At 54.5% G+C, this 42,894-nt stretch carries 43 protein-coding genes and 1 pseudogene (1 of these 44 cut by a window edge); 12 read left to right on the forward strand and 32 right to left on the reverse strand.

Annotated elements, in window-relative coordinates; translation table 11 throughout:
• Positions 1 to 195: the 5' end (the start) of a TolC family protein gene (locus PEL01S_RS18145; protein ID WP_127461305.1), read on the reverse strand. It extends 1,533 nt beyond the left edge of the window; only the first 195 of its 1,728 coding nucleotides appear in the window; the start codon lies at positions 193 to 195; its stop codon lies beyond the left edge, outside the window.
• Positions 196 to 401: 206 nt separating this feature from the next.
• On the opposite strand from PEL01S_RS18145, the gene PEL01S_RS18150 reads away from it, so the two are divergent.
• Both PEL01S_RS18150 and PEL01S_RS18155 read left to right on the forward strand, forming a co-directional pair.
• Positions 402 to 788 carry a DUF4280 domain-containing protein gene (locus PEL01S_RS18150; protein WP_063184123.1) on the forward strand — a complete coding sequence of 129 codons (387 nt, stop codon included), beginning with the start codon at positions 402 to 404 and terminating at the stop codon, positions 786 to 788.
• Positions 789 to 803: 15 nt separating this feature from the next.
• Positions 804 to 2,327: an MORN repeat-containing protein gene (locus PEL01S_RS18155; protein WP_063184124.1), complete on the forward strand. Its 1,524-nt coding sequence runs from the start codon at positions 804 to 806 to the stop codon at positions 2,325 to 2,327.
• A gap of 60 nt (positions 2,328 to 2,387) precedes the next feature.
• On the opposite strand, the gene PEL01S_RS18160 is transcribed toward PEL01S_RS18155, so the two are convergent.
• The 21 genes and pseudogenes from PEL01S_RS18160 to PEL01S_RS18255 all read right to left on the reverse strand — a co-directional run bounded on the left by PEL01S_RS18160 (position 2,388) and on the right by PEL01S_RS18255 (position 29,598).
• Complete coding sequence (locus PEL01S_RS18160; protein WP_063184125.1) at positions 2,388 to 2,924, reverse strand: DinB family protein; 537 nt, start codon at positions 2,922 to 2,924, stop codon at positions 2,388 to 2,390.
• A gap of 82 nt (positions 2,925 to 3,006) precedes the next feature.
• A complete protein-coding gene (locus PEL01S_RS18165; RefSeq protein ID WP_127461306.1) occupies positions 3,007 to 4,584 on the reverse strand; it encodes a hypothetical protein in 1,578 nt (525 codons plus the stop codon).
• A 119-nt stretch (positions 4,585 to 4,703) separates the two neighbouring features.
• The gene (locus tag PEL01S_RS18170) at positions 4,704 to 6,398 is read right to left on the reverse strand and encodes a hypothetical protein (protein WP_127461307.1); all 1,695 of its coding nucleotides are present in this window, start codon (positions 6,396 to 6,398) and stop codon (positions 4,704 to 4,706) included.
• Positions 6,399 to 6,426: 28 nt separating this feature from the next.
• Positions 6,427 to 8,496, reverse strand: a complete 2,070-nt coding sequence (locus PEL01S_RS18175) for a phage tail protein (RefSeq protein ID WP_127461308.1) — start codon at positions 8,494 to 8,496, stop codon at positions 6,427 to 6,429.
• A 17-nt stretch (positions 8,497 to 8,513) separates the two neighbouring features.
• Positions 8,514 to 10,769 (reverse strand): putative baseplate assembly protein, encoded by a 2,256-nt coding sequence (locus tag PEL01S_RS18180; RefSeq protein WP_127461309.1) that lies wholly within the window; start codon positions 10,767 to 10,769, stop codon positions 8,514 to 8,516.
• Positions 10,770 to 10,789: 20 nt separating this feature from the next.
• Positions 10,790 to 13,843, reverse strand: a complete 3,054-nt coding sequence (locus PEL01S_RS18185) for a putative baseplate assembly protein (RefSeq protein ID WP_127461310.1) — start codon at positions 13,841 to 13,843, stop codon at positions 10,790 to 10,792.
• A 36-nt stretch (positions 13,844 to 13,879) separates the two neighbouring features.
• The gene (locus PEL01S_RS18190) at positions 13,880 to 14,278 is read right to left on the reverse strand and encodes a GPW/gp25 family protein (protein ID WP_010500507.1); all 399 of its coding nucleotides are present in this window, start codon (positions 14,276 to 14,278) and stop codon (positions 13,880 to 13,882) included.
• Between the two features lie 21 nt (positions 14,279 to 14,299).
• Positions 14,300 to 15,031, reverse strand: coding sequence for a phage baseplate assembly protein V (locus tag PEL01S_RS18195; protein ID WP_127461311.1), 732 nt, complete (start codon positions 15,029 to 15,031; stop codon positions 14,300 to 14,302).
• A gap of 1 nt (position 15,032) precedes the next feature.
• Positions 15,033 to 16,124, reverse strand: coding sequence for a phage late control D family protein (locus tag PEL01S_RS18200; protein ID WP_108530940.1), 1,092 nt, complete (start codon positions 16,122 to 16,124; stop codon positions 15,033 to 15,035).
• 48 nt (positions 16,125 to 16,172) lie between these two features.
• A complete protein-coding gene (locus PEL01S_RS18205) occupies positions 16,173 to 16,796 on the reverse strand; it encodes a CIS tube protein (RefSeq protein WP_063184134.1) in 624 nt (207 codons plus the stop codon).
• Positions 16,797 to 16,839: 43 nt separating this feature from the next.
• The gene (locus PEL01S_RS18210) at positions 16,840 to 20,862 is read right to left on the reverse strand and encodes a YML083C domain-containing protein (protein WP_127461312.1); all 4,023 of its coding nucleotides are present in this window, start codon (positions 20,860 to 20,862) and stop codon (positions 16,840 to 16,842) included.
• A 49-nt stretch (positions 20,863 to 20,911) separates the two neighbouring features.
• Positions 20,912 to 21,355: a phage tail protein gene (locus tag PEL01S_RS18215; protein ID WP_063184137.1), complete on the reverse strand. Its 444-nt coding sequence runs from the start codon at positions 21,353 to 21,355 to the stop codon at positions 20,912 to 20,914.
• Between the two features lie 5 nt (positions 21,356 to 21,360).
• Positions 21,361 to 21,537: pseudogene (locus PEL01S_RS35590) on the reverse strand (DUF6760 family protein); the annotation flags it as partial.
• Between the two features lie 11 nt (positions 21,538 to 21,548).
• The gene (locus PEL01S_RS18220; RefSeq protein WP_127461313.1) at positions 21,549 to 21,926 is read right to left on the reverse strand and encodes a phage tail assembly protein; all 378 of its coding nucleotides are present in this window, start codon (positions 21,924 to 21,926) and stop codon (positions 21,549 to 21,551) included.
• 82 nt (positions 21,927 to 22,008) lie between these two features.
• Positions 22,009 to 22,443 carry a phage tail protein gene (locus PEL01S_RS18225; protein ID WP_010500499.1) on the reverse strand — a complete coding sequence of 145 codons (435 nt, stop codon included), beginning with the start codon at positions 22,441 to 22,443 and terminating at the stop codon, positions 22,009 to 22,011.
• A gap of 34 nt (positions 22,444 to 22,477) precedes the next feature.
• Positions 22,478 to 24,208 carry a phage tail sheath family protein gene (locus PEL01S_RS18230; protein ID WP_127461314.1) on the reverse strand — a complete coding sequence of 577 codons (1,731 nt, stop codon included), beginning with the start codon at positions 24,206 to 24,208 and terminating at the stop codon, positions 22,478 to 22,480.
• Between the two features lie 132 nt (positions 24,209 to 24,340).
• On the reverse strand, positions 24,341 to 25,141 hold the full coding sequence (locus PEL01S_RS18235; protein ID WP_127461315.1) for a hypothetical protein: 801 nt from the start codon (positions 25,139 to 25,141) through the stop codon (positions 24,341 to 24,343).
• A gap of 2 nt (positions 25,142 to 25,143) precedes the next feature.
• Positions 25,144 to 25,719, reverse strand: coding sequence for a Pvc16 family protein (locus PEL01S_RS18240; protein ID WP_127461316.1), 576 nt, complete (start codon positions 25,717 to 25,719; stop codon positions 25,144 to 25,146).
• Positions 25,720 to 25,747: 28 nt separating this feature from the next.
• Positions 25,748 to 28,030, reverse strand: coding sequence for an AAA family ATPase (locus tag PEL01S_RS18245; RefSeq protein WP_127461317.1), 2,283 nt, complete (start codon positions 28,028 to 28,030; stop codon positions 25,748 to 25,750).
• Complete coding sequence (locus PEL01S_RS18250; RefSeq protein ID WP_127461318.1) at positions 27,964 to 28,464, reverse strand: eCIS core domain-containing protein; 501 nt, start codon at positions 28,462 to 28,464, stop codon at positions 27,964 to 27,966. The genes PEL01S_RS18245 and PEL01S_RS18250 overlap by 67 nt, the downstream gene beginning before the upstream one ends.
• Before the next feature lie 222 nt (positions 28,465 to 28,686).
• Positions 28,687 to 29,598 carry a hypothetical protein gene (locus PEL01S_RS18255; RefSeq protein ID WP_127461319.1) on the reverse strand — a complete coding sequence of 304 codons (912 nt, stop codon included), beginning with the start codon at positions 29,596 to 29,598 and terminating at the stop codon, positions 28,687 to 28,689.
• A 259-nt stretch (positions 29,599 to 29,857) separates the two neighbouring features.
• On the opposite strand from PEL01S_RS18255, the gene PEL01S_RS18260 reads away from it, so the two are divergent.
• A complete protein-coding gene (locus PEL01S_RS18260) occupies positions 29,858 to 30,328 on the forward strand; it encodes a GNAT family N-acetyltransferase (RefSeq protein ID WP_063184143.1) in 471 nt (156 codons plus the stop codon).
• Positions 30,329 to 30,399: 71 nt separating this feature from the next.
• Here the strand turns inward: PEL01S_RS18260 and PEL01S_RS18265 are convergent, their stop codons facing one another.
• Together PEL01S_RS18265 and PEL01S_RS18270 are read right to left on the reverse strand one after the other, a co-directional pair.
• Complete coding sequence (locus tag PEL01S_RS18265; RefSeq protein ID WP_127461320.1) at positions 30,400 to 30,801, reverse strand: hypothetical protein; 402 nt, start codon at positions 30,799 to 30,801, stop codon at positions 30,400 to 30,402.
• A gap of 36 nt (positions 30,802 to 30,837) precedes the next feature.
• Positions 30,838 to 31,299 (reverse strand): Hsp20/alpha crystallin family protein, encoded by a 462-nt coding sequence (locus tag PEL01S_RS18270; protein ID WP_063184145.1) that lies wholly within the window; start codon positions 31,297 to 31,299, stop codon positions 30,838 to 30,840.
• A 252-nt stretch (positions 31,300 to 31,551) separates the two neighbouring features.
• Between PEL01S_RS18270 and PEL01S_RS18275 the strand changes: the two genes are divergently transcribed.
• The 4 genes from PEL01S_RS18275 (at position 31,552) to PEL01S_RS18290 (ending at position 32,674) form a co-directional block, all read left to right on the forward strand.
• Entirely contained in the window at positions 31,552 to 31,803 is a 252-nt protein-coding gene (locus PEL01S_RS18275) for a hypothetical protein (RefSeq protein ID WP_063184146.1), read from the forward strand.
• Positions 31,804 to 31,927: 124 nt separating this feature from the next.
• Complete coding sequence (locus tag PEL01S_RS18280) at positions 31,928 to 32,188, forward strand: hypothetical protein (protein ID WP_127461321.1); 261 nt, start codon at positions 31,928 to 31,930, stop codon at positions 32,186 to 32,188.
• Positions 32,185 to 32,418 (forward strand): hypothetical protein, encoded by a 234-nt coding sequence (locus PEL01S_RS18285; protein ID WP_063184148.1) that lies wholly within the window; start codon positions 32,185 to 32,187, stop codon positions 32,416 to 32,418. Before PEL01S_RS18280 ends, PEL01S_RS18285 begins: the two co-directional genes overlap by 4 nt.
• A gap of 19 nt (positions 32,419 to 32,437) precedes the next feature.
• Positions 32,438 to 32,674 carry a hypothetical protein gene (locus PEL01S_RS18290; RefSeq protein ID WP_063184149.1) on the forward strand — a complete coding sequence of 79 codons (237 nt, stop codon included), beginning with the start codon at positions 32,438 to 32,440 and terminating at the stop codon, positions 32,672 to 32,674.
• 189 nt (positions 32,675 to 32,863) lie between these two features.
• On the opposite strand, the gene PEL01S_RS18295 is transcribed toward PEL01S_RS18290, so the two are convergent.
• Positions 32,864 to 33,235, reverse strand: coding sequence for a hypothetical protein (locus PEL01S_RS18295; RefSeq protein ID WP_063184150.1), 372 nt, complete (start codon positions 33,233 to 33,235; stop codon positions 32,864 to 32,866).
• A 284-nt stretch (positions 33,236 to 33,519) separates the two neighbouring features.
• Between PEL01S_RS18295 and PEL01S_RS18300 the strand changes: the two genes are divergently transcribed.
• Complete coding sequence (locus PEL01S_RS18300; RefSeq protein WP_127461322.1) at positions 33,520 to 34,242, forward strand: class I SAM-dependent methyltransferase; 723 nt, start codon at positions 33,520 to 33,522, stop codon at positions 34,240 to 34,242.
• Entirely contained in the window at positions 34,229 to 34,693 is a 465-nt protein-coding gene (locus PEL01S_RS18305; RefSeq protein ID WP_127461323.1) for a hypothetical protein, read from the forward strand. Before PEL01S_RS18300 ends, PEL01S_RS18305 begins: the two co-directional genes overlap by 14 nt.
• Before the next feature lie 31 nt (positions 34,694 to 34,724).
• Here the strand turns inward: PEL01S_RS18305 and PEL01S_RS18310 are convergent, their stop codons facing one another.
• The 4 genes from PEL01S_RS18310 to PEL01S_RS18325 form a co-directional block, all read right to left on the reverse strand.
• Positions 34,725 to 35,375, reverse strand: coding sequence for a DUF6273 domain-containing protein (locus tag PEL01S_RS18310; protein WP_239551461.1), 651 nt, complete (start codon positions 35,373 to 35,375; stop codon positions 34,725 to 34,727).
• Between the two features lie 266 nt (positions 35,376 to 35,641).
• Entirely contained in the window at positions 35,642 to 35,893 is a 252-nt protein-coding gene (locus PEL01S_RS18315) for a hypothetical protein (RefSeq protein WP_197483503.1), read from the reverse strand.
• A 35-nt stretch (positions 35,894 to 35,928) separates the two neighbouring features.
• Complete coding sequence (locus PEL01S_RS18320) at positions 35,929 to 36,477, reverse strand: hypothetical protein (RefSeq protein ID WP_127461326.1); 549 nt, start codon at positions 36,475 to 36,477, stop codon at positions 35,929 to 35,931.
• A gap of 110 nt (positions 36,478 to 36,587) precedes the next feature.
• The gene (locus PEL01S_RS18325) at positions 36,588 to 36,800 is read right to left on the reverse strand and encodes a hypothetical protein (RefSeq protein ID WP_231884864.1); all 213 of its coding nucleotides are present in this window, start codon (positions 36,798 to 36,800) and stop codon (positions 36,588 to 36,590) included.
• A gap of 304 nt (positions 36,801 to 37,104) precedes the next feature.
• Between PEL01S_RS18325 and PEL01S_RS18330 the strand changes: the two genes are divergently transcribed.
• Both PEL01S_RS18330 and glsA read left to right on the forward strand, forming a co-directional pair.
• Complete coding sequence (locus PEL01S_RS18330) at positions 37,105 to 37,725, forward strand: pyridoxamine 5'-phosphate oxidase family protein (protein WP_127461327.1); 621 nt, start codon at positions 37,105 to 37,107, stop codon at positions 37,723 to 37,725.
• Between the two features lie 183 nt (positions 37,726 to 37,908).
• Complete coding sequence (gene glsA, locus PEL01S_RS18335; RefSeq protein ID WP_063186423.1) at positions 37,909 to 38,853, forward strand: glutaminase A; 945 nt, start codon at positions 37,909 to 37,911, stop codon at positions 38,851 to 38,853.
• On the opposite strand, the gene PEL01S_RS34555 is transcribed toward glsA, so the two are convergent.
• The 3 genes from PEL01S_RS34555 to PEL01S_RS18345 form a co-directional block, all read right to left on the reverse strand.
• Positions 38,850 to 38,987 carry a hypothetical protein gene (locus PEL01S_RS34555; protein ID WP_163768304.1) on the reverse strand — a complete coding sequence of 46 codons (138 nt, stop codon included), beginning with the start codon at positions 38,985 to 38,987 and terminating at the stop codon, positions 38,850 to 38,852. The two genes, glsA and PEL01S_RS34555, sit on opposite strands and share 4 nt — an antisense overlap.
• Before the next feature lie 375 nt (positions 38,988 to 39,362).
• Positions 39,363 to 40,196, reverse strand: coding sequence for a 5-dehydro-4-deoxy-D-glucuronate isomerase (kduI, locus tag PEL01S_RS18340; protein WP_010497914.1), 834 nt, complete (start codon positions 40,194 to 40,196; stop codon positions 39,363 to 39,365).
• A 214-nt stretch (positions 40,197 to 40,410) separates the two neighbouring features.
• The gene (locus tag PEL01S_RS18345; protein ID WP_127461328.1) at positions 40,411 to 41,187 is read right to left on the reverse strand and encodes a DeoR/GlpR family DNA-binding transcription regulator; all 777 of its coding nucleotides are present in this window, start codon (positions 41,185 to 41,187) and stop codon (positions 40,411 to 40,413) included.
• Positions 41,188 to 41,433: 246 nt separating this feature from the next.
• Here PEL01S_RS18345 and PEL01S_RS18350 point away from each other — a divergent pair, with 246 nt between their 5' ends.
• The gene (locus tag PEL01S_RS18350) at positions 41,434 to 42,741 is read left to right on the forward strand and encodes an aminotransferase class I/II-fold pyridoxal phosphate-dependent enzyme (protein WP_127461329.1); all 1,308 of its coding nucleotides are present in this window, start codon (positions 41,434 to 41,436) and stop codon (positions 42,739 to 42,741) included.
• Positions 42,742 to 42,894: the final 153 nt, after the last annotated feature.

Genomic DNA, 42,894 nt, shown 5'->3' on the forward strand with positions numbered 1-42,894 from the left:
TTGCGTCAGCTCTATCGTCTTGGCTTGAACCTGGAGGCGGGATTGCGCAAGCTCCCCCGACTCCGCCGCAGCCAGCTTTAACGCTTCCTCCAGCGTAATTCGCCGCTCTTCCGCCAGCGCACCTGAGGGCATCAATGCTTGTACGATCACCGCCGCTGCCACAAAAGCGACGGCTCCTTTTTGCAGCTTTCTCAAAGAATCCACTCCCGCCTATCCGTATCGACACGATTCGCCATTCTTTTTTCCCACTATGCTTCCATACTACTATAAACTTCCAAACCGACACATCCATTTTGTTCTAAAAATGTCGAACTTTCGTTGCCTGCTTCAGGCGAGTATAGTAGTATGAAAGTAACGAAGCAAAGCATGGAACTTACCAAAATAAAAAGAGGTGCGGCAAGATGGGACAACTTGTATGCGGAGGGGCGATGATCCGGTGCAGCTTCGGCAATGCGCCGGCTTCCCTTCAGATATTGCCGGCGAACCGGGTCACAACCTCCATGCCGATTGCCAATATTATGGACAACAAGCCGATGGTCAACGTGCTGCCTTTCGGCATGTGCAGCTCCATGGCCAATCCGCAGGTCGCTGCGGCCACGGCGGCCAAATTCGGCGTCATGACCCCCATGCCCTGCGTGCCCGTAACCGCCGCGCCATGGGCGCCAGGCTCTCCGACCGTTCTTATCGGCAATATGCCTGCCCTGAACAACAGCTCGAAGCTCGTCTGTTCCTGGGGCGGGTTGATCGAGATCGCAGTTCCCGGCCAAGCGACCATTCAAGTGCCATAGAAGGAGCGACAAGTAGTGATTGAACCGATGATTAAGCCGTTTATCGCGCCGCTGAAGCAAACGGCCGCTCTGCCGAAGCTGGCGGTCAAGAAGGCGGCCGACGCCTGCAAAACGATTCTGACCGCCAAAGAAGTCACCAAGCAAAGCTACGTGCCGATCGGCAATTACTATGTGCAAAAGAAGCTGATCGTTATTGTGGCGCTGGTCCTGCTGGCGCTCGTGTATTTTATCTGGATCAAGCCCCCGGCCTTCGTGAGCCGTATGTTCGGATTCGTGCCAACCTTTCATGAGAAGACCGGAACCCCTCTCACCTATACCGGCAAAGCCAAAGTATTCGATCAGGCTGGCTGGTTCAAATACGAAGGGGAGCTGAAGGACGGCGTCTTTCAAGGCCCCGGGAAGCTGTACGATCCCAAGGGAAAGCTTAACCGGCAGGGGGAGTTCGACAAAGGCCAGCTTGCATCCGGCGAAGAGCTCGGTCCCGACGGCACGCTGCTCTACCGCGGAGCCTTTGCCGAAGGGCTATATTCGGGCACGGGCACTCTGTTCCACCCGAACGGCAAAATCCGCTACCTTGGCGAGTTTCAAGCAGGCATCCCCGCAGGAAAAGGCAAGGCGTTCGACGAGAACGGCAAAGTCATGTACGAAGGAAGCTTCACAGGCGGCCTCTACGCGGGAGACGGTACCGAATATTACTCCGCTGGCGCCGTGAAGTACCAGGGACAGTTCCTGGCGGGAAAATATAACGGCGCGGGCAAGCTGCTCTCCGAATCGGGCGCGGTCCTTTACGAAGGCGGATTCACCAACGGCTTGTACTCCGGCGAAGGCACGGAGTATTTCGGAACGGGATCGGCCAAGTATAAAGGGGCATTTATGGCAGGCCGGTACAGCGGAACGGGACAAGCCTATTACGAAAACGGCAACCCGAAATACAGCGGGGACTTTGTCACCGGCGTGTACAGCGGGACCGGAGAGGCCTTCTCCGAAAACGGCCAGCCGCTTTATAAAGGAAGGTTCGCCGGCGGACTGTACGACGGATTGGGGCAGCTGCTCGGCAAGGACGGAAAGCCGACATATGTTGGTTTCTTTCGGCAAGGCCAACCGGATTATACCGCCTTTCTGGGGATGACCGGGGCCAAAATCGAAGAGCTGCTGGGCAAAGCACCGGAAACCACCGTCGTCGACACCCCCGACGGAACGCCGGAGCTGCTGATGAGCTATCGCAATTACCGGATGGCGTTTACCGTGAAATTATCGGAGTCCGACCCTCAAACCACCTATATTGCGGCTGTGAAGCTGACCGACCCGGATACGATCGAAGCTTTGGCGGCGAGCTTTGAAGAGCGTTACCGCAAGCTCGTCAAGGACGATCCGAAGCAAACCCTGCTGGCAAAAACAAGCCTCGGCGTATCGCCGGACGAACGGAGAGACATTTATATCGCCGATTCGTATGTTTACCGTTTCCTTTATAGCCCCGTCCATACGCTGAAAGAACTGGAAGTATCCGGCGGCCAAAAAGCGGAGAAAACGAAGCACTAGCCCGCCTTTCTCCGCTTGGCTAGACTGCCATTGAACTATCATCTTCCGATAGTTCAATGATTAATGGTACTGACCGGTTATGTTGTCATCCATATCTTTCAGTAATTTGGAGAGCAGCACAATTTGACCTGCATGATAACCGTAATGTGCAGCAACCTGAATCAGCAGAAGTCTAATGACTCTTACATCATAGGTTTCGTCATCCGACGCATCAACTCGATGCATGTTATTCCAATCCTCTAGAGTATACCGGATTGTGACTTCCCTTTTTAAATCGTCCTCGGATAAGGTTGATAATGTACTGGTCGATTCGGACCGTGTTCTCAAAAGAAGATTTTTCAATTCATCCCTAGTCATACCGCCCTTGGGATCAAACTCTCGTCGGGAGCGTTCCCTAATGAACGGTTTGTTACCGATTGCACTTACGAAATTTTGATATTCGTTTCCTGCTAAATGCAAGCAAAGATTTCCGATACTGTTTGTCGAAGCCTTCAGCTTTTTCCAAATCAAATCATCATCGAGATGATCCAGGCTCTTTATAATGCGATAGAGCTGCTTATCCATGTCTTCGAGCACGTTCTTTACGATCTCCAGCATAGCTGTACACCTCTGTATCTGTTTTTTTGGTACAAGTGCTCATTACTTTTATTATTCGCAAACAACCGCTTGCGTTCTCCGATTACCTTCGTCGAGAACGTATATCGTCTTCCTGCTCATCGTCCGCCCATTCATCCTCATCCGTGAAAAAGCTCTTTCCTTCTTCCTCCATCGCGAATCCTTGTTCCTCTTCCTCATCCATGGCAAAACCCTGTTCCTCTTCATCCATCAAGAAAATTTCTTCCTCTCCCGCCGCAGCTCTCCGTTCGTCTTCGTCCTCCTCGTCCATTTCGTCCTCGAGCTCGGACTCTTCCACATCCGACTCCGAGTCGGTATCGATGTTGTAAGAGAAGCTGGGAACGTAATCCGAGTCCTCGTCCATCTTTTCTTTTTCCGACTTCGGAATACTGGCGTACGTTCTCGGGATGAGCCTGTTAATCATATCCGCATTCGTTTCGATATCGTATCCGTGTGTTGCCGCCTCGCTCAACCATCCCGGGCCGCTGCGCTCCGGAATGTGAGGGCATTTGTCCATCCAGTCGTCGTTGCCGGCCTTGTACTCTCCGTAGTTAGCCATCATGCAGATTAAGCAAGGACGCTTCAAGCCCTTCACATGCCCCGCTCTAAACTTCTCGTCATCGTTCAAATGCTTTTTGATCCGCCGCTCTGCATGGAGGTCCACGTTCTTCTTGCCCTGCTTCTCCGCTACCATCGCAACGATCGGCTTGGCGTCGAGAGCATCCGACAAATGGGCGTATTCCTCCGGCAGCTCATCCTGCAAGAGACGCGCCTTGATTTTTTCCAAATGCCGGACCACTCGTTCCTTCACTTCCGGAAGCATTTTGGGGAATTTTTCGGCTTCGGTTTCTTCGTACTCCTGCACAATGTTCTCCAACAATTCCTTCGTGCTTAGCCCGGTCTCATCCACCTTTTCCTTTTTGTTTTTCCTGACGAAGTGTCGCTTATTCCGATTCTCATTCGCTGCGAGATAAACCCGGTCGTCGTCGAACAGTCCGGCTTGTACCTCTTGGGTCTTCCCTTTTAGCTTGAAGTAGAAGGCGGAGGATATCCAGCGCAGCACCTGATCTGTCCGGTTGTTCTCATAGCTTTTCGGCGGAATCAAGGATGCCGCATTATTATTGTACAAGTCGTTGACGCTGACGTGCTCTTGATCCGATCCCGCATTTTTCTCAGCCGTATCTGCAAACTTCACAGGGACCTTGTGAATTTCCCCGGCGGCCAGGCTTACGTTCGAATTTTCCCATTTGGAGTCGGTTAAACCGTCATTTAATTTAGCTTTGACTCTCTTGAAAAATGCCTTCTTCTGCTCCAAACGTCTTTTGGCCAATGCCGATTGCTGCTGCTTCCGTTCTTCTTCACTCAGCTTTTTAGACTTGATCACTTTCTTTTTCTTTTTTTTCTGTTCCGTATCGTCTTCGTCTTTTGATTTTTTCCTTTTCGTTCCTTTCTTGGACGTGTCGGAAGCTTCCCCTTTCTTCCCCATAAGCTGCAAGACCGCCTGGTTCCCCAAGCTTCTCTGGAGCTGCATCATCGCTTGCAGGGGCGGAAGCATAGACCCGGCTCCCGTTCGGGTCCCGACTTGATCGTATTCCGCTGCAGGGTCGGCTGTTCTGTGTGCAATCGTCGGACGAATGGGCATTGGAGCTTCCTCACTTTCTCGCTGTTGGATGCAATCCTCCGCCGTTCGGGAGGTCTTATTCCCTGAATCCTGGCGCCTCCTTCACCGGGGCTTTGTCTGCGATCCGTCGAGCGCGCCGCTTATTTACTGTCCGTCCCAGCTGCCGCTTCACGCTCGGAGAAGGACAGATCGGTTGCCGCCGCCTGTTGCGCCGTATCCTTACTGCTGCGCACCGCCCACCATCTCAAACGCAAGCTCGCGCCTTCGGCCGGAGACAGCAGCTTCAGCCCGATCCGAAACGTTCCCCTTCGCGGATAGACGACGGTCCCTACGGATACTTTCGGCAGACCGATATCGTAATCGCTTCCCTGAAACACGTCGGAAGCCCCGTAAAATACGCTCTCGTTCACATTCAAAAGATCCGGAATCATATCGTTATCGGCAACCTCCAGGCCGACCGTAACCATCACCTGCCCCGGTCCAAGACCGTGGCTGATCTCATCCGTATAATAGCTCCGCTCCTGCTTGCCGAACGAAATCATGCCGCTTTTGACGATCCCCCCGGCCAGAGGAAGGTCTACGACGCCGCTGCTGATCTCATCTTGGGCGGACCTCTGCTGCGGCAGTCCTAACGTGAAGTCAAAATGGCCTTTGTCCGCCCGATAGTCGACAGAGAACTGCGGCGGCTCGTCCGCTTCCAGCTGCCGTACGGAGGCACCGGCCGTAAAGGCCGCCCTGTCGCTCCCGCCGCCCGGCAAGCTGCTGCCTGTTCGCCTTGCCAGGATGCCCAAAAGAGGCGAACTCGCGATCAGCTCGTTAAACGGCAGCGGCGTCACATGGTCGATGACGTAGCTTGGGCCCATCTGCAGCAGGCTGATTTTGGCCAGCACGACCTCCGGCTCCGCCGGCGAGCCCAGCGCCTCGTCCATTGATCGGGCGGCATAAGCCTCCCATAGCTTCTCTTCCGTATCCGCGACAATTTCAATCGTCTGCGAACAAGCGGATTCCACCTGAATACGCCGGTCGCCGATCGTGAGAACGGCCGTGCCGGGCTTCGAACCGAAATCTCCTTTGTCCCCCGCGCTCCCGGCTGCCCTTACCGGCCACTGGACAACGAAATCGTCCGATTTATTATCCGCAGGCACATCGATCCGGATTTTGCCGGCGGTTGAACAACCGGGGTCCTCCGCCAATGGAAAAAGCCCGCCGAGCGGCTCGTATTCGAATGTAATCGGCGGCGTTTGCAGCGTTTTCTCGACCCGGAGCCGGGCTTCGAACGTCTCGCCCTCCGTCACGTAACGAGGCACGGTTTGCAGCACCCGAACGTGCCCGTCATCGTACAGGACCGCGGTCGCCAGCGCAAATTCGTTCCACTCGAATTGCGCGGGCTCCGGCGCGTTTTCCCGGATGAACAAGCGGTACCCTTCCACCACCCGGTTATATTCGCTGATCTCATCCGGGCGGGCCGAGCTGTTCACCACCGCATGTACGGGCTCCTTGCCCTTCTCGTCATACGCGATGCAGAGGTATACGTTTTTGGCGTAGTCGTTATTGTTGAAGCCCTCCATCATCGAGAGCTTGAGCGTGACCGGCGAGGAGACGGTAATTTCCCGCCCGAGGCCGTCCAGCGCGAGCCCGGACTGTACCGATACCGACTTGTCGTCCACCGCAACCACCTGCAAGCCCGCCACTACGCCGCTTCCGAACAGCAGCCGGTTCAACAGACGCCGCTTGTCGTTGAAATATTTTTGCTCGGATTCGAAATCTCGGACCGTCAGCAGCTTGCCGTAAAAGTACCGGTTGCGTTCAAACGGAAAAAACCTGGACTTTTTCATGCTCCGCTTCCTCTTTCATCATTTAATGTTATTCAAGCTCCGAATCGAGACCGAGTCTCGTATGAATGTCCATGCGGTTGTCGCGCTCCACATCGATCAGCACCGTATGATAAGGCAAGGTGGCGTGCCGGTCCAGCTTCAACCAAGACGGCTCGGCCAAGGTCGTATTGATGCCGAGATACGTATGCATATCTATATTCATCCACGGCTGCAGCACAACCAGCTTGGCCTCCGTGAAGACGGGCTTCTGGGCGTCCAGCAGCTGCTGCAGCACATATTTCTGTTTATCCGAAGCGGCATGCTCCGGCTTCACCACAACGCAGAACGTGTAAGGATCGTCGCTGTAGAGCCGGCTCGCGGTTTCGCGGAACTCGGCATTTTCCAGCAAGTGCCGGATTTGAAAATGCTCGATAATCATCGGCGCCTCGCCCGTGTAAATCTCCACCATCCGCGATATGGCCGCCCGGGTTCCACGGAACCGGTATAAGTCGGGGGCTTCGCGCATCCACAATCGCAGCTGCTGTTCCGTCCAATGCTCATCCGGCGATAGCCCCAGCCACGAGGCAAGCCACCGCAGGTAAGGGCCGTCTGTCGCATCCGGGTCGAAAAAGCGGGCAATTCCGGCGATCATCTCGTCCGTCTCCTCCATAAAGGTGGCGAACAGCGATAAATATCGCTCCAGAAAGCTCCGGCTCTTCTCGTCCTCCTGATACACGGCCGGAAGATAAGATAAATAGGACATGCGCGGATCGTAAATGCGAAGCCTGCGAAGCAGCGGGGAAGCCGTTTCGCTGCCGATCCACTCCAGCTTCAGCCACAAGTAGCGCCCTTTCGCCAACACCAGCAGCGCATCCTTCGGATTCGTTAACGTATGCGTCCACAACGGTTTCAAAGCATCCAGCTTCTCCTCGGCCGGAACGGTCGGATCGGCAATATATTGATCCAGATCCAACACGCGTCCTCCGAGCGTCACCGTTTTACGGTCGGAGGCAAACCAGGACAGCCGCAGCTGCAATCCCTCTTCGATATCCGCATCCAGCACCGCCTTGTGCCACTCATTCTCGCTATGAGTACTGTCCAGAGAGCAGGAGATCCACGTACCTTCGTAGCGGCCGTTCCCGCAGGAATTCGTGCGGGGCAACAGCTGCAGCACGGTGACGGTTTCTTCGGTACGGTTCCAGGCATAAAGCTGTCCGCTCGCATTCATCAGCAGCTTGTCGGACCGCCCGTGGTACGAAGCGATCGGCCGAACGGTGCATGCCTCTCCGGACATTTCGGCCAAGAGCAGGGAATGTTGGTTGTTACCGGCCGCTTCGCCCGAGGCATCCCCGATAAACAAGCCTCCGCGTCCGTCCATCGCGATGCCCGAAGGCCTCGGCTGCCGGACGGCTTCGTTGAACCACTCCGGCTCACTGCCATCGGGCAGGCGAAGCAACCGCCCTGTCCCGGTATCCAGCAGCCAGACGGTCCCGTCCTCCATCCCGGCGAGTTGAAACCGACCCCGTAACGCTTCCATTCCGTTAGGGAACACCCGATCCGTATCGATCTCCGTTTCCGCCAGCAGTTGGCCCGAGGAACCAAGCCTTAATAAGACGAGCCTGTCGCTATCCACTATGGCAAACACCAGGAACTGCCCGCCCGCCTGGCTTGCGCCCAAGGGATACAAGCTTTCCCCGCGGTAGTCGCTGTAACTCCATACCGCTTGGCTGTTGCCGGCATGAAAGGCAATAAGCGGCGTATCGGCATAGGGATCTGCGGCCAGCACCGTATCTCCTACGGCAGCCAAGTAAGCGAAGGAGGTGAAGGTGCCGTGTCCTTCGCGAAGCAGCGGTTCCAGATGGCGGTTATCCGGATCGTACAGCCACAGGGCAGCGGACTCATCGAGCAAATAGATGCGGTCCTGCCGGCCCGGAGCTATATCCGCAATCACTCCGGGCCCTCCGCCTTCCCATTCCGCCAGTGAAATTTTCACGGAAATGCCGTACTGCTTCGTTTGCTTAAGCGCAATTCCGGCGGAATCGATGTTGACGTTACAGGTCATTCCCCGTTTCCAATCCGACGGCTTGTTCAGCGAAAAAAAACGGAAAGGTCCCATCATGCGCCCGCCCCCCTTAATTACAGCTCGGTCAAGCTGATCAATTCGATGTCATGCTCCCCGGAATATACGAGCCCGTACGGCGGGATTTGAATATCGCCGTCGGCATCCTTATGAAATCCTCTGCCTTCCGCCGAAATCCATAAGTCCTGAATGTAGCTGACCCCTCGAATCCGATTGATGACGCCGTAAATGTCTCCCTTGTACACGGTCCGACCGAAAGCCCAGCCGCTCATTCCGTCCTTGTTGTCGAAAGGCTGAAGCAATTGGGTCAGCTCCCGGATGACGATGTTCGTTTCATCCTTGAACGAAGGCTCTACCACAATAACGGCATGCACGCTAATCTCAATATATTCCGGCGGCAAAATTTGAATGTCCGTCGTAATCATCCGCCGCTTGTCCAAATGCCGTCTCACGGTTTCCATAAATCCGCGGCTCGGCATCGGCTTCGGCGATTCGCTGTAGGGCACCACCACGACGGAAAGGGCCGCCGGCGACCGGTCCGCAGGGTACTGCTTCAGCCCTTTGCGGAATAAAGGCAGCGCCCGCGCTCTGGCCACACGAAGTCCCGGCGTATTCAGCACGATCCGCTCCACGTCCTCCGCCGTCACGGCGGTTGCGGGCTGCTGCAGCTCCGTTCTCGCTCGCAGCTTGGCCTCCTCCAGCGTTTCCGGAGCGCGGCCGCCCGCAGCGACCGTCCGGTTCACGGGGCGCACAAGCTCCACCTCCGGCCACGGCTCGGCGAAACGTTGAATCAAGGCGGCGTTAATATTCCCGGACACGCCTTCGGTCGAACGAAGGGAAATCACGACGATGTTCGGCTCGTCAGAAGGCGGAGGCGCCATCCCTTTCTCGTTGTCTCCGAAGAGAACGATGCCGGTCAGCGGGTCGAGAAGGAAATGCCGGTCGTCCGGACCCGACCGGTCGAAGTCGTCGACCCGATGCCAGTCATACCATAGCCATTCGCCGGATACGGGATCCTTTTCTCCGATTTGAAGCCGGAACGCTTCGGCGACGACGGAAGCGCGGGGAAGCTCGCAGCGCTGATGAGGCAGCCCGTTTCCGGTGCCGATTCGCCGCTGATCGCGAAATCGCCCGCTATGGCAAATGACCCTTACCCGTCCGATGCCGTCCTGCGGCGCGTGTCCGCCTGCATCTTCCCCAAAAGCGATCCGAACCGTCTTGCTCTCATCGTTTCGGCTTAAAGCGTAAACTTTCCTTTTATCCTCCGGGACCTCAGACGGCAGAACGCCGGCCTCGCTCCATTCCTCCCACTCCCCTTGGGCCTCGGTGCGCACTTGAATCCGCACCGCGCCAAAAAAAGCCAAATAATGGCTGATTTCCAGCGATTGTCCTTGTCCGCTCCGTCCGTCCCAGTCGAACTCCTCCATCAGACTCCATGTGTCGTGCTGGAAGGCGGTCACCGCATTGAACGCCACGTGTTCGATCTTGGGCGGCAGCTCAAATCCCGCTTCGACGACCTCGCAGCAGATCCAGTACCGCTCCCGGTCCGTCGCCGGCCCGATGACTTTTGGCTGCATAGGCCACTCCAGCCGGAATAACAGCTTGCCGTTTTGCGACAAATGGTTCGTCTCGTCCCGCCGCAAATCGACCGGCCGCCAGTCCGGGGGACGGTCCTCTCCGCCGTCGCCGAACATCCGCCATTCCAGGATGGCCGAAGGAATGCGCTCTCCTTCGGAGTCCTGAACCGGAACGATAGGGTAGTTCTCATATAACCGAATGGACAGGGTAAGCAGTTGATTCGTTGGCAGCGGCTCGGCAAACCCGATGTACAATCGGCTGCCCGCTTCCCCCTTGGCCCCGAATGCCGGAAACGATACGTTGCGCCCCTCGTTGGAGGCGGTATAGTCGAAATAACCGGCGTCGGTCGCGACAATCAGCTTGTCCGGGACGGCAGGAACGAGCAGGAGCGGCTCCGCCGTCTCGAAGATCAGCCCGCCCGCCGATAGCTTGGTTCCGCGGGGAAGCTTGGATTTCGCGGCGACGCCTTCGAATTGAACTTCCACCGAAGCCGGCACCGCCCCCCGGGGCATTACGCCAAGCAGCTTGAGAAATTTCCGTTCGTTGGCTTCGGTGACCCGGTTTAAGTAATACTGCTGCATCTCGATAAGCCAAGTGAGCATTTCGAGCATCGTCATGCCCGGATCATGCGCGTTCTCGTCGGTCCATGCCGGATAAAGCGCAGGGATTTGCTTCCGAGCCGCTTCGACCATGTGTTCGTACATTCGATCATCCAAATTCGGCAGCTTGAGCATGCTTGTTCCCCTCCTGTCCCTTACACGATCTCGATAGCCAGCTTATGGATGCCTTCGGTGACGATGCCGTGCGGAATCAGGGACATGTTCTCCGGCAGCAGCTCCGTGCGCACTCCGTTCTCCAGCTTCGTTATCGTTATGATCAGACGGTCGACGTGATGAATCGACCCGATGGATTTCAGCAGTGCGTAGAACATGGACAGGTGCAGCGGCTTGCCGATTTCCCACCCGTTTCCGTTCAAGCCCCCAACCAGCGGATGCAGGAACCGGCCGATTTTACTCAGCGCCTGACTTTCAGCCGCAGCCGCTTCCTCCATGCTATTTACGGCCAATACCGCTTGCACGCCGATCTCCAGCCGGGCGGGCCCGATCACTTGAATGCTGCCCGGAAAAGCCGTCGGATAAGCTGCGCGCTCCCGGAGATAGCCCTCGATCCGCTTCTTCAGCTCGATAAAAGGAGGGCCATCGTGAAAGCCCGATTTCGGCAGGACGACCAGCGTGACGCAGCCCATCTCTTTCTCCATGCGAACGTTGCGCCCAGGCAGGCATTTCACCTTGCCGATGCCCGGATAAGCTTCCCGCGCAAGCCACTCATAATCTTCCGCGGTCACCGCGCGCCCCCGGTGCTTGACCAACTGCGGTCCGCGTTTCAGCGCCTCCTGCAGCGATTCGGGCTCGCAGCCGCCGGAAGCGGGCTCATGGTTCACGACGCTCTGGATGAAGGCAATGGACGTTTGAAGCTGGTTGATCGCCAGCCGGTCCAAATTTCCCCGTTCTCCCCCGCCGGTTTTGTAGTTCACCTTGATCCGTTCGATATCCGAGTTCGGTAGACGCTTCCCGTGAATCCCGTCCCCAAAATAAATCCGGCCGGTCGAACGATCTATCCGGTAATGCCGGTCGGACGGACCCGAAGCGAGGAAATTCGCCACCGGCTCGTAGCGGGCCCAGCACTTCAGCACTTGCCCTTCCGAATCGCGCACGATGTCCGCCCGTCCTTCAGCGAGCTCCAACTCGGCCAGCTCTTCCTTGGCCAAATGCCCGGTTTCGTCCACCCACACTTCCTCCGAGACAACCGGCGTGCGGGCCAGGACGACGGCGGACGCCTCGTCCGGGAAATCATCAGCGGCGGCTGTTTGCGGCGTTTCCTGTTCGACCGTCTCCTGCTGGATCGCCGCCACCGTGTTCAAATGAACCCCCAAGATGAGCGGACAAGGGCTCGACGGGCTGTCCGAATCGAACCTCGCGTCCTTGTTCACCACGCGAATCCAATACCGGTCCCGGCCCCACATCCGAAGCTCCGCCAAATCGGCTGGCGAATAAAAAAGAACCGTCCCGCTTTGCGTAAACCCGTTCGTGCCGTCCGTCGTCTTCAAGGGACGCCAGCTTCCTTCCCCCGCCCCATACTCCCACTCGATCAGCGGGATGTCGCCGGACGCCGCTTTTTGCATCAGCACGGAAAAATATAGACTGATCGGTCCGCGGACGTGGGCCCGGTCAAAACCGAAGTAAACGGCTGGCTTGCCGCCCTCCGGCAGCCGGAAAGGAGCAAAGGGACGACCGCTGCCTCCAGTTTGTCCGGAGCAGTCCCGGCCCTCCGCATTGTTGCGGGTCCAGCACGCTTCAGGCGGGTAGAGCGGCTCGTCGTAAGCGTATTTCAGCCGGACCTGCTCAATCCAGGGGGACAAATAGAGCGGGTTGGCCGAATACAAATGCTCAATATGCAAAATCCGCGCGCGAATCCAATAGTTCCATTCCGAATTGACGAACGTCTGCTCCAGATCGGCCGGACATACGAAGGCAAACTCCGCGTGACCCTCCACAGGATGATAAAACAACGTTTCCGCCGCTGCCGGAACAGGCAGCCTCACCCAGGCCGAACCGTTCCAATATTCCCATACGACGCGGGTGATCGAAACTTGATCGGGGATATCGACCTTGTCCACGTCTTTTTTCTTCATAATCGGTTTCCAGTCGATGTGCGGCGGCTTCTCCGGGATTAGCCGGTGCTCTCTACGCGATAAACGGAAGCTGACCGTTATTTTACCGCCCCGTTTGCTGAGCGGTTCCTCGCAGGCGGCATAAAACGTCCCGAACGGCGCGAACAGATCGCCGAACGGATAGCCGCCGCCCGAATCGATCTGGATATCGCCGAAATACATACGCTCCGGCGCGATTCCGCCATCTCCGTGCAGATCCGCATAATCCGCCTTGATGCGCAGTCCATCCAGCTCCAGCTCTGCCAGATCCGGAGTACCCGAAGCTGCGCCGAGCGAACGAACCTTGCACCGCAGCCATCTTCCTGCACCTTCCTCCAGCTCCGTTTCTTCCCAAGGAGCAAGCTTACGTTTGGTCAAAATCAACCGGTTTCCCCGGCTTTCCGCCTCATCGAACGGAACCCAAGCCCCGCCCGAGAAGTAGCTCCACGTCACCACCCCGTTGTCCGCCAAACGTTTCGATAAGGCAGCCTCTTTGAATCGTTTCAACGAATGCGTCAGCTCCAGCTCGATTCTCGCTCCATGGTTCAGCCTGAACAAATGATCGTGCTTCAGAAGCAGGCTGTGCTCTTGCACGTCGCCTTCCGTCCCGAACCGGAACAGCGCCGCCGGCTTCTCCTCTCCTGAGGGAGAGTCAAGCCGGACGATCCGGTCGTGGCGGACGCTGACATTGTACATGTCTGTAAGCCGTGCGGGCGTAACCATGACGGAATGCGCCGTTTCGAAGATGACCGGTTCTCCGCCTTCCGGGGGCGTTCCGGCCACCTTCGTGCCTTTTGGCACCGGAACGGTCTCCTGCGCTCCCTCGCTTAAATAAAAGGTCAGGTAGCTCTTGGCCGGAAGTGAGGACTGCTGGGACACATCCAGCATATTGAGGAAAGCGACGAAATTTTTATGCGGCACTTGATTGAGCCTGGAGATATTGTCCCCAAGCATCCGCGCGAACAGAAGAAACAAAGCCGTTCCCGGATCGGGGTCCTCCGGCGTGAATCTCCATTCGGGTGTATAAAAAGGTGTCATCTCCTGCATTTGTCGAATCAACGCCGGGACATCCCTGGCATCGATCGGAGGAACCCGCATCCGTGAACCGCCTCCTTTCCCAGCCTATTCGGCTGCTCATTTCGTGCCTTCATGAATATAGAACGGATACACCTGATTAAATAAGTTGTTCGTCGATCGGACCTCGTACTGGATGCGGATCATCACTTTGCCGGGATCGTCCGTATCCGGCTCCGCCCGGACTTCGACTTCGTGCACCCGAGGCTCCCAGATGCGGATCGCTTCCGCGATGTCCGACTCCAGCAGATGCATCGTCGTCTCATCCGTCGAGCCGAACAGAAAGCGCTCCACGCCGCAGCCGAAATCCGGCCGCATAACACGCTCTCCTTTGGCGGTCCAAACAATAATGCGGATCGCTTCCGCGATGTCCTCTTCATATTCGGACATTTTGATGCGGCCGGTCACCTCGTCCACTTCGACGGGAAATTTCCATCCTCTGCCCAAAAACGACTTCACCCGTGCGCCTCCCTTGGCCGATTAGTTGATTTTGACCAGGCTGCCCTTAATATTGACGACCCCGTCCGATTGGATATCGACAGAGGCGCTGCCTTTCAGCGCCAAACTCGCGGAAGCCTCGATGTTGACCTGGGTCGATTTGACGGTAATTTGCTTGCTGCTTTCGATCTGGATATCGCCCTTGGCATTCATCGTGATGACTGAGGTGCTCGATTTGATCTTGATTTCATTCGCGGACCCGCCTTGAATGACAATGGAATGGTTTCCGCTGGAATCGGCGATGGTGACCGAGCTTTCCTTATCCAGCAGCTCGATGATCTGGCCTTTTTGAGTCTTGACCGTGATCTTGCCCTCCGCGTCGTTATCGTCAAAAATCAGCTCATGGCCCGACCGCGACTTGAATTTGCGCACGTCATTCTTGTCGTTCTTCCCTTCGGGAGAAGGGTCCTTCTTATTCCACAGCGTGCCGATTACATAAGGCTGCCGGGCCTCCCCGAGATGAAACGCCACCAGCACCTCGTCTCCCACCTCCGGAATGAATAGCGTACCGCGGTCTTTCCCGGCCATCAGCGTGGCGATCCGGGTCCAATCGGTTTCTGTTTCTCCTTCGCGGAGAGGGAGCTTCAGCTTGACCCGGGCCAGGTTTTCCGGGTCCTTGTTGTCCGTTACGACAGCCACCATCACGCCGTTGATCTTCGGCGTCAGTGATTCCAGCGCTTCGTTCGGATTTAATGGAAAAGGAAACTCGTTCATGTCAGCCCACCGCATTTCCTTGAACTTTAAAAGTCGTCGTATACCCGGAGGCGTCGATCCGGTGCGTGGAGGACGTAATATAGTAAGGTTGATTGAGGACCTTACCCAGTCCCTCCAGCTTGATATACCGGCCCGCGCAAATTTCAGGCAGGCCGATGGTTTCGCCATGTCCGGAAACCAGCTTCATGGCCCGCTCATTCATAACCGCCTCCGCCTTCGCTTTCGCCTCTTCCACGGAATCGACATTCGCGCCGATATTTTCCTCGAACTCGCCATGCGTTTTCAGCAAATCTTTGCCCGTCTTGGAGCCGGAGCCAAGCTTGGTGATCTCGGTCGCCGAAGCGACGATTGGCTTCTGCTGCTTGTCGTCCCAACCGCGCACCGTCACTTTGGTAATCTGATCGGCAAGGTTCATATCGGTGGCAAAGCTGCGCAAATTTTGGCCGTAGCTTAAGGTCAGCACGCTGGAAGTCCCCGTAAGCGGCTTGCGGAAATACATCGTTTTACCTACGAGAAAAAAGTCGTAATTGCACATCAGCGCCAAATACCTGAGAAATTTATAGTCGCTCATTCCTTTTTGGTCGATCGTGCCGATTACGGTTTGCGTATCGTCGACGATCACTTTGGGCACATATTTTTGGCCGATCTCCTTGGCTACATCGCTGTACTTTTTGTCGATCCAATAGCCGGCCTTCGAGCCTTTCATCATCAGCGTCGACTTGTCCATGCCCTTTACCCGGAGGGTCGGATGGCCCTGTGCGGGATAATCGGCGGTAACGGAAGTGATGATCCCGTAAAATACCGTTTTCAGCTTGTCCGTATAGCCCATCTTCACTTCCAGCGTTTTCCCCAGGACAAAGTACTCGGCAAGCCATTTGAAATCGCGCTTGACGATATCGTAAGCATTTTTCACGGAAAAATCCACGTAGTTTGCTTTAGGTTCGACGCTTGTCGTGACGGTGATGGAGGGAATGGCCATGCTTTCGGTGACAATATTGGAGCCGTCGATATAAATCTCGTAGGCGGGTGCGTAGAAATTCCGGTATTTGTTTTCCAACTCGTCAAACGTATACGTCTTGGTTTCCAGCGACATAGACCATTCCCCTTTCTTCGTTATGTATTGGCAGGACGATGGCAGCGGCTACTCCAGCCTCGGAACGATCAGTCTTCGTCCGGCTTCGATATGCCTGGGATTGTCGATCTTGTTCGCTCTGGCAATTTCGCGCCATAGTCCGGGATTTTCATATTCTTGAGCAGCAATCATCCACAGCTGGTCGCCTTGGTTGAACAGCTTTTGCTTCGTGCGGTCGGCGGACTGGCGGGGAATATGCTGGAACTGCTCTTTCATGCTCATGACGGCCTTGAACGTCACACGAAGCGTAGCTCGTACCGGTATCCCGGAATCGAGAAACATTGTAAATTTTTGCGAAACCTTTTCGACAATGCCTTTAAAATTCAAGGACCCCCATACAAAACGGCATGGCGGCGGCGCGTGCAAATCTTTATCCACATCGAGCAGCTTAACCACTTTCGAAGTGTGGGCGCGGACATCCGTGCCTTTCTCATAGCTGTCGAAGAACAGGTCCATCGACAGCGTCGTTGCTTCCCCGCTCACAAACTGGGTAATCGGCGCATTCAAGCCGGGAATCATCTGCCACACAAATTTGTTGGACGACTCCACCTGGTATTCCTTCGGGTTAAAAAGCACCTCGATTTCCTGCCGGCTGCTGCCTTCCACAATAATTTTCGCTTTCGTTAAAGCCATGCCGTCCCACCCTTTGCAAGTACAGGAATCGCGACCGCAGGGGTCAAAGCCCGCTGCGCTGCCGCTCGAATTTGATTTTGCTTTCCAGCTCTCTATACACTTGGTCGACAAAACGGTCCAAGTCTGGTAAAACAGCCTGAGATGCGGTCGAGAGCTCGACTTTCATCGCTTCAAGCTGGGCGGAAACTTGGCTAACGGCCTGCGCCGCCGCTTGCTTCGCCAAGGTTCCGGTATCCGGATTCTGCTTTTTATGGTATTCGATCTCGGAGCGCGCAGCCCGGTAAGACGGGCTCGGCGTGGCGGCCGCCTTGGCGTGCTGCTGAGCCGTGCGCATCTGTGGCGCGATGCGAGGCGTTAAAGCGCCTTCGGCGCTGGCGGGCACCGCTGATGGACGCGGCGCGACAGCATGCGGCCGATGCAATTGCAGTGGCAGCGCCGCGCCTTGGGGCGGCAGCCCGCCTGAGGTGCTCGCAGCCATCGCGGGCGGGCGATGTGCGTCAGTCCGGGACGGATGCAACCGCAACGGGCGATGCGGCGCATGGGACGACAATGCGCTCGTGGTGTTCGCGAGCATCGCTGACGAACGATGCACGTCAGCCTGTGACGGATGCAACTGCAACGTACGGTGCGGCGCATGGAACGACAATACGCTCGTGGTGTTCGCGAGCATCGCTGACGAACGATGCACGTCAGCCTGTGAGCGATTCAACTGCAACGTACGGTGCGGCGCATGGAACGACAATACGCTTGTGGTGTTCGCGAGCATCGCTGACGAGCGGTGCACGTCAGCCTGTGAGCGATTCAACTGCAATGGGCGATATGGTGCTCCCGGCAACAAGACGTCCAAGGCGGTCGTGAATACCGAGGACGCACGGGAAGCAACTGCCTGTGACCGATTCAACTGCAACGTATAGTGCGGCTCATGGGGCGACAATACGCTCGTGGTGTTCGCGGGCATCGCGAACGGCCGATCCATAATTGCCTGCGACTGAACAAGCTCCAACGGACGTTGCAGAGCGCGGGGCGGCAATACGCCCAAGGCACTCGCAGCCATCGCAGACGAACGCTGCGATGGAGGCAGCTGCAATTGGCGATACGGCGGTCCCGGCGACAAGACGCCCGAAGCACTCGCGGGCATCAAGATCGATCGATCCGCAACTGCCTGCGACTGATACATCTCCAACGGACGTTGCAGAGCGCGGGACGGCAACACACCCAAGGCGCTTGCAGTTGCAGCAGACGACCAGTCAGCACGATTCTGCCGGAGCTTATTTGTTATAGTCGCTGCCGTACGAATTGAAGTGCCCGACAATGCTTGTACAACCAGCGGTCCCAACACAGCCACTTGTCCCGCCTTGGCACGCTGCGAGGGGATGGCCCTGAATGGAGCAACTAGTGCCGATGTAGTCATGCTTCCTTCTGAGTCCGAAGGATATACGACGCTGTTCCGTTTATACAGCGTCGCATCCGGACCTGCCGGTTGTCTACGCATTACCCGTTCTTCCGCAGCACCGTCCTTGAAGGCAATCCGGCTCCCAGCGATTTTACCCGCAAAATCCGTTACATTCGGGAAGGTACTAAATCCCCCATCCCGTAAGCTAACCGGTTTGTGAAGCATAAAGGAATGTGGGGATAAAAACCGGGATTGTTTGTACTGCATCTGAACAACCGGATGTCTCCGTACATCTGTTAAATTCCAGCCCCAGCCTTCCGATTCACGTATCTCGTCTGGCTTGCTTCGAAGCACAATATCCGCAGGTCTCGATCCCGCCCTGTCTATAAAGCTGCGGATTACTGGATTCGTAGAGCCCGAACCCTCCCCGCCTGTAAGGCTTCGAAGCGGATCGCCCGCGAAACCTTGGACCGCATCGTCCACAACATGCCGAGCATTTTTCCCGCGTGCCGGCGCTGAATTCGATTGGGACGCTTGATGCCGACGAGCGTAACGCTGCTTCACTGCCCCTACGGAGTCGGCTGCATACATCTGCGGCCAAATAGGCGCAACTCTTGCTCCAGACAGCAGAGGATGGCGGCGGAGTTGCATCCCTTCGACAGCGGATGACCGTATGACCAAGACGGTCGGCGAAACGATGTTTACCCCGAATACGCTTGTCATCGGATTGCCGATTTTTGCAGCTGCCCGCTTGGGCTGAACTGTAACTAGGTCTGTCCTTTCATGTCGGACTGAGTTCGAACTTGCCGAACTATCGTATTCAAACGAAAAAATGCCGGTAGATGGTGCGGCATCTGCGAGCGTCGGAAAGGAACCCCTACCGCCCAAACTATCACGGCTTCGTTCCGGGCTTCGGCTGATAAAAGAATTATCTCCGCGCAAGGACACACTCATCGGGTAACGAAACTGAAGCGAAACCGATGCTTCGTCCCCTGCTTTCCGCTGCGCGAACAAAGGTGTCCGACCGTAGATAAGGTCGGCACTCGCCTTTTGCCGATGCGCTCGTTCGAAGACGGTTGTGGTTGAAAAGTCGCTTTGCCAATAACGGCTCGTCAGCATGCTTTGAGGAACACTGCGTATTAAGGCGGTTGAAAATATAACCGTCTCATTACGCCCCGAAATGTTGTCTCGCATCGAAGAAGTAGCCGAAAACTTGGCCGGGCCACCCTTGCTTAACGCCCTAAATACAAACGAGCGGCCTTCCGAAGATGCCGCAGCGGCATCCGTTTGACGTCTCCCCGTCGTATGCCTGTTCGCAAGTCGAGCATCCGGCGTCCGATGACCGCTCAAGGAACCGGCCTCGAACCACTGCAGCAAAATCCCCCTATCGAGGGAAGATATCCCCTTCGGCCTAAGCCACGACCGTCCGGCAACGTGCGCCGTTCCGCGGTTTTCCCAGTCCGTATTCCCCCCAAGCGTCCGATGCCTCTTATCTTCGGCATCAATCGGACTTGCGGCTGCTATGATCGGGCGTACGACAGCACGGTCGTCCCGATTTTCGCCTACGGTTCGATATCCCCTCTTGTCGTCCGAATCAACCGGACTTGATGCTTTTTCCGAACGTACGCGCCAACTGACGCTACGATCCTCGCTTATGGTTTGAGCAGAGACATCATTAGAGGTGACTGAGAAAAACTTAGTAGACCGATGAATATGTATAGGATTGAAAGCCTGTTGCCGCGAGGAAACCCGCTTCCATTCCAAAACCCGTCCAAAAGCCTGCCCCTGCGCTTGCTCCGGTTTGCGCCACTCGCGCTCAAGCAGCGGATTCCGTCTGCCTTCTCCCAGAGAAGGTTCCTGCTGCAAACCCCGTTTCCGTTCGTCACGACGCGCCTTTCTTTCTGCTCCCGCATCGCGGATTCTCAGAGCCGCCATCACCTTGGATTCGGGCTTTCGTCTGGCCTGTCGCACTTGCTCGGCAGGCACATGCCGTATCCGTTCGTCGGATACATTGTTCCCGCTGCCTAAACGGTCGACAAAGCGGTAATCCCTGTGCAGCGCCAGCGGCTCTCTCGTCCCATGACGGCGGACTCGTCCGCTCGTATGAACCAACGGCCCTGTCGAGACCGGCTGCATCGTTCCCGCATCCGCGGAATTCCGTGAACCGGCCGCTTCTCCGTTCGTCGAAGCTTGCCGATGCATGCCCAAAGGCGTAGAAGCAACCGCTCGTTTCGTTTCCCCGACCTTCGAACGCGACGGATTGCTTTCTTGCCGACGATCCACCCGCGTCGTGCCGGTTGCCGAATTTGCCGCAGCCATCCGCGATGCTGTTCCCACACCTGCCGGTAAAAAAGAGCTTGTCTTTCGTTCCGAAGCGTCATGCCGTCGGGCCAACTTTTCCAATAGATGAAGCGTCTTCCGGTACGTTCGAAGCATGTCCCGCTCTTCTTGCTTAAGCAACTGAAGCTGTAATCTCAAATGAAGCGTCAATTGAACCAAGGAGACATGTTGAACGGGGGAACCCCCTTCTCCAGGCTCAAGCAAGGTTAACGGTTGCGGTCCCAGATAGTTTCTGGACGCAAAGCCGTATTTCCGCGTGATTTGTTCGGCGAACCGGAGATGCCCCGGCATACTGGGCGCCGGCCCCGCTTGGATGCGCTTCGTCGTTCTCATCGTCCGTGCCCCTTGCTTTTAATGGTACCCTTCATTCGCATTTCTTCCGCTAGCGGGCGTAAATGGCCTTTAATCCGTTGTGCACCAGCTCGATCTTCTCAACTGCGACCTCGCTGCTCGAAGCGCTCAGCTCGGGCCCGCTCCATTTGACCGGGTAGCAGCCGAAGAAATTCCAGCGGATCATTTCCTGCCACGAGGCGTCGTATAGAATAATCGAGCCGCTTTTGCGCTTCACCTTGCCTCCTGCGGCACTGAAATACCAGTCCCACAGATCGCTCGATTTCGTGATTCCCCGTTTCAATACGATCGGAGGCGATTTCGCCCCTTTCGGCAGGCGGTGCGTATAGCCGTTCACCCCGCCCTCGGCGACCTCCTCGTACTCCAGCTCCGACTGCAGCCCGCTAACCTCGGAGAAGCCGGCGACCAGCATGCCGTCAAGCTCCACCATAAAACGAAACGCTTGCCCGAATATTTCCGAATCGGCTGCGCTCATAGGCGTCACCTCTTTTTAAAGACGTCGAAGGGGTTGTCCGGCTCATCGTTCAGGCTGCGATTGATACGCGAAATTTCCGAGCACCACCGCCGCCGTTCGCGATGCTCCATGTTCATGATATCGTCATGAGGCCAGTGAAAATAATAAGCCAGAAATGCGGCTTCCTCATAGATTTTATCTGCCGGATAGACCGTTAGTTCCCCTCCGTCTCGGCTAAAAAAGAGATGTCCACCTCAAATTCGTGATCGCATTTCGGACAGACAGTGCGCACGCTGAGCTTTTCCACTTCGTTGATTTGGCGGTAAAAGTTTTGCAGAAAAGCAAGATCCGACGTAAACAGCCGTTCGATCACCTTCGTATCGATCGCCCTTAAATCGCCCAGCTTGGTAATGACTCTGGCTAGCAAAATGATGTTCAAATAGCTCGGGTTTTGCTGCACGCGCTGATCGCGCATCGGCAATATTTCGTCCGCTGCGGTGGCCAGACGCATCACGCCCCGCTTGTGCAAGCTGCCGTTCTCATCCACATAACCGCGCGGAAGCTCGAATTCGTATTCCGTTCTGAACTCCATGATGTCCTCCTTTATGAAAAGCCTGCCGGAAGAAAACAAAAGCTAGTCCTGCTGCCTTTGCTCCTTCCGGCGGTTTCGGTCGTTACTTCGTCCGGGTCATGCCTTCGTGCGCCAGCTCCAAATTTTCAATAGCGACGTCGGAAGCCGTGGCGTTGAAATCCGGCGCCGTATATTTGCAAGGCCATGCTTCGATGATCTGCCAGGTCGCCACGTCTTGTCCCTCTTCATCGAGCGCGATGATGGTTACGGTTTTGCGGGTCACCTTGCCTTGTACGCAACTGGAAATCCATTCGTACAAATCCAAGGAGTCGGTAACTCCCCACTTCAGCGTAATATTGCCATATTTCGCCAATCCCGGGAGCTTGCGAGGCGTAATGACCTCATTTCCGTTGCGGTATTCCACGACATCGAGCGAAGCGTCGAAGCCGGAAACCTCGCTGAAGCCCGCTTGTTGAATACCTTCAACCTCTACTCTGTATCGAAACTTGCGATACGGATCGGTGCGTTCCACTGCCATGCTGAGCTATACCCCTTTCTACTGTAGCCATCCATTATTCCGAGCCGGTTTTTTGCGTAATCCGGAAAATGACGAATTCCGCCGGTTTGACCGGAGCGATGCCGATCACGCAAATCAGGCGGCCGTTATCGATGTCGTCCTGCGTCATCGTGTTGCGGCCGATTTGAATATAGAACGCTTCGCCCGGGCTTGTCCCCGCAAGCGCCCCGTCCTTCCAGACACGGGTCAGGAACGCGTCGATCGTACGCTGAACGCGGGCCCACAGCTTCTCGTCGTTCGGCTCGAAGACGACCCAGTTCGTGCCGTTCTTGATCGAGCCTTCCACAAAAATGAACAAACGGCGAACGTTCACATATTTCCACAGCCCGTTCGAGGAAAGCGTTCTCGCGCCCCAAACGCGAATCCCTTGGCCTGTAAAGGAGCGGATCAAGTTAACGCCGCGAGGGTTCAAAATATCTTGCTCGCCTTTGTTGTACTGGCAATCGAGCCCGACGCAGCCGCGCACGACTTCGTTCGCAGGCGCTTTATGAACGCCCCGCGTATTGTCGCTGCGGGCATAAATGCCGGCCACGGAGCCGGACGGCGGTATGTAAATATTACGCTTGTCCAGCGGATCGAACACCTGCAGCCAAGGATGGTACATGGCGGCATACTGCGTATCGAAGATATCGCGGTGCGTCATCACGTCGGCAATTTTCGTTTTATCCTGCGGAATATCGAGGATCGCGAAACGGCTGCCCAAATTTTCGCAGTGCGCAACAAGCGCGAGCTGCACGTTCGGGTCGGTTACGCCAGGCACGGCCATCAGACTGACTTCGTCGTTGTCAATAAAAGCCTGGATGCCCGTCCGTTTGCCGGGACCGAGGTCCTGCCCCATAAAATCTCCCGCCGACAAGGCGTCCGCAGAACCGTCGCTGCCTCCCGACAGCTCGATCACGAATTTGCCGGTCTCTTCCGGCTTTCCGGAGATGACCTCGAACGGATGAACCGTGCCATGGTCCGCACTGTCGCAGGAGATACCCACAATATTGGACTTGCCGATCACTTTCTCCACATGATTCGGGGCCGTAACGTTAAGGGAAACTCGCTCATACGTCTCCGCTTCGTCTCCGTAGAACGCATGCAGCGTAAACTCGCACGTCGTAAGTACCTTCGCCGGAAGCAAATTGGCATCGACAACCTCTTCGCCGCCTTCCAACGGGCTTTCCAGTTCGATGATATTGTCCTGCGACGAAATGATGCGGTTGTACTGTTTGCCCTCGCCGTTATCGAAGGCTACGATGTCGCCCGCTCTAAAACCGGCGTTGCTTTTCACACGGTACTTCTTGGATTTGGCGGCATCGCCTAAAATTTCATAAATTTGCGTCTTCGCTTTGCTTGCCGGCTCCAGTACGACCCGGACCCGGTTTCCCCATTCACCTGGATTTTTGGCGAAGAGCCGAAGCGCGGAGCTCCCGTCGTTCAACGCGGATTTCGCATCGGACGGAGCGACCCTCATCACGAAGCAGCGCGAGCCGCCGTTCACGAAGAAGTGCTCGACCGCATAGGCCAAATACCGGTAAGAGCCAAAAACGTTCTCAGCGAGGTATCCTCCGAATTGCCGTGTAAAATCGTTCATGCTGGTAATAAATTGCGGCAGCCCTTCCACCGGCCCTCTGGCAGCGAGACCGATAAAGCCCGCCGTGCTGGTGCTGACCCCGCCCAGCGGCACACCGCCGCTGTCGAACTCTTCCACATATACTCCCGGCGATAAATATTCAGCCATTTGTTCCTGATCCGGATATCGTCATGATCCGAATCAGTTCCTCCCTCCCAATCGTCATCGCTATTCCTCATGCTATCGATTTCTCGGATGTATATAGGCTTATGTATCGATACCTTACTTCCCTCCGCTTCCTTATTCGTCGGTAGATGGGAGCAGCCCGAGCTGTATCGGTTGTCCCTCTTCCACTTGCACCTCCTGACTCAGAATAAGCGGCTCATCGTCAGACAAGAACAATTGAACCACGCAGACAAAACGTTTCACGCCCTGCGGCGGAAAAGCGGCCGCCCATTCCCCACGTCCGTCGGCAGCGCCTTCCGCCACGTCCGTAAGTACGGTTCCTTTGCGATGAGCAAACCGGAACGGCGTCTGCAGCTTTGCTCTGCGGTTCGCTTCCTCCAATGCGACAATGCGGATAAACTCCCTTTTGGCCGGATCTGGGTCCAGCACATAGTAGCATCGGCCGCTGACCAGCCGGTGCACGGCGCCGAACACAAGCTCCACTTCGCCACTGTCCGCGTCTTGGGGCAGCTTCGCGCAGGCCAGATTCCCGTCCGTCACAGCCGCCCGCAGAATGGCAGCTCCCCCGGGCACGCCCTTCGCTCCGACGCGAATCAGCGTCGTTCCCGGCGCAAAAGGGTAGGAGGACGTCGGCAGCATCGGCATCAGCTCTACAGGCTCCAGCGGGGACAAAGCGGCCGTATCGACAACGGCCCTACTGTCCGCATAATGCGGCGGCGCGCTGAGGACGATGCTGTAAATTCCTGGCGGCATACCGAGCAGCAGGAACGTTCCGTCCGGCTTACGGACCGGTCTGCACGGAACGCCCTCTACAACCAACCGCAGTACAGCGGCCGGTGCAAGACCGGTTACGACATCCAGCGGCTTGACGACCAGAGCCAGCTTAACTTTCACCTCGCTGCGCAAGCGCTCCATGATTAGTTTCCTTCCCGCTCTTCCAGCTTGAACTGCGCCTCGGCAACCCGTGTGGTTTGCTTCGTACGGGTAGAGTCCAGATAAACGGGCCCGACCATGTAACTGAGCGATAATTTGTAAGGCGTGTTGGAGAAAAGGCTGACCGCATTTTCCAATGTAATCGGCTGCGGCGTAATCCGGATCGCTTCATTGCTGTCGGCCAGTGCCCCTTGCAGGATAGAGCCCCGCAGGACGGCATGGTCATGAAACACCTGCATCACTTTTCCCATAATCCGGTGCTCGTCAAAGGAACGGGTCGCAAGCTCCGATGCCGAATGGCAGGTAACGAGATAAACCAAATTCAACGCCATCGGTGGATACTGCAGCGTGTCCGTTCCCCTTCCGATCATATCCGTCCGCCGGTTCTCGGTATTTTCCTGAATGCTGTACAAAAACAGCGTTAGCTGAAAATCTCCCTTATCCGTCGGCGAGGCAAGTCCGATCGCTTCCGGCTGAGACAGAAGCTTCGGGGTCAAATGCTCTCTTAACAGTTTGACCAGCGTATTTCCCACGTCTGCGATCACCGTGTAATCGGCCATGCGCTTCCTCCCCTTCTGCCTCTCCGTCTCAATCGAACAAGTCGGCGTATTCGCCCATTTCCTCTAGTATCCAGATCTTCCCGTTTTTGCGCAGCTCGTTGCGCGCCGCAAGCATGAGCTGCTTCATGCCGATAGCGCACCGCTGCTCAGCCGCCATAAAGGCGGCGGACAGCACAATATTTTTAATGTATCCCCCGGCCAGCTCGAACTTGGACGCCAAAAAGCGAAAATCGATATCGTCCTCGACCGGAGCTTCGGACGGAATCAGTCCGCGCCATATTTGCTCGCGATGCTCAGCATCCGGAAACGGAAATTTCACGATGAAGCCGAAACGCCGCATGAACGCCTCGTCCAAATTTTGCTGAAGGTTGGTGGCCAAAATGGTGATGCCGTCGTATTCCTCCATCTTTTGCAACAAGTACGCGGTTTCCACATTGGAATACTTGTCATGCGAATCCTTGACTTCGGAACGCTTGCCGAACAACGCATCCGCTTCGTCGAAAAACAGGATGGCATTGCTGAGCTGCGCCTCGCCGAACACCTCGTGCAGGTTTTTTTCCGTTTCGCCGATGTATTTGCTGATCACCTGCGACAGATCAATTTTGTAAATTTCCAGCTGCACTTCTTTGGCCAGCACCTGCGCGGACATCGTTTTGCCCGTGCCCGGTGGCCCTGCGAACAGCAGGCTGACGCCTTTGCCGTAAGCGAGCGCACGGTCGAATCCCCAGTCGCCGAGCACGGTGCCTCGGTATTGAAGCCTGGCGCAAGCGTGCTTCAGCTGCTCTTTTTGCTCAGGAGGCAGGATGACCCGGTCCCAGTCGTATTTCGGCTCGATTCGCACAGCCTTTTTCTTCAAGTTATGCTGTACCTGGGCATAGCAGGCCCGGTAAATCACATCGGACTCGCCGGTCCGATGCGTCTCGGAGCCGTTCCAGCGCAGCAGCTGGACCGCGTAATCGAGAGAAGCTGCGATCTGCCCCGGCGAGAAGCGGAACTTCCCGGCAAGCGCTTCCCAATCGGCGGCATGCTTCAGGCGCCGTTCCGCGCTCCAGCTTTCCCACAGTTTCCGGCGCTCCGCCGCTTCGGGTACCGGAACCTCCGCCTCCAGAAACAATTTTCTCCCTTGCAGCGGCCGGGGGTTCCAGGCTTGCTCCGACAAGAGAAAAAGCGGCTCCTGCACCGACTGAAGCCGGTTCAACAGCTCCATCCGTTTTTTCCCGATGCCTTCGTCCTCCCCCAAGAGCAGGTGAAAACGCTCGAACGCAATGACCGCTCCATAGAGCATCCCTTCGCGCAGCACCTTGACAATCAGCTCGGAAAACGGGCGTTCGTCCCGAAGCAGGCTTTCGACATTCGCCACCAGCAGCGGTTTGTCCCAGTGAGCCGCCACGTGCCGCGTCTGCAGCTTCTTTCCGGAGCCGGGCTGCCCCCATAAACAAAATACCGGGAGCGGGTCGGACTCTGCCCGCCCTTCAACAAATGCGCGTAACCGTCCCTGAAGCTCGTGCCCCGTTTCCAAATCCGGCAGGTCCCGGTCCGCCTCATATAGCTTAGTGCACTCGCGCAAGGCCACATCGGCATAGCCGATGCCCAGCAGAAAAGCGGTCATTCGCTCATCCAGCCGCAAGGGACGAGTAAGCAGCGGGCCGTTTGTCGGATCGGCCGTCCGGCCTTCGCCGCGAAAAAACCATTCCTGCAGCCGGCTTCCGTTCATAAAAGCCTTAAGCAGTCCGCCTCCGCCCGTTCCAGACAGGCCGTACAGCCGCATCGCCAGCTCGGGGGTCAAATATTTGCTGGTGGCGTCGTCCTGAACGTAGGCATACAGCTTCTCGTACTTGCGATCCGTCTCCAGGGCAAGCGCCATCAACAGCGTCTGCTCTTCAAATTCATTCAACCCGAACATCTGCGACACATAGGGAACCGGCAGGAAGCCCCCTTGCTCCAGCGAGGCCTGCCGCTTCCGAGCCAGCTCCCGGTCCATCGCGGCCAACTGTCGGCGCAGATCCGCAAGCTCGGCATCCTCCTCCCTATCGTCCCCGTCATAAAGCAGCCTGTGCATTTCTTCTTCCGTCAGCACAAGTCCTTTGAACGGCAGAAGCGAAGGATCGGCGGGCGTGTCGGGCTCCTCCATCAGCTTCATCAGGATCGCCAGCCGCAGGTCGAGCCTCGCCCATTCCCGCTCGTAATGCTCCCAAGCCGTTGCGTATCCCGGCGTATCCTTGTTCTTTTTAGCGTACACAGCCATCAGTCTCCAAAGCTGGCCCGATAACGAGCCGAATCCAGTTTCGTTTGCGCCGCTTTGGTCCCCCATTGATCGGCTTCCCGCTCCAGCGAAGGATCGTCGTTCACCGCCACGCCGTTGACTTCGGTCGTCGGCTTCACCCGTCCTTGCTTTTGCTGAACGATGTGCGCAAGCTCATGACCAAGCAGCTCCTGTCCCTTGGAAGTTTCAGGATGGTATTGGCCCGGCGCAAAATGAATGTCATTGCCCTGGGCATAAGCGAGCGCTCCGACCTGTTCCGCCTGATTCCCCGTATGCACCCTCACGTCGGAAAAGTCCGTTCCGAATGCCTGCTCCATCTTCGCCCGGACAGGCTCCGGCATCCCTTCGCCTTTTCTTTGGACCGGCGGCGCCGCAGATTTCATCTGCAGCTCCTCTTCCTCCATCACCGTTCGCTGGGCCGTGCCACCTGACATCATTCGCTGGACCGCGCGATTGCCCGAAATCCGCTGCATATCCTTCATCTTGAAAGCCACCGTATTCCCGGTACGCAAGGGAGCGCTTTCGGATCTTGAAGCAAGGGGAGCGGCTGAAAGCTTCTTACCCGGGGAAGCGTCTCGAATCATCAAAGGACCACACCTTTTTTTGCTAACTTACCTTGATTTTTACACAGTAGGCGCTCTTTAAGCAATATATCTTTTGTTATATTTTGACGAAATTTATCTCGTTGAAGCGAGATTTTTCCCTTAATCTGTCGAAAAGCCTTTCCGCCCGCGGAACGACCGGAAGCACCCCGGTTGAAAAGCGTCCCATTCGTTAGCCGCGTCTTTTCCGCGGTCCAGCCAACGGGCGAGATTTTCCGCCGTACTTAGACGAACCTCCGCTGCCGCCCATCCGTCCGGCGTCGGATTATTGGCCGCAGGCCGTTCCGATAGATTAGCCGGTGCCGGAGGACGGCCGTCCTTCTTCCACATATACTGCTTATAGAGCCGCAGCGTCGTTCCCTGCGCGTTTTTTTTACGGATCTCTACCACGTGGTATTCGGGATGGCGTGTCAAAAAATGCTTCAGCCCCTCCTCCTGATGCCCTCCGGCAATCCCCGCTTCTTGGAATACAGGCAGCGGCGTGGCCATCGGAACGGCAAACCGGTTGACGGCATGCTTCCGCCACAAGGTCCCGATGTTATTGCTCACTCGCTTGCAACGGGCTTCAACGCCGGCCGCTTGCTGCAAAATTTGCCCGGTCTGGAGGTCCGTTTCCGCCTCTCTGCGCCTGAGCTCCGTATCGTCGGGGGCATCCGGCTTGCCGAAAAGCGCGTCCATCCGAGCAACGAACTTGGCAAAAGTTCTGCGGAGCTCGGCAGTTTGCCTGAGAAGATGGCCCATTTCAGGCTCCGTATCCGCTTTGTACCGCTGCAAAATAGTGACTCGGTCCCCCGCGGCCATCACCGACTTCCGTAGAAAGCTCCGGACGGACGATCGTCTTAACCAATGCTGTACCGCCCGATTTCCAGCATTTTGCTGGAGTCTCCGAATCTGTTCGAAAGTCAAGTGCCGGGCCGGGTCCTGCTTCCACGAAGAAGCGCCGTGCAGCTCACGCGAAGTTACTCCCATGGCCGCGGCGTTCCGGCTTCTTGTCCTTCCCGAATAAAATGGCATGACGCCCCTTCCTCCATCTCCGGCATGCGCGTTTTCCATGCATTTCATTAGCTCAATTGCCGCTGTTTATCTTAATTTCATAATAACATAAAATTTGGCAGCGAAAGGAAAGTTTAATGATCGGTAAGCAATTGAAATGGTCTATTAAAAAAGAACTTAATTGGCTCTTTTCTATTGTCAGTAATCGAGGTACGATGTCGAATATTTAGAAACCGCCTGCACCTGCGGCGGCAACTATCCGGAAGGAGAGCACGACAAGATGAACCCTTCGCATTCCTTGACCGTTCGTCAAGCCGGGCACGGTGATATTGAGGCACTGGCGCCGTTGTTTGACGCCTACCGCCAGTTTTACAGACAGCCCTCCGACGTGGAAAGGGCCGAGTGCTTTCTGCGTGACAATCTGGAGCGGCAGCAGTCCGTCATCTTCTTCGCCTATACGGAGGACCCGGGCCAGCCGCTTGGCTTTACCCAGCTGTATCCGACGCTTTCCTCCGTTGCGATGATGCGCGTATGGACGCTGAACGACTTGTTCGTTCACCCGGACGCCCGCAAGCAGGGCGTCGCCCGGGCGCTAATGAAATCCGCCGAGGCCCACGCCCGCGCCACCCGGGCCAAAGGCTTGCAGTTGTCCACGGCCGTGGACAATGTTACGGCACAGCGTCTGTACGCAGCGATGGGCTATGTGCGGGACGACGCGTTTCTGCACTACTATTTGAGACTCGAGGACTGAACGATAAGAAGAAAAGAATTCAAGATGGTGGATGCGCAGGAAACGGAGAGCTTTTTGACGTAATTTTTGCCCTATATATCTTTGCCTCGTATCGTGTATTGGGGGCCTTCTTTGTTGCAAGGCGACGAAGGTCCCGATTTTGCGGCTTGTCTCTGCTTGTCCCGGCTATGGAGAAGCCCCCCGGTCTGATAGTTGGCCCCGATGTTCAACTGTCCGGACAGTTCCTTGATTCCAAGCGCCCCGAAATTGTTTTCGTGATCGATCTTGTCCACTTTGAAGTTCTCTATATGAATGTTCTCTATGATAATGGGGGCATCTCTTCCTGGCTGCTTGTCCTGTTTTAGCAGTGACAGCTCTTTTTCCAATTCGCTCAGCTTGGATAATATTTCATCGTAACGATTGCTTATTTCGTCCGAACGGCGTGACTCGGAGCGGCCATGTTCCAGAAATTTCCTCCATCGTTTAAAGTACATCTGAATTTCCCCTTCAAAAATGACGAATGATCCAAGCTATTCGATTATTATTTTTTCTTTTGATCGGTGCGATCTTGGTATTCTGATTTCGATGATTCCGTTATCGAATTTGGCCGAAATATTCGTCCCTCCGACCAATTCGGGAAAAGTAATCGTTCGCTCGAATTCTCCGCTGAACCTTTCGGTTTGAACTTTGCCCATTCCGGAATAACGGGGGTTGACGACTCCTCTGACGTTCAAAGAGTAATCTGCAATCGAGATTTCGATATCTTCTTTTCGAGTTCCGGGCAGGTCCAGAACGATAATGAACTCGTGATTGCTTTTGAAGATGTCGGCAAGAGGAAACCGGCTATTATTCAAGGGCTTGGGTGCAGACGATTGGGTAAACTGCTCCATAGCCTTCTCCGTATAGTCTTTATCGAATACGCTATCCCAAAACTGCCCGTGCTGAAATTCCTTGGCAAAATCCAGCCATTTTTTCATCCTATCCAAGTCCATGGATCTTCCTCCTGCTTCAGAATCGGAAAGATGGAATACCTGCCCAATGAGACGGAGAATAAAAAAGCCGATAGTAATATCATATTAGAATTTCGGTTCTACATTCCCGGAACGTAAAAAAAGAGGCAGCATATCAAAGAAAGTTGTGCCTCTCCCACACTGCCGGCCATGCCCTCCTTCATATTTGCTGACTGGATCGAATATGCATGGAAAGAAAGCCGCACCGCATTCGCCGGCGAAGGAGGAAAAGAAATGACAATGCCTGTTCCCCGTATTGTAATTAATATCAACATCATCAAAGTGAATTCCTTTGAAAATGCTTCGGCTATCAATGTGGGACAAAACCTGTTGGCGGAATGGCATAATTCGGATAAAAAAAATATGGGTATCGGTCAAAATATGGGGGATGGAAGCGAGTTTTGCGGTACAAGAAGCTTTGTGGATGACCGGGATCAAATCGACTCGGCCGCAACGTTCGAGTCGTCCGGGGCGCCGCTGCCCTGACCCGGCCTCGATAGCCCATCCGTCGGCTGCCGGACGTCATAATCCTCGATGCTTGTGCATAACCCTTTAACGTACTCGGATGAAGTATGCGCGGCCACGTCAAAAAGCGGGAAGGAAATGTCGGATGTTCTTCGAATCAACCAGCGTTACGATCGGCGCTATCAAACTTAACAATGCGGATCATATGGCCAATGTCGCTGCCGGCTCGAACTACATGGTGAACCGTAACGTCAAGGCCAAAAAAACACAGGGCTTCGGACAGCAGTGTGCAGATTCAGTCTTACGTTTCGATACGATTCAGATGGTTCTGGACGCAGATATCATGGATACGGCGTCCTGCAAAACAGACGGACATCGAAAATTTCAGACGGAGGGATGTTCATGATCTTCGCTCCGATGACGGTAAACTTGATCGAATTAAAAATCAACGCTCTCGACCATGCCGCGGTCGTAAATATCGGGCCTAACCAACATGTCGACTTATATGTGTCCTATAAGCGAAATCAGGGAATCGGGGAGCAAAACGGCGATCTGTCGCCCATCACGGCTACCCTTTCCTGGATCATGGACCCGGATCTGATCGATGCCGGAGCCATGAAAAACAGTATCATTTGAAAAAGAAGGAGAGAGGTCTATGTTATTTTTTACTCCGACGGTGGTCAATGTGCTCGGATTTAAAATCAATGCGGTTGATAATGGATCCGTAGTCAATGCAGGTCCGGTTCAAAGTATCGATGAATTTGTTTCTTATAAACGGAACCAGGCTATGGGGGAGATGAACGGCGATTTATCCCCGCTAACCTTGCAGGTCGGCAACATTGTGGATCCCGATATTATAGACGGCGCATCTGCTAAAGGCAGCGCGATCTAATTTTCACCACAACCCCGACATGAAGATGTTGGGGTTGTGGTCTATTCACGTCATGAACGTTATATCGAAAAAGCGTACCTTTTCAGACTAACCATTAGTTCGTAAATAGATAAAATCATAGCCAGAAGGACAAAAAGGACTAAAATAATTTCCACTTGATAATTAGTTTCTGTGGACTAAGCGTACCGGTTAAATTTTGAATGAACTAAATAATGGCCACATGGTTTGAATGACACTAAACCCAATTTTCATCATGGGCCATGCTTTACCTAACATACCAAAAAATCCTCCGGAATTGGTTCCCGAATTTGGCGTGCCTGGTCCCGGTATCCCTCCATTATTCCCCATACCAAATAGAGAGCCCAAGATCCCGGATATTTGCGGATTATTTTTGTTCTTCCGTTTCATTTTTTTAACGTTCTTTCTTGCTTCTGAAAGAATGACTTGCTTTTTAGTTACATCCTTGATCGTTCCTATATAAAAATCACCGTTTGATAATTGAATGCAGACAGGACACCCGATCCATTGTCTCGCTATTTTTTCGTTCACGTTGTATGCCACTGAAATTTCACCCCCTTTAGGTACAGCGAACATTTGGCGCCGAGCCAATTTTTAAATCCTGATGGTATACTAATTTAATTTATGTCAGTTTATAGTCCAGCGCTTGTATATATAACTATATAGACCCAGACCCACGAGACCCTCAACGGGCAGCCCCAAAGCCCTACAGCAGGATGAAGCCGGTAAAAAACTTGCGTCCCCCGGACATCTATCCATAACCGGATGCCCCCCTTTCCATACAATACAGTGATCTATATTCCCGGAAAAGGAAGGAGCTAGTAACGGTGAACTATTTGGATGTGCTGTCCCGTTTGGGTGCCGGAAGCGCGCATCCCGGCGGCTTCTCCGCCACCATATCCCAGCTTTCCCGTTATCCGCTGCCCGCGGGCAGCCGGGTGCTGGAGGTCGGATGCGGTACGGGAAGAACGTCCTGCTATCTGGCGAAGCAAGGTTTTGACATCACAGGACTCGATCTTCGTCCTGATATGCTGGTCAAAGCGAAGTTTCGAGCGGAAGCCGAGCAGCTTGACATAAGATTCATGGAAGGTGATATTACGGCACTGCCGTTCGAAGACGCGACCTTTGACGTCGTGCTCGCGGAATCGGTTACGAATTTTGCCGACATCGGGCGAGCGCTGGCCGAATACGCCCGGGTGCTGCGTCCCGGGGGCATTCTCTACGACCGTGAAGTGATCGCTCCTCCCTCGATCACACAGAAGACCTATGAGGAAATCACCGGCTTTTTTCAATTAAAGTCTCTGCTTACGGAACAAAAGTGGATTGAATTGCTTCAGGCGTCGGGTTTCATCGAGACGACCGTTTGCGATCGCTCTCCCTTTACCGAGCAGGGCATAGAAGACCAAATTGCTTACCCTGATATGCATCAGGTCATGGACCCGGAAGCTTTGCTCGATGCATCCGTCTGGCAAATGTCGCTTGCGTACAATGAAATGATTACCGCTAACCGCGATTATTTGGAGCACGCCCTGTTCATTGCCCGAAAATGACAAGCGTCATGGAGAAAGGCTCGTAAACCCTTATATCGGCCGTCCGATAGGAGCCTTCTTACCGGATGGCGAGTTTGTTTGTGGGATTGTAGAGTGCGTTCATAATGGGAATTTGGTACTTCGTCCGCTTGGAATTCCGGAAGCCGCTGTCCAGAATATAAAAAATAGGATTGCTACCAATCCGCGCTTTCGTAAGTCGCACCTGAAGTCTAAAAGAAACATGAAGCAGATGACCATAAAAGAAAAAGCCCGAATCAAAGCGTTTGGCGATTTCGGTTATCCTTTTGGTTGGGGCTACGGTAACTTGGGATGGGGAGCGGGTCTGGATCTAAATTCGGTTGGAGTTGAAGAAAACTGCCCCAAAATTCACTATCTTAGAATCGGCCTGTTCAGTAACAATAAAGTAATAGACCGGAACTCCTTATTTATCAAGGAATTCCGGTCATTTTAATCGCACTCCGCTAGGAACGCCCCGCATGTTATCATTGAAGATTCACTTTTAAAGCGGGACGCACGCCGTCACGGGCTAGACTGACATTCGCATAGCTGCGAATACTACAGCTTGGACCGACAAAAAACGCACGCGAAGGCTTATTTCCTTGTGTTCGCAGCCACCACCAGGAACAGCCGATTTCTTCGCCGTTTCTGATGATATAGTTCTCTTTGTTCGTTTTATCATATACATATAAGCTGCATCCATCGTTTTTTTTCGTTTTGGCAAAATCCGTTCCAACGGCGCGCCGCAAGTCCTTGCCGTGTAGATCAGATAGATCCTTTATCTCGGTAACGCTAAGCAAAAAAACCTTGTCCTCCGTATCCGGGCTGCCTTCTCCGTTGTCCGTGCAACATGTCGTCTTAATAAATCCCTTTTCGGCAGCATTGAATGCGGTGTTATAGAATTCATTGTTCAGCCACTTGCGCAAATCACAGTCACGCCATGTAATATCCACGCACTCGCCGTGATACCGCCTGCAGTCCAAAATGTACTCGCTCAAAATAAATAGCTCTCTACCTGAATTTTGCAGCACCCGCCACTTTATCGGCGTTCTGTCTGCGACGTCCGCCGTCTGCGGATAAGTGCCGAAAGTAATGATTTCGCCGGGCGGTGTGGAAACAAGAGTAACATTTTCCAACAAAATCTCCTCCTTTCGGTTCTAGTTTAATTGTACAACATTTATGCAAATGCTAAGGTAAATCCGTTATATCCCTTATTTAACGCAATATCGATTCAAAAAAGTTTAGAACATGTACTTTAATGTTTTACTCTAAACAAAGATAACAATTGGATAGCAACTCAAAACACAGAATGGTTGTCCTTCAAACAGGTAACGGGCCCAGCCGCGTGAACTGGACCCAACGAAGGGAAATGCGTATTTAGGTGGTTTGTTACTCCGTGTAGTTATCCGGTTTGATTCTGCGGTGCAATCGAAGGTTGAGATTCACAAATAGGTGAATCGATATAATCATTATCATAAAGATTGGTTACGAACTGGGTCTCAAAGTTCCTTCCGAATAATTGACCGTTGCCAAAATTCGTTTTGCCGTTTATACTCCAACCTGGTTGAGAAACCTCCCCGACCGCGATGGCGCTTCCTCTATTCAAGGTATTGACGCTTATCGCTCCCGTTGTTAACGAAATAATTACAGCCAAGCTTTCACCTCCAAATATAAAATGTAATTTTATATTCATTTATCAGACCCGCTCGTATTTTTCTTCTGATTTATGTAAATATTTCGTTCCGAATTTCCAGCATTCTCAATGTTGTTGTCTTCTGTATGCAACAGAGTATCGATAAAATCGCTATCAAATATGGAATTCATGATTTTGCGAATGTTATTGCTCCCGTATGCCTTACCTGTTCCATAGTTGTTTTTACGTGAACTCCTCCACCCAAGCTGTCTGTTTTCTCCAACGTCTATAGCCGAACCTGAATTGACAGAATTTGCGTTGACGGAGTTAAAATCAATTGTGCATAATTGCGCGTTCTCTTTCTCCGTTAAAACTATATTTCTTATATCCTCAATAGAGGTATCAATGACATCTTGGTCGTACACAACATTTATGACATGGGTCAGGGTACAATTGCTAAGATTTCCGAGCCCTCGATTAGACTTGCCGTATGAACTCCAACCGATGGCGGTGTTGTTCCCGATAAAAATTCCGGAACTGTTTTCAATATTGGTTACAAACAGCTTATTAAAGACAACGCAGGTCTTTTTATTTGAAAAGTGCAACGTACCCCCCTCCTGTTCAGAAGCCGCCGGGTTTGATTATGACTGGGGCAAACAAGGCTTAACCTCTCTCCCCTACCAGAAAGGTTAAGCTCTGAAGGCTAATATAGTGTCTACAAGGCTTGATTTTGTAAGGATGGAGCAGGTCCGATTGTCCCGATTGGATTATCAAAAACATCACTATCAAATAAAGTAGATACAAAAGCGAATTCTACATTGCATCCAAACAATTGACCATTTCCGAAGTTGGATTTCCCACTGAGATTCCAGCCAGGTTGAGCAATCTCCCCTACGCTAATAACTGCACCTCTATTCAAAGTGTTCACATTTATCGCTCCTGCAGCCAGAAAAAGATTAACCGACAAAATTCCACCCCCGGTAAATTGCCTATATTGTTAAACATATGCCGTGGAAGTTCTTAAAGTTACAATTTTCGCTATGAGATTGTACACAGCATACAGTTGAAACAGGCATCAGCTTAAATCACCGTTCCCTTGATCGGCCTCATACAAGGTATCCATAACGTCGAATAACGCATCAAAGTGGTACAATAGAAACTGTGCCAATTGGATCTTTTCGATTGTCACCCCTCTCATTTATGATATAAAAAAATTTGTGGAGGGCTTATACATGAGAAGAGCCGAATTTTCGATTCAAGAGCAGCAGGAAATTGATAATTTTTTAAACGAGATGTCATTTGGTTTTCTGGGGACCGTAGACAAGGACGGATGGCCGCATATTACTCCTCTAAATTACACGTATCAGAATGGGCACATTTACTTCCATGGTTCAAAGAGAGGGGCCAAGATGGACGAGATCCTGGCTTCACAAAAAGTTAGTTTCGCGGTTGCAAAAGAGTTTGCGATTATCCCTTCTTATTTTACCGACGCCCGGCAAGCTTGCCCCGCAACAGCTTTTTACAAATCCGTTCATATTAGAGGAATCGCTGAGCCTGTCGAGGATCCGCATGAAAAATCAGTTGCATTAAGCGGCCTAATGGAAAAACTTCAACCTGAAGGAGGCTATGCTCCGATTACACCGGAAGATCCGAAATATCAAGGAGAGTTAAAGGCGGTTTCCGTAGTCAGAATCTCCGTTGAAGAAATAACTGCTAAATTTAAGTTTGGGCAAAACCTGAAGGGAGAACGTCGCGAGAAAGTTATGGGGGGGCTTAATGAAAGAGGAGGAGCAGAAGATGAAGCAACTGTTGAATTAATGAAAAAGTACTGTCCCGCGCATAAAAAGGAGTAGGCGGCAGGAAACTTCGTCTTTCACGATACTGTCCGCACCGCAGGAAAAGTAAAATTCGGGGAGCTTGCGGAGCCACCCGGCGCCTGACGATTACTTGAAAATACCCGTCTTTTCATCGCGGCACAAAAGCGGTATGCTAAAAGTAAATCGCACCTATGGACCCCAAGGAGGCTCCCGCAAACGATGACATCCGAAACCGAACTGAACCGGCTGGCCGAGCAGCTTCCGGCCTGGCTCGAGACGAGCCGCAAGGAATCCCGGCACGGCCAGCCCGCCTCCTACATCCCCGAATTGGCGCACGCTCCAGGCGACGCCTTGGGAATCGCGCTGCTCGACGCCGCAGGACGCGAGGTAACGGCAGGCGACAGCCGATTGTCCTTTACCCTGCAAAGCATCTCAAAAGTGTTCACGCTGCTGCTTGCCTTGATGGATCAAGGCGAAGAAGGCGTTTTCCGCAAGGTCGGCATGGAGCCGACCGGCGACGACTTCAACTCCATGCTAAAGCTGGAGCTGGTCGAGCCCGGCATTCCGTTTAACCCGCTGATCAACGCGGGAGCCATCGCCGTCTCGTCGTTGATCCGGGGCGCAACCTCCGCGGAAAAAACGGAGCGAATCCTCTCCTTCTTCCGCGAGGTCGCGGGCGACCCGACGCTGACCTTCAACGAAGCGGTATACCGCTCCGAAGCCGCTACCGCGCACCGGAACCGGTCGCTTGCCTACTTCCTCAAAGACAACGAAGTACTGGATGAAGAGGTGGAGCCGGTGCTGGACGTCTATTTCAAGCACTGTTCCGTGGAAGTGACCTGCCGCCATGTGGCGCGCATGGCGCTCGTTCTGGCGATGAACGGCACCGATCCCTTGACGGGACGGGAGCTGGTACCGCGACGCTATGTGCAGATCGCCAAAACATTCATGGTCAGCTGTGGCATGTACAACGCCTCCGGCGAGTTCGCCATCCGCGTCGGGCTCCCGGCCAAAAGCGGCGTCGCCGGCGGCATTCTCGCCCTCGTGCCGGGACGGTACGGCATCGGCGTCGTCGGTCCCGCGCTGAACGATAAGGGCAACAGCATCGCCGGCGTCCACCTGCTGCAGACGATGTCGGAAGCGTTCGACTGGAGCATGTTTTAGCCGGAGCGGATCGCCGGAAGGCGATGGTGAAGCGGCGCCGCAGCGCGCCTGGGCTTGAGCGGGGAGCATGGTGCTGCCCGCTTGAATGCCTCGCCCTCCAGCCGGCGCTGCTTCCCCAAATAAAGGAACTCCAATGCGCTATCCCTCCTACGAAACCGGCTTCGAATCGCTTAGCTCATCTCCCGTGCTTTATTCGTGTCGAATGGTCATCCCAGCCCCGGCAAAAGCCCAACTAACGCATTTCCCGTGCTCTATTTCCCAAAAAGCAGCATCCCCAACTAAATTAAGTACATCGCAGTTCCGCTATTTCTCTCCGGTGTACGGGCACTCCACTCAAAGATCGCCATTCGCCTTATCCCGATCACCGTTCCTTCCCCTGCGCACTTACTAATAACACTTATGCAGCCGAAAACGTCGCCTGACCGGCTTAACGAAAAAAGCACAGCCTCTTGAGCCGTACCCGTAAGGTTCGCGCGTCAAAGAAACTGTGCTTTTTACTTTCCGGTGCCTTACTTCAAATCTTTCATGGCGACCGCGTCCATGTCGGAGAACTCTTGGTTCTCACCGGCCATCGCCCAAATGAACGTATAATTGCTCGTGCCTACGCCGCTGTGGATCGACCAGCTTGGGCTGATGATCGCCTGCTCGTTGCGGACAACCACGTGACGGGTTTCCGTCGGCTCGCCCATCAGATGGAAGACGACGCCGTCTTCCGGCATATCGAAGTAGAAGTATACTTCCGAACGGCGGTTATGCGTGTGGCAAGGCATCGTATTCCACATGTTGCCCGGCTTCAGCAGCGTCATGCCCATCACGAGCTGGCAGCTTTGGATGCCGTTCAAGTGAATGTATTTGTAGATCGTGCGCTCGTTGGAGTTCGTGATCGAACCGAGATGCTGCGGCTCCGCCTCGCTGATCGCAACCTTTTGCGTCGGGTAATTTTTGTGCGCCGGGGTCGAGCTCAGATAGAAGCGTGCCGGATTCGCGGCATCCGCGCTCTTGAACACAACTTGCTTGTTGCCGAGGCCGACATACAGGCCGTCTTTGTTCTCCAGCACGTAATCGGTGCCGTCGACCGTGACGATGCCTTGGGCGCCCACGTTGATGATTCCGATTTCGCGACGCTCGAGGAAATAGTCCGCCCCCATGTCGTGCTTATCCGCTTCAAGCAGAACCGGCTCCGTTGTAGGTACGGCGCCGCCCGTAATGAAGCGGTCCACGTGGCTGTACACCAGATTCAGCTTGCCCGGCACGAACAAGCCTTCGATCAAATATTCTTGGCGCAAACGTTCCGTATCGTACGTTTTCGTTTCCGTCGGGTTGGTTGCATAACGAATTTCCATAGCCATCGTATAATTCCTCCCGTATTTGCATGGTCAATGTTATTATAAACCATAGGTTCGTTTAAGTTCAAATGAATTATTTTTGAACCAAAATGAACCAACGAGGACACGAAAAAGCGCAAACGCGGGCATCCGACCGATCGCTCGCTCCCCTCCGCCGTCTGCATGCGCGGGCTTCCGGCCACGAACACCTCGCCCGCATCCGGCTCCAACGCTACCTTCCGGCTCCACTCCGCCGGCTCCGTTCGATTCGCGTGCCTGCCGCTTCGTAGCTGCGCGCCGTCTCCTCCGGCAAATACGGATCGGTCACGATCACACCGATTTCGGACAGCTTCGCGAACGTGATCAGGGCGCACTTGTCGAACTTGCTGTGGTCCGCCACGCAAAACACCTGCTTCGCGGAATCGATCATCGCCCGTTTTTGCCCGACGTGGGAATGGGTGAAGATCGTAAAGCCGTACTCCGGATGAATCCCGGTCGTGGACAGAAATGCCTTCTGCACGTTCAGCCTGCCGAGAAATTCCGCGGCTTCTTCGCTGACCAGCATATTCCGGCTGCGGAAGCCACCGGGAACGACCAGTCTGACGCGGTCCTTCTTAATCAGCTCGCTGATGATATGGAGATCGTTCGTAATGACCGTCAGCGGCGCATTGTCGAGCAGCTTGGCCATCTCCAGCGTCGTGCTGCCGCTGTCGAGCGCGATAATGTCGTTCGGCTCCACGAATCGCAGCGCCCACTCCGCCGCCTCCCGCTTCTCGTCCGGATGCTTCGGATTCGGCGCAAGCCCGGCGAGCAGACCGGAATAGCCTTCATTGGCCAGTACGGCACCGCCGTGAGTCCGGTGCAGCAGTCCTTTACTTTCCAGCTTCTCGAGATCCTGCCGGATCGTCTTGCCCGTCACCCCGAGCTTGCCTGCCAAATCCGCGACGGACACCTCGCGGTCCGCCATGAGCAGCTCCATAATTTTCTCGTATCGTATGATGGCCGACATCGTTGTCCCCCGCTTTGCGGATTGCTTCCTTCACGCCAACCCGCACCCATATTTTTGCTGCCCCTATGGTAACACAGCTTCTTCGGGAAAACCAAGCATCCCCTGCAAATCCTTCCGTTAGCCCACTCCCTCCTCCATGCGAACAGACTCCGCCGTAAAATCCGAAACTCCGTGACGCTGCTGTACGAAAAGTGTTATAATATGGTCTAATGTAAGCTATGAAGAAACATGGAAGGATGGACCGTCATGAACCCTCTTGCCCAAAGTTTAAATGAGACCATTCAAAAGGAAAGCCCGCACGTTTACGAGATGCTGTCCGAGCTCGGCAAACAAATTTATTTTCCGAAGGTCGGCATCCTGAGCCAATCCGCCGAAGCGAAGGCAAAGGCCAAGAAGTTCAACGCCACCATCGGCACGGCGCTGGAGAACGGTCAGCCGATGCATCTCAAAGTCATCCAAGACACACTGTCCGCTTACAACCCGAAGGACATTTACGAATATGCCCCGCCGGCGGGCAAGCCTGAGCTCCGCACCGTATGGCGCAGCAAGATCATCGAGGAAAATCCGTCCCTTCAGGGCAAAAACCTCGGCAATCCGATCGCGACGAACGCGCTGACCCACGGGCTGAGCATCGTGGCCGATTTGTTTGCAGGTCCGGGCGACGCCGTCATCATTCCGGATAAAAACTGGGAAAACTACGAGCTGACCTTCGGCATTCGCCGCGGCGCCGAGCTCGTATATTACCCGCTCTACACGGAAGACCGTCTGTTCAACGCGGCAGGGCTCCGCGACGCCCTGCTTGCGCAGAAGAGCAAAGGCAAAGCCATCGTCGTGCTGAACTTCCCGAACAACCCGACCGGCTATACACCGGGTCCCGAAGAAGGACGCGCCATCGTAGCGGCGATCAAGGAAGCAGCGGAAGCCGGCATCAACGTCGTGGCCGTCACGGACGACGCTTACTTCGGCCTGTTCTTCGAAGATTCGCTGCACGAGTCGCTTGCCGGCCAATTGGCGGGGCTTCATCCGCGCGTACTGTCGGTCAAGATCGACGGCGCGACGAAGGAAGAATACGTATGGGGATTCCGCGTCGGCTTCATTACGTACGTCGGACAAAGCGATGCGGCGCTGGCGGCATTGGAGCAAAAAACGATTGGCATTATCCGCGGAACGATTTCCAGCGGCCCGCATCCGTCGCAGACATTCGTGCTGCATGCGCTGCAATCGCCTGACTTTAAAGCCCAGAAGCAAGAGAAGTTCGACATTATGAAAGGCCGCGCCAACCGTGTCAAAGCGCTGCTGGATACCGGCAAATTCGATCAGGTATGGGACTACTACCCGTTCAACTCCGGCTACTTCATGTGCCTGAAGCTGAAGACGGTCGATGCCGAAACGCTGCGCCTGCACCTGCTCGATAAATACGGTGTCGGGACGATCGCCCTCGGCGAAACCGATCTCCGCGTCGCCTTCTCCTGCATCGAGGAAGCGAATATCGAAGAGCTGTTCGAAACGATCTACCAAGGCGTTCTGGATCTCCAGAATGTCGCTGCAAAATAAGGAAAGCTTCTTATCGAAGCCTATTCGAGGAAGATACATTCGTGTTTTAGAGGAAGCTTTTCTTGCGATATAGAATTCAATCAGCTCCGCTGATAGCTTATAAATTCTATATCTAAAAAAACGAAATCCACAAAAGCCGGGGTTCGCAAGAGC

This window comes from Paenibacillus elgii NBRC 100335, from assembly GCF_004000865.1.
GTDB classification, from domain to species: Bacteria; Bacillota; Bacilli; order Paenibacillales; family NBRC-103111; genus Paenibacillus_G; species Paenibacillus_G elgii.

What these genes read in the sequence shown, in the direction of transcription:
- PEL01S_RS18210 (WP_127461312.1), bottom strand. Translation starts at nt 20,862, where the DNA reads ATGAGAACGACGAAGCGCATCCAAGCGGGGCCGGCGCCCAGTATGCCG.
- PEL01S_RS18250 (WP_127461318.1), bottom strand. Translation starts at nt 28,464, where the DNA reads ATGAAGGATATGCAGCGGATTTCGGGCAATCGCGCGGTCCAGCGAATG.
- PEL01S_RS18285 (WP_063184148.1), top strand. Translation starts at nt 32,185, where the DNA reads ATGATCTTCGCTCCGATGACGGTAAACTTGATCGAATTAAAAATCAAC.
- PEL01S_RS18270 (WP_063184145.1), bottom strand. Translation starts at nt 31,299, where the DNA reads ATGGACTTGGATAGGATGAAAAAATGGCTGGATTTTGCCAAGGAATTT.
- PEL01S_RS18160 (WP_063184125.1), bottom strand. Translation starts at nt 2,924, where the DNA reads ATGCTGGAGATCGTAAAGAACGTGCTCGAAGACATGGATAAGCAGCTC.
- PEL01S_RS18175 (WP_127461308.1), bottom strand. Translation starts at nt 8,496, where the DNA reads ATGATGGGACCTTTCCGTTTTTTTTCGCTGAACAAGCCGTCGGATTGG.
- PEL01S_RS18260 (WP_063184143.1), top strand. Translation starts at nt 29,858, where the DNA reads ATGAACCCTTCGCATTCCTTGACCGTTCGTCAAGCCGGGCACGGTGAT.
- PEL01S_RS18265 (WP_127461320.1), bottom strand. Translation starts at nt 30,801, where the DNA reads ATGTACTTTAAACGATGGAGGAAATTTCTGGAACATGGCCGCTCCGAG.
- PEL01S_RS18170 (WP_127461307.1), bottom strand. Translation starts at nt 6,398, where the DNA reads ATGAAAAAGTCCAGGTTTTTTCCGTTTGAACGCAACCGGTACTTTTAC.
- PEL01S_RS18280 (WP_127461321.1), top strand. Translation starts at nt 31,928, where the DNA reads ATGTTCTTCGAATCAACCAGCGTTACGATCGGCGCTATCAAACTTAAC.
- PEL01S_RS18180 (WP_127461309.1), bottom strand. Translation starts at nt 10,769, where the DNA reads ATGCTCAAGCTGCCGAATTTGGATGATCGAATGTACGAACACATGGTC.
- PEL01S_RS18200 (WP_108530940.1), bottom strand. Translation starts at nt 16,124, where the DNA reads ATGTCGCTGGAAACCAAGACGTATACGTTTGACGAGTTGGAAAACAAA.
- PEL01S_RS18165 (WP_127461306.1), bottom strand. Translation starts at nt 4,584, where the DNA reads ATGCCCATTCGTCCGACGATTGCACACAGAACAGCCGACCCTGCAGCG.
- kduI (WP_010497914.1), bottom strand. Translation starts at nt 40,196, where the DNA reads ATGGAAATTCGTTATGCAACCAACCCGACGGAAACGAAAACGTACGAT.
- PEL01S_RS18195 (WP_127461311.1), bottom strand. Translation starts at nt 15,031, where the DNA reads ATGAACGAGTTTCCTTTTCCATTAAATCCGAACGAAGCGCTGGAATCA.
- PEL01S_RS18240 (WP_127461316.1), bottom strand. Translation starts at nt 25,719, where the DNA reads ATGGCCGATTACACGGTGATCGCAGACGTGGGAAATACGCTGGTCAAA.
- PEL01S_RS18235 (WP_127461315.1), bottom strand. Translation starts at nt 25,141, where the DNA reads ATGGAGCGCTTGCGCAGCGAGGTGAAAGTTAAGCTGGCTCTGGTCGTC.
- PEL01S_RS18345 (WP_127461328.1), bottom strand. Translation starts at nt 41,187, where the DNA reads ATGTCGGCCATCATACGATACGAGAAAATTATGGAGCTGCTCATGGCG.
- PEL01S_RS18350 (WP_127461329.1), top strand. Translation starts at nt 41,434, where the DNA reads ATGAACCCTCTTGCCCAAAGTTTAAATGAGACCATTCAAAAGGAAAGC.
- PEL01S_RS18225 (WP_010500499.1), bottom strand. Translation starts at nt 22,443, where the DNA reads ATGGCAGTGGAACGCACCGATCCGTATCGCAAGTTTCGATACAGAGTA.
- PEL01S_RS18255 (WP_127461319.1), bottom strand. Translation starts at nt 29,598, where the DNA reads ATGCCATTTTATTCGGGAAGGACAAGAAGCCGGAACGCCGCGGCCATG.
- glsA (WP_063186423.1), top strand. Translation starts at nt 37,909, where the DNA reads ATGACATCCGAAACCGAACTGAACCGGCTGGCCGAGCAGCTTCCGGCC.
- PEL01S_RS18215 (WP_063184137.1), bottom strand. Translation starts at nt 21,355, where the DNA reads ATGAGCGCAGCCGATTCGGAAATATTCGGGCAAGCGTTTCGTTTTATG.
- PEL01S_RS18275 (WP_063184146.1), top strand. Translation starts at nt 31,552, where the DNA reads ATGACAATGCCTGTTCCCCGTATTGTAATTAATATCAACATCATCAAA.
- PEL01S_RS18150 (WP_063184123.1), top strand. Translation starts at nt 402, where the DNA reads ATGGGACAACTTGTATGCGGAGGGGCGATGATCCGGTGCAGCTTCGGC.
- PEL01S_RS18245 (WP_127461317.1), bottom strand. Translation starts at nt 28,030, where the DNA reads ATGGGGGACCAAAGCGGCGCAAACGAAACTGGATTCGGCTCGTTATCG.
- PEL01S_RS18185 (WP_127461310.1), bottom strand. Translation starts at nt 13,843, where the DNA reads ATGCGGGTTCCTCCGATCGATGCCAGGGATGTCCCGGCGTTGATTCGA.
- PEL01S_RS18290 (WP_063184149.1), top strand. Translation starts at nt 32,438, where the DNA reads ATGTTATTTTTTACTCCGACGGTGGTCAATGTGCTCGGATTTAAAATC.
- PEL01S_RS18330 (WP_127461327.1), top strand. Translation starts at nt 37,105, where the DNA reads ATGAGAAGAGCCGAATTTTCGATTCAAGAGCAGCAGGAAATTGATAAT.
- PEL01S_RS18205 (WP_063184134.1), bottom strand. Translation starts at nt 16,796, where the DNA reads ATGGCTTTAACGAAAGCGAAAATTATTGTGGAAGGCAGCAGCCGGCAG.
- PEL01S_RS18220 (WP_127461313.1), bottom strand. Translation starts at nt 21,926, where the DNA reads ATGGAGTTCAGAACGGAATACGAATTCGAGCTTCCGCGCGGTTATGTG.
- PEL01S_RS18230 (WP_127461314.1), bottom strand. Translation starts at nt 24,208, where the DNA reads ATGGCTGAATATTTATCGCCGGGAGTATATGTGGAAGAGTTCGACAGC.